Below are 57,671 nucleotides of genomic sequence, written 5' to 3' on the forward strand. Positions count from 1 at the left end.
GGCCTGACCCAGGCAGACGTTGATGCACTGGCAGAAGATTTTGCGGTTACCGATGCCGGCTGGGAAGATGAATGGCCTGAGGGCCCGGGTAAGCAAGCGCTGATGAAAATGTTCAATGAAGCCCAGAACAATGAAGCAGCGTTGATAGAGCAGGCCCGGAAGGCGCTGCAACAGGAATTTGGCCGGGTATTCCAGGCTACCGAAAGTGGCGCTAACCGGGTGGCAGGAACCATTTGTGTCTATGCCGGAGTGCTGTGCCCCTGGGGCGACCTCACTAATATTCCGATCAGCCCGGAACCCAGGGATATTCCGGTAAGTGTGCCGTATTCCGGCTCTTACGGCTTCCTCATGTATTTCAATGATAACGGTTCGGGCGCAACAGCCAGGTTTGGCCGGGCTCCGGGAGATAACTCTATCCGCAGTGTGTCAGGCAGCGTGAGCGATTTTCTGGAGTTTATGATTCAGCCCATCGAGGGGGATCGACGCTACAACCTGGGCCTGAGCAGCACCACCAACAAAACCGTCACAAGTGTGAGAATGTTCCAGCTCAGCCAGGGCATCAAGAAAGATCCGTACCCGCTGGTTGTTGGCGATAACGCCGGGTTGGTCGGGATTGAGTGGGGTATCTTCCGAAACACCGACAGCTACTACCAGCTGATTGCGGGCCCCGGGCGCTATCGTTTCACCATTGGCGGCTACACCTGTGGCACCAGCACTGCACCGGTGGTCGTCAGGGGCTATCAGTGGGATTGGGATATCCGCGAGCCGTTGCCGGAGGACCAGGCCGGTAGAACGCCGTTCGACACGGCTTCGAGTGCACAGTCCAGTGAAAACCAGTGCTCGCATCAGATCGAGTTGATAAACGACACCCATCCCAACCGCCTTTATCTGCATGTGGAGGCTATTGGTATCAGGGATACAAGCATCAACGCTAACCGTGCAATTTCTGAGGATTTCACAATCAGGGTTGAGCGGATCTAAGGGAGGCGGGTCAGACCCCCGGTACATTTCGAGTGGTGAAATGTATCGGGGGCCTGACCCCGTTTTGGTACTTGGGGTTAGGCTAAACTACCGCAACCAACTGGCCGAGCATAGTATGGCGGGTTACAGATCGGGGATGCCGGTCTTGGCTGCACAAACTCGGCTGACTTCAAACTCTTCCAGCACTGATAGTAGCTCAAACCCCCCGCTGAAGATCTCAACTGCGTCGAAGGGTTGGCTGGTTTCAAACACCAGATACTCAAAGTCACCGCTACCGATAAGTTGCGATAGACCTAGCAGATCCAGGTCTGCACCCACGCTGCCGCCGGTTTCTTCCTGTACTTCACCGTTGAGCAAGGTTCTGACCTGAAGCCCGCCATTGGTTAATAGTCCGAGTTTGACAAGTTGTGGAGCATTGCGGATAGCAACTCCTACATAGTTGTTGGCCGGATAGACAAAGTTCGTACCGCTAGCAATGCGCAGGGAGACAGAAGACAGGCCCAGCAAGTTGGTGTTGTAGATCGCTGCAGTGTTGGTTAAGTCATCATCTACTACATTATTGGGGTTATTGACTCCGCAAAGCAGGCTGCCAGCATCACCTGACAACAGACACCCGGTGGTGTTAACCGATGTCGTAGCCTTAACAGCACTATCGTTGGCCCGCATCGGGCTATAGATTCCCTCGACAGAGCAAGAGAAACCGTCTTCAATGCCCGGATCGCAAGCATCACCAATGCCGTTGCCGTTTTCATCGTTTTGTCCGGGATTTGCAACAACTGGGCAGTTATCGGCGTCATTCAGCACGCCGTCACCATCAATGTCTTTATCGCAGGTATCTCCAACGCCGTTCCCGTCCAGGTCTGACTGGCTTGGGTTAGCGATATCCGGACAGTTATCCCATGGCTGGCCAACTATGTCTTGTGAAATGAACGGCTCAATGGTCGGGTACAGGGTGGGAAAACCATCGCCGTCCGGATCAACTGATTCATTACACAGCGCCGGATCAACGCCCGGCACACGGGGGCATGGATCGTCCTCGTTCGGAACGCCATCGCCATCCCAATCATCTTCCGTGGGCTGAAGAGGCAGGTAGGGGTTTGACGAGTTTGACTCGTCACTATCTCCACTCCCTTCTCCTCCGGCGCTGCCATCTTGTTCGGTGCCAGCCGAGAGTTCGTCGAGTGGTAGTCTGGAGTCGCTGTTGTCCGAGCGGCAACCCAGCATGGTTGTTGTGGATAAAACGAGTAGAGCGAACGTGAAGAAATTCAGTTTTCTGAGCATTTTTGAAGTCCTTGTTAGAAAATATTCCAAGTTTATATGTAGAATAGGGTCTCTTATGCGAAACAAGTTTGTAGATATTTAATGTGGTGATTAGCAAGATCGCGCCTTGAACCTGGCTATCACTGGATCATGTTTGAGTGCCGCCCAGTCGGGCGGCACGATCCTGAACGGGTCAGTCCTGATCCTTCTTTATGATTTCGGAGTACTGCCCGGAAACTATTGCCTCAACCCGGCGATTCTGGGCCCGGCCAGCTTCTGTTTGGTTGCTTGCGATTGGCTGTGATTCGCCCATCCCTGTCGTGCGAATACGGTCCGGGTTGATCATGTACTCGTCAACCAGAACTTTCATCACTGCGCCTGCCCGGCTTTTTGACAGCCGCTGGTTGTATGAAGCTGGCCCAGTGCTGTCTGTGTGGCCTTCGAGCAGAATACGCGATGTAGGGTACTGCCGTAAGATGGTGGCAAGCTTGCCAATATCGTCGAAGTATTCAGGGCGCACCATGGTCTTGTCGTGCTCAAATTCAACATAAAGCGTTTCTTTTATGTCCCTCGTTAGCTCTTTAGCACAGCCGTCATCGTCAACCAGAGCCCCGGTTGGTGTATTCGGGCACTTGTCGCGATAGTCTGGTACACCGTCGCCATCCGAGTCTGCTGGCGGTGTGGAAATCTGTGACAAGTCAAGCGCCTCCCGGCTGGAAGGAGCTTTCCGGAACTTCCGCCCGAACATATAATGAACGCCAGCAAAGAGCTGGGCGTCAAAAAATTCGTCTTCAACTTCCAGCATGCCCCTTGCGCCAGCCTCCGCCAGGAAGCGTGGGGCGATCATTTTCTGCAGACCCCCTTCGGCGTATATCAGGTCTTCATTTTTGGAAGTAAAACCGGCGTCTATGTTCTGGTAGGTATAGCCTGCGCCGGCAAAGGGGCGCCAGCCACCAAGCCGATAGTGCGTGGGGTGCAATCGGCCGCCCAACATTCCTCGCCATAGCTCGGTGTCGACCTTTGTATTACGGGTTTCTGGCTCGGCATAGCCGCCCTGCAAGAGCATGCTGACATTTGGGTTAAACTGGTGTGTGAAGTTAACGCCCAGCGACCAGTAATTGGACAGATCACCCACCGAGCTGGACTTGTTCTCGGAGTTACCAGAGTCAAGATAGCTGGTTTCAAGACCCAGAGTGCTGTATCGCTGGGGGAAATCCTGCGAGGCTAGCGCCAACGAAGGTAGGGTAAGTGCTGCGGTGAACACTACAGACTTAAAATCCGGCATGGCTGAAATTCCTTGTAGTCTACTGACATTGCTTGTCATTTCAAATCTGATTCGGAAGGTATAGTACTATACATATGATATTTTTGTTAAGTGTTGGTTTATCGTGTCAAGCCGGTCTTTATGGATTCGCGGCCAGTTTGATAGGGTAGCTACTGAGGAGCGCCATGAAAGCTCTCCTGCTCACTGTTAACGCTAGCATGATCATTCTGTGGTCGGTTGTTTTGAATGCGGGGAAGTAACCCGCTACCGGCGGCGGTTCAACCGGCTTTCCGGCGAGAGGCTTACACCCGGAACTGGGTATCAGAACTAGTGCTCGCGAATGGATAGGGTGGCTATAGCGATGCCATATCAGGACATTCGGCTCCCGGTGTCTGGAACATGACGTTAGTGCCAGGCGGAATCACGGTGGTTTCGTCGGTACGAATGGCGTCCATGTTGAACACGGTGAGGAATTTGGCAGCACCAAAGCGGGTTTGCACATCGTAGGCGATGGCGTTCAGCTCGTTGTAGGGCGGCAGGGCAACCAGCTTGTCCAGCAGGTCCATCCGGTTGGAGGCTTTGCGGGGGAAGTCTTCGTTGGGGGCGCCTTCTTCATCCAGCCAGCGATTCCAGTGCTGGTTTATATCATCCAGCACTTCCCGGTTAGCCCGCTGGGGCAGGTTCAGGAACCGGCAGTGGCCAAAATTATCCAGCTTCTGTTTGTTGGCATCCCACTCGCCGATATCGATTTTAACGTCGGCAAAGCAGACCCCGGCGCCAGAACTGGCGCTCTGGCGGACCGCAGCGCCAATCAGGCTGCCGGGGCCTTTGTGGCCGTACAGCAGGGTAACGCCACTGGCCGGCAGCCGGAAGCCGTCTTGCTGGAAGTAGTCTGGCCTGCAAATAATATGTGTGTCGGGCTGGGAATCACCCTCAAAAAAGAAGAACGTTTTGGCCCCGATAACAGACACGTTAGTGAATCCTTGTGACAGTTCAGTGCGCCCCATGCGGCGCTACGGCAATATTGCCAGACTCAATAATTGGTTATGTTAACATCGTACACATTTTCGGAAAAACATACCCTATACCATACAGGTACTGTGCATGCAGCAATCCAGAAGCCGGCAATCCCGGAATGAGCTGACCCACCCCTCGGCACCGATCAGTGGTAATACGCTGATGAACCTTAAACTGGTTCTCGAAAGTGTAGTGGGTGATGGGGAAGTCCGGGACCTTGACCTTGCCATGTTGCTGAACGTGCCGGTAAACCGCCTGGGCCGCCTGAAAAAGGCCGGTGCCCCCGCGGGCGCTGCTGAAACGCCGGAGCCGGATGACGAGCAGGACGATGCGACCGCCGCAACAATCCGCCCCAACCAGGCCATCCTGGTTCGCCTTCTTCTGAAACACCCGGAATACGCGCCGCTGACCATGCGCCCGGGTAATGCCGAAATGTTCGAACTGATTGCTCCGCTGATGCCGGGCACAGGCAGCAATGGCAAGATGGCCGGCAAGCAGGGTTACGCGCCGCTGTTTGGCCGCTCCTACGTGTCGTCATACAAAATGCTGGCCGAGGCGGAATCCACCAGCTTGCCGGTTGTCCGTTTGCAGTTGTTGATTGTTGGCCGGCTGGGGGAAATGTTCCGGGAGCTGTGCCTGACAAAAGTACAACAGGCCGCCAAGAAAGTACCGGACTATGTCATGCAAAGCCTGAAGCACGATGCCGGTTGGCAGCTGCTGAGAGCCAGGGACTCCCTGACCGACTGGATGCCGGATGTGGTTTTCGAGGAATTCAGTGCCGAGCTGCTCAGCCAGTGGCGCACCTGGTTCAACGAATGCTACCTGACGGCACTTCGCGACGAGGCGTTGTCACGGGACCTGGACCCGGACAAGGTGGCACTCAAAGGTAACTGGACCAACCGGAAGAACGTAGAGCCGGCAGATCTCCAGAACTACGACCGGGCCACGCAACCGATTCTCGGCTGTGAAGACAGCCTGTTCAGTATTTTCCGGGAAAGCTTCGGGCTGACCAGTGCCGAGGCGTTCTGGGCGCTGGGGCTGCAGGTGAAAGCTTTTTACCGTTTCCGCCAGCGCGCCCGGCAGCGCATCGACGCACCCTCAGCCCTGCTGGTCCGTTACCTGTTCCGTTACCCGGACGACATCCGCCACATTATTCCTGCACCACCCAGTGGCGAAAGCATCCTGCAAAGTATTCAGCAGGACGATCCGGCCTTCCGCACCAGCCAGCTGGGCCCGATGTTTGGTGCCTCCCGGGTGATGAGCTACGAATTTGCCGCCGACCAGAATTCCAGCCCGTTTTTTGCCCGCCGCCTGGCCACTATTTACGCCGAACAGAAGCGTCGGGGCCAGCCGATTTACAGCCAGTTGCGGGAATGCGTGGAAGACGAGCTGAAGGCGAGAGGGCTGGATTCCGGGGAGTTCTGGCGTGATGGGCGTTGGAATCCTTGAACTTCATGTGGTTAGAGCGTGAAGGCGTGTGTTAGGCGTGTTTCAGGGCGTCCGCCTTACGACAGCGGATGAAGAACGGTTCACTTTTCTTTACAAAATTTTGCATCCTTAGGGTTCCCAGATTGCAATAAGTAGATATCATAACGTTATTAAGATGATTCAGGTCAATATTGGATAACTTGATCGATGTTAGGCGGTGCTTTTGCCGTTTGGTGGTTTGAGGTTTAATCAACAACAGGTAGCTAGAGGTGATCAGTTATGAAGCTCGATAAAGCAGCAGTTGCTCGGATTAAGAATGCTACGCCTAAGAAGCAGAAGGGGGCTTCGGCGATCGAGTATTTGGTTCTTGCAGGGGTAGTGATTGCGATTATTGTTGCTGTTTTCGCATCGGGAAATGGCGACACTATAGCAACTTGGTTTGATGAGACGATTATGAGCCAGTTCGAAACGACGACGCCCCCTGAGTGAAGTTGGTGTCAGTCTCAATTAGCTCTTCCAAATTCTGGGGGGGATACTGGATAACTGTCGCAGCTTGAGAGGTTTTAATGTGCGCTCACAATACGTGTCTGGTGTGGTTGCCTTGGAATTTCTCCTTATCCTTCCCTTAATCATAGGCCTGCTTTATGCAGGTCTCGTCTACGGGGTACTGTTTCTTTCCAAGGTGGAGTTGCAGCGGGCGGCAGATGGGGCGGCAGCTTCTGTCTACTACTTGGATCGCCGTAACCTGAACCCCGATGACGTTGATGGCTTTGAAGTGGCAGTGCGTGATCATGCAGAAACAGCTCTGGAGCGTTCGTCCAGTTTGTTAAGTCGCCGGCTACTGGTGGATGTTGCTGAGTGTGAGACTCCCGGTGCGGGTGATTCGGCCGTTGATGTTGTGTTGTTGAAATGCAATATATCCGTAATTCCGTCTGATGGACGGGTGTCGTTTCTCCCCCAGCTCAACATGAGTTTCTTGGGTAGCTTCCCACCACAGCCGGCGACTTTGTCAGCTACAGCTGCCGTAACATTTTGAGAACAATGAGGAGCCATAGCTCCCTGAACAACATGGACAGGACCAACGATTATGAGGACAAGGCTCGTGTCCACCCTGCCAGCCCTTCTGCTGGCCCTGGTGGCGATCATTCTGGCGGTTGTGGGGTTGGTCAGATACAACGATCAGCCTGCAGCTACCTCATCATCGACAACCGGTCAGGTTGCCCGGTCTGAGCCGGCCGGCGAGAAGGAGCCGGAAAAGCCGACATTCACCTACCTGTTCGCTAAAGAGGACATCGAAGCCGGCACTGAGTTGAAGCCGGAGCTGTTCTCTGAAGTAACCACCACGGTTGAGCTGCCGGGCGCCCTTGCTAAAGACTCAGCGACCTTTGGCGAAGCTATCCCCAATCCCCTCAAAGCGGGTGCCCCGCTGACCGATTACGCCATGGAAGACGCCAGCATTCTGCAGCGCGAGCTGCCGGAAGGCATCCGTGCCGTGGCCTTTGACCTGAACCCCTTGTCTGGCATCGGTGGCCTGTTGCGCCCTGGTGATCTGGTTGATGTGGTGGCTACCTTCAAAGGTAACTCCGCAGACAGTGCCCTGAGCACCGTGTTGCTGCGGGAGGTCGAAGTGCTGGCCATGCGTGGAACAACCGATCCATCAGGCGGAGCTGATGACGATGACCGTCGGCGCAACAGTACCATGGTGCTGGCAGTGCCGGAAGCCGAAGTGAACCGCCTCGCCCTTGCGTCTGCGGAAGCAAACCTGCGTTTTGTTGCCACCCGGCGCGGTGTATCCATGGCGGAGCCTGTGGGGGGTGACAGCGAAACCGAAGTGGTCACCCAGGCTGATCAGAAACCGCAAGAGCCGGAAGCCATCTTCCTGGCCGACATTCGCCCCCTTTCTCCGGAAGCAAAAGCCAAAAAAGAAGCAGAGGAAAAAGCCCGGCGCCAGGAAAAGCAGAAAGAAGCAGACAACGGGCTGAAGGTCCAGATCTTTGAAGGTTCCGACACAAGGACAGTCTATGTTCGCTGATAAAACGAAAATGGCCCTTCGGGGGCTGGCTTGTCTGATGTTGGCGGGATTGCTGCCGTTCACCGCCCATGCCCGGGACGAAGCCCCGGTAGCCCTCAGCCCCGGACAACAGCATGTGCTGGTGTTTGCAAAAGAACTGGAGAAAGTCGCTGTGTCCAGCCCGGATGTGGCGTCCGTTCAGGCCAGTGCGGAAAAAGAGGTGTTGGTAACCGCGAAGGCAGCGGGTGAAACAACGGTCCGTGTATGGCTGAAGGGTGATGACACCCCTCGGGTGACGGACTACGCGGTGTCGGCCATGGCGGGTAAGCGTCAGCCGGTGCCGATGCAGGTGCAAACAGACATCCGGGTGGTAGAAGTAAACCGCCAGGAACTGAATACCCTTGGCTTTCATTACTCCAAACTACTCAATGGTGGGGAGAATGCGTTTGGCCTGTCTCCCAATGGTGGCGGGTTCACCAGCCCTGGTGGCGTCCCCGGAAGCGCTCCCGGGCTGGGAACTGAGGGCTTTAACCTTTTCAGCTTTGGCCCCAGTTCACTGACCGTCATCAACGCCCTGGAATCCGGCGGTTTCGCCTATACCCTGGCCGAACCGTCACTGGTCAGCCTGAGCGGCCAGAACGCAACCTTCCTGTCTGGCGGTGAGTTCCCGGTGCCTATCTCCGGTGATAACGGCGAGGTGGAAATCGAATACAAGGAATTCGGTGTCAGCCTGTCTTTGACGCCCACCGTGGTAGACGAAAACCAGATCATCCTGAAAGTGGCGCCGGAAGTGAGCGACCTTGATTTCACCTCCGGCGTATCCTCCGGCGGAGTGTCTGTCCCCGGGCTTCGGGTTCGCAGAACAGAAACCATGGTGTCCATGGCGCCGGGTGAGAGCTTTATCATCAGTGGCCTGGTTAGCCGCAGCACCTTCAACAACAGCGACCGTCTGCCGGGGCTGGGTAACATCCCCATTCTGGGCGCACTGTTCCGCTCTGACCGCATTTCCAACGAAGAGCGCGAGCTCATTATGGTGGTTACCCCCAGACTGGTCAGCGCCGTGCGGGAACTCCCGGAATCGGCGAAAAATTTTGGCAAGAAGTACGAGTACAGCAGCACGGAGTGGGGCGATATGGTCATCAACCCCAGAGAAGGAACCGAACCTCTGGAACATGGCCTGAGCTGGTAAGGAGCCCGACACCATGAGTGAAACCCTGATTTGCGTTGTTGAAGATGTCGGAGTGCGTGTCTGGCTTGAGCGTGTCCTGGAAGATGAATGGAGCCTGGAATTTGTTTCCGCCTCTGACCTTTCCCGGGTAGCCGGCTGGCTTCGGCAAGCGGTGCCAAACTGGCTCTGGTGGCCATCAGCGAGGATGACCCGGAAAAAGCCGTAAAACTGTTTTCGGCCCTGCACCAGTCCAATCCGGGGGTTACCCTGGTTGGGGTTGCCCGGCATATTTCCCAGGACGCGCTGCTTCAGGTAATGAGGGCAGGTGCCCGGGATTGCCTGATCACCGCCGTGGATTCAGACCGGGCGAGGGAGCGGGTCCAGAGCCTGGTCAATGAGGCGGCCGCCGAACGCCAGCAAAACGGTGAGCAAAAGCGCCGAAGCATTACCCTGGTGGTTGGTGCGTCTTCGGTGGTGGATACCCGTTTCTTTGCCCAGAACCTGGCGAGCGAGTTGAACGACCTGTACCCGGAGCAGCGGGTGTTGGCGGTAGACACCATGGCCACAGAGAATCACGCTTTCTACTTCGACAGCCTCAGCCGGTTGTCGCTGAATGACCTGGTCAACCGCACGGATTCCATTGACGAATCCTTCGTTAACACCGCGCTGGAAGAATGCAGGCCGGGGCTCCGGCTGTTGTCTGGCCAGATTATGGCGGACCAGCTCTCCGGTGACACGGCAGCGGACCTGTTCATTGCGATCTCCCGGCTGGCTGAGTTGTTTGATCACCTTATTATCCGGGTAGTGGAGCACCAGTCTGCAGATTGGCTGAAAATTCTCGGGGCTGACCTTTCGCGGCTGATGATTGTGGCCAATCCCATGGTTGAGCATGTGCAGTATGTGGAGACCATGCTGGCAGGTACAACCCAGTTGCTGGGCAGCAAGTGCCAGACCAACGTGGTGATCGACGGCTTCGACAAGAAAGCCACGCTGGCGCTGGCCGATATGGAAAAACGGATGGGCACCCAGGCAAGCCTGAAGCTGCCCCTGGATTGGCTCAACCGGCTGGACTCCATCAACGCTGGCGTACCCTTGTCGGCCTTGCTGCGCCGCTCTTCCTACCAGAAAGGCCTTGCGGAGTTTGCGAAGCGACAGTACAGCGAACAGTCGTCTGGTGCCGGTGCTCTCGGCTTCTTCAAAAAACGTGCGGCGGGCAAGGAGTAAACCGTGGCTACTCGTATCGATGAAGAGTACCAGCAGCTGAAAAAGCAGGTGCACAGTCATCTGATCGAGCGGCTGGAAGAAGAGGGTATCGAAGTAGAGCTGGCTGAAAAAGCCCAGCTGGAGCATTTTGTGCAGGCCAATGTGGGCCAGTACGTCGCAAGCCAGCGAATTCCCCTGGCTACCTCGGATCAGTCCATGCTGGCCCGGGAAACCCTGGATGAGATTGTCGGCTTTGGCCCGCTGGAACCGCTGCTGGACGACCCGCAGGTGAACGACATCCTGGTGAACGGGCCCAACAGTATCTTCGTGGAAGTGGCCGGGGTACTGCAAAAAGCCCAGACCCGCTTCATCGACGACGACCACGTGATGCGCATTATCCGCCGGGTTCTGGCACCGCTGGGCCGGCGCCTGGATGAAAGCAGCCCGATGGTGGATGCCCGCTTGCCGGATGGCTCCCGGGTGAATGCGATTATTCCGCCTATTGCCCTGGATGGCCCGTCTATTTCCATCCGGAAGTTTACCCAGAAACACCTCACTGCCAGCGACCTGGTCAACCTGGGCTCTATGACCCGGGAATGCCTGGAGCTGCTTACCGGGATTGTCCAGAATCGCCGCAACCTTCTGGTCAGTGGTGGTACCGGTACCGGTAAAACCACCATTCTGAACCTGCTCAGCCAGTTCATCCCCAAGGATGAACGCATTGTGACCATTGAGGACTCGGCCGAGCTGCAGCTTAACCACCCCCATATTGTCCGGCTGGAAACTCGGCCCGCAAACGCGGAGGGAACCGGTAAAGTGGCCGCCCGGGATCTGGTGGTCAACGCCCTGCGTATGCGGCCAGACAGGGTCATCGTGGGCGAGGTGCGTTCCGGCGAAATTATCGAGCTTCTTCAGGCCATGAATACCGGCCATGAAGGCTCCATGAGTACCATTCACGCCAACTCCTCGAAAGACGCGCTGATCCGGATTGAAACCCTGTTGGCGGTAAATGGTTATGATGCTGGTGAGCGGGCCATTGGCCGGCTTATCGGTTCGTCGCTGGATGTGATTGTGCAGCTTGCACGCTTGCCAAATGGCCGGCGCCTGGTGAGTGAAGTCGTCGCCATGACGCCGACCCGCGATGACCCGTACCAGATGGAAACCCTGTACCGGGCCAAGGAACTGGATGCCCAGGATATGGCGGGAGCTCAGTTGTGAGTGTTCAGGTGATTTGGCTGGCAGCGCTGTTCTTTGGCGCCCTCGCGGTTGTGGTTATGCTGCTGCAGCTGGTGATCGGCCAGGTCCGCCATGACCGCAACCTGAAAAAGCTCAGTAAGAACCGCCTCTATCCGCAGATTGTCACAGAAGACCAAAAGAAAGCCGGTATCGACATCGGGCCGCTGGAGCAGCTGCTGATTCGCGCCGGTATCCGCATGTCGGTAACCAAAGTGGTTGTGGTTGCGGTACTTTTCTTTGGTTCCCTGACCGGTGTTTATGTCTACCGTGGGCCCATTGAAGCCCTGGTGGCCCTGGTGGCCGTTGTGCTGATTGGCGTTACCCTGTGGCGGGTGAAGTTCGAGCGCCTTCGCCGGCAGATCTTCGAAGAGCTGCCGGGTATTGTGGATGCGGTACTTCGCTCTTTAGTGGCCGGTCGCTCGGTGGAGCAGAGCCTTCTGGTGGCCTTTGCCGATGCCTCCGATGTTTTCCAGCCCCTGAGCTTCCGCTTGCGGGGCGCGGTCAGCCAGGGCCGGGACTACACCCGCATCTTTGACGACTTCGCCGAGTTGTACAGTATTCCTCCGTTTACCCAGATTGCCATTGCCCTGCGCACGTCTGCCCGTTTCGGCTCGTCGGTTCGCCCGGTTCTTCAGGAAGTCTCCAAGGCCATTCGTGCACGGCAGGAACTGCGCCGGGAGTTTATGGCAGCAACGTCAGAAACCCGTTTCACGGCCGTGGTCTTCGCCATTTTGCCGCCTGCTATGGGGGCTTACATCGTTTTGATGAACGAAGAGTTCTCCGAAGCACTGCTGCACACCAGTACCGGCCACACCATGATGATAACCGCCGGTGTGCTGCAGGTGCTGGGAACCCTGTTGATCTGGAACCTTATCCGGGGGGTGGGCCGTGGATAACGTCTGGTTTGCGGCAGCTATCGTGTTTGCCATGGCGTCTGTGCTGTATGCCCTGGTCTGGGCGCCGGCCTGGGCGATGCGGGCGCGGGTGACGGCTCGGTTACAGCGCCGGCATCTGTCGGCAGATGATGCCCGCGAGGATTCGCCGCTGGCAGGTTTTCTGTACTGGCTGGTAGAGAAGCCGCTGTTTGCCGGGGATTTCCGAGAGCTGGAGCCGGCACTGGATGCCACAGGCAAAACAGCGCTGCAGGCCCGGGGCCATTATGTGTTGATGTGCTGGGTGTTGCCGGTTGTAGTGGGGGTGATTGGCTATATCACCAGCGACTTGCTGACCTTACTGATTGCCTTTGTGCTGGCCTTTTATGTTTCACGACAGTTGATTCGTGCGGCCGGCCGCACGGCGGAAAAACAGCAGAACCGTGAAGCCATCGAGCTGTGCCAGATGACCCGCATGCTGATGCAGGCGGGCCTCAGCCCGGAGCGGACCCTGAAGCTTATCGCCCACCAGGCCCGGGACCTGATGCCATTGCTGGTGCGTCGTATCGACCGATTTAACCGTGTGATGGAAAGTGGCGCCGACCGCACACGGGCGCTGGATGAGCTGGGCCACAACCGCAACCTCACCGTGCTTCGCAACTATGTAACCATTCTAAAGCAGGCCGGCAGCCTGGGGGCTGGGGTGTCCAGCGCCCTTGAACAGATTATTACCGAGGCCCACCACGAAGAACGCAGCAAACTGAAAGAAGAAACCAACCGTGTGGGGGCCAGGATGACCATCATCATGATGGTATTTATGTTGCCGTCACTGTTCATATTGATTGGCGGGCCGGCAGTGCTTTCCATTATGGATGCGCTGCAGCGGTAATCGACGAGTGATCACCAAGCTTTCCGGGAAGGAGCGTTAGATGAAGTACAAGAAAGTTGTCCGGTTACCAGCGATGGCGGTTTTTGCCGCGACCCTGGTGTCTGGCTGCGCCATGACACCTGAGACAGACGGTTCCGCTGACAGGGCAGACCGGGATCAGGGAACGCCGCTCCATGTGAGCTGCAAGACCAACATGACGCCGGAGCACCGGGTAGAGCTGGAAGCCATTGATTCCATGATGGAGAAGTCCAGAAACTACGCGGCATTGGCCCGGCTGGAAGAGCTGCCTTTCCAGACTCAGCATCACTGGCTGCGCTGGGCCCAGCTGCTCGCGAAGGTGGAGCAACTGGATTATTCCGAAGAAGTTTACCAGAAGATTGCCGAAAGCTGTGACAGCGCACAGGCCTATCATGGCCTTGGAGTGGTGTATGTGAAACGCAACAAGCTGGAAGAGTCCCTGACCGCACTAGGCACCGCCAAGGCGAAGGCGCCAGCCTCCTCCGATATCCGCAACGATTTTGGCGTGGTGCTGATGCAGACCGGTTTCTATGGCCAGGCAGCGTTCGAGCTGCGCACGGCCTACGAGTTATCTGGCGGTAGCGAGACCACCGGCCGCAATATGGTAGCGGCTTATTACCTTCAGGGTGGAAACAGCTCCCTGGCCCGGTTGCAGCAGGACCTGGGGTTGAGTGACCAGCTGCTTGCCACCGGTAAGGAATTCTCCAAACGCTTTGCAGGAGGTTCACGATGATCCGCATGACCTGCCTGGCTGGCGCACTGGCGCTGGCTGCTACGTCCGCGCTGGCAAACCCGCCGGATAATGATCTTGGGCTGGCGGGCGTAAGCTTTGACCAGGATGACCGGACAGAGGCCCGTAAAGCCATGGACGAACAGGCGCAGCGGCCTGCCCGTGGTGGCGAACTGAGTTCCACCATTTACATAAAAACCCAGGAGCGGCTGGCGAAGTCTTTCGAACAGCCAATCCGGGACAAGATTGGCGAGACCACCAGTGAATAAGATCCGTCGTCAATCCGGGGTGCTGGTTTTCCTGACCCCGTTTTTGATTGTGGCACTGGCCGTAGTCGCCGTGCTGGCCATGGATGCTGCCCGCCTGTATTCGGTGAAGGCAGACATGCAGCGTGTGGTGAATGCGGCGGCTACAGCTGCTGCAGATGAGGCTCAAGCTTGTAGCATGAATGCAGATATCGGCTTGATGAAAGCTAGAGCGCTTGTTGCAGCTAGGCAGGTAGGCTTTAACGGTAATGCCGAAGAGCTGGAAGTTTTTGCAGGCGTATTTGAGCCTGCTGGTGATGGCTCAAGTACGTTGAGTTTTACTCCCCAGAGTGACATTGATAAAACAAACGCAGCGGTTGTTCGTTATAAGCGCCAGGAGCGATTGTCATGGTTGTTGCCAGAATGGTTGTTTCCACCAGTAGAGTTGTCTGTTAACGCTGGGTCCCGCAAGGAGCTCTATGCTGCCCTGAGCGCGAGTGCATCGACGCTAAACCTTGAGGGGGGGCTGCTTGGTAACCTGCTGGGTGCAGTCCTCGGTCAGAGTAACTATTCACTTGATCCGACAAGTCTTCAAAGCCTTGAGTCAACTCTTTTGGGAGTTGGGGATCTGTTGACGTTGTTAGGCCTGGCGGATGTTACAGCTCTGCTGAATGCTCCACTGGTAGACGTGCTAGATGCGACCGTAGATTTGGTTGGTGGAGTGACTACCCCTGTAGGAACGTTGGTTAGTGAGCTAGCGGAAAGCGGGGGTCTCTCCGGGCTTGATACGGGGGCGGTTTTGTCGGTTGCGGGAGATGCTGATGCTGCCAAGAACGCAGAATTCCCATTATATGACTTCATTGTAAGCGTCGTGTTGAATAGTGCAAAGGCGCTTTCTGATGATGGCCAGGGACTGATTAATTTATCTGTTGATCCGTCAGAGTCACCAGTGTTAGAAACACTGCTTAATAACTCCTTGCTTGGGAGTATTGATATCCAGCTAAGGCTAGGTATTGATAATCCGGCTCCGGTAGTAATTGGGCCTGCTCGTCAAGGTAAGAACAATGAATGGCTGACTGAAGTTTCGGCGACGGACATTTCTCTCGAAGCCTTAGTAGATCTCGAGCTGTCCATCGGATACATAGGGGATCTCATCAGTGCTTTGACGTTGAATATAGTTAAAGCAGAGACGTTAAATGACATCCGCATACCGCTAGTTGTTCAAGTGGGTGGAGGGTCGGCTGAGTTTACTGGAGCCCAGTGCGCCCGAGGTGGCTCCAATGAAGTCGATTTGGCGGTTTACGCGAAGCCTGCAGTTGCAAATGTTGAAACCGGTACGTTATCAGCTGTTGGGGATCTTGTGCGAGAGCCAATTCATGCGACCATACTAAAGCTTAGTATTGCTGAGCAGCCTTTGTTGAACGTTTGTGTGGATGCGGACCTTGGAGCAAAACTCCCCGTTGTTGAAGATGAGCGATACGTTCAAGGCTACCCTCTTCGTTGTCCAGATGGCGACTGTAGTCGTGTGTTAGAGAGTAGCGGGCCGACTTGGGTTAAAGGGTTGGATGTGCAATTGGATAACTTGGCTTTGGATTGCGGGGAAACGAGTCTTTTGAGTATTTTGAATCCGGTGATTGACCTATTGAAGCCGGTTATTGAAACGTTGTTGAATATCGTTACCACGGTCGTGCTGCAAGGAATTATTTCTCCGTTGTTGATGCTCCTCGGTGTGGATTTATCAGGCCTTAACGTGGCTGTGGTTGGAGCGGATCAGTTAGGTAATCAACTCATAGAAAATGTAGAAATGTAAAGCCACAAGCGCTTGCCTTGCACGCTATGAATAGGAGCGAGTATCCTCGTGGGCTCGAAATCATCAACATATTCCGAAAGCCGGCATCGCCAGCTTTTACTAAACCGAAAATAGGGCAGGGCGCAGTGCGCAAATTAGTTTGGTTGCCAATGGTTGCCGCGATTGCATCCGGTTGTGCGGTGAGTTCCGATGCACCGGGGCAGAAAGTGACGGGTGTATACGCTTATGAAGTTGGTTCCGGATCGGAGCCAAAGCCATCCAGCCCCCGTGAGGAGCCGGAACAGTCAGAACCAGAGGCCGTAGAGGCTTCTCCGGCCCGTGAGAGCGACAAGGCGGCAACCGCTCCACCGGAGACCGTAGCCGAGCCCAGCCCTGAGCCACCGCAGTCCAACTCACAAGCGGAGGCCGGACAATCCGTTTCGCCTGCTGCTTTGATGTCTGCCCAGACGGAGACAGGTGAAATCGATATTCAGCCGGGCCAGTGCTGGGTCTACGCCCAGATCCAGCCCCGGCCGGTGCAGGAAAGTGTTCAGGTTAAGGTTCGGGATTCCGAGGTGCGCCTGGATGTGACCCCTGCGGAGTTTCGCCGTGGCGTGAAAAAGGTGGTAACCCGGGAAGGCACCAAAACCTATCGTGTGAAGGCCGCCACTTATAAGGAAGTCACTGAAGAAGTGCTGGTCAAGCCGGAAACCACCAGGCTGGTGATTGAGCCTGCAGTGTATGAAGAGGTTGAGGAAGAGGTGGTTCTGGAAGCCGCCCGAACCGAACTGGAGCCCTGCCGGACCTCCGGTGCTGTGGCTTACGGAAATGCCTCTCCGGCCTTCGGGTTTTGTGCGGTAGAGATTCCTGCCCGAACCAAGACCGTGAACGTCACCAAGCTGGTGAAGCCGGAGACCACCCGCACCGAAGTCATCCCCGCCGAATATAAAACGGTGACCCGTTGGGTGGTTGATCAGCCGGCGCAGGTGATTCCGGTGAAAACGGATGATGAGATTGAAGCCTTTGAGGTTTCTGAAGTGGTGGAGCAGCCGCAAACCCGGGAGACGGCGATTCCTGCAGAAACCCTGCAAATGAACGTGAAACGCTACGAAGGTAAGCCGAGGATTGTTGCCCGACAAGCCGTGTGCGACCGCAACCTTACCCGGGACATGGTCAGGGAAATGCAGGAAGCACTGGTGGAGCTTGGTTACGACGTTGGCGAGATTGATGGCTTGCCGGGCCCGGATACCATTGATGCACTAACCCTGTACCAGGTGGATAACGGCCTCGCCTCTGGCGCTATAACCATTGAGACCGCCGAACGCCTGGGCGTTCTTGACTGAGCGCTATCATGATTTCTGAAGCACTGCATTTACCCCTGACGGGCCTTTTGGCCGCCCTCGCAGGGGGAGTGCTTCTTTTGGCGCTGATGCAAAGACGCAAGCATCAGCGCCGACACCGTGAGCTCCAGCACGAGTTCTACGACCTTCGCAGGCAATACGCCTCCGCCCAGGAGGATTCCCGCGCACAGCTTGATCAGCTTCCCGCCGTTATTCTGATTTTTGATCGCCAATGGCCGAAACTTCTCTTCGCTAACCGCCTCGCCAGGGAGGTTTTCGGGTGCCAGACCGAAGAGCAGCTGATGGACCGGTTGTTTAGCAAGCCGGATGCCTGGTTGCTCGGCCCCCACAGCCTGGTGGATTTTGAAGATTGGCTGGCCAGCGCCCGGGATTTCGGTATGGCCCGGCGGGAGTGGTGTTTTTCCACCGGGCCGGATGAAAGCCTCTGGCTGGATTGCGAGGTGGGCAATACCATCTTTGCCGGGCAGCCGGCACGGTTGTTTTCCGGGGTGAACATCCACCATCGCAAGATGGAGAGCATCGCCGATAACCTGCGTGAACGGGCGCTGTTCGGGATCAATGCCGGCCGCCCCCTGGATCGCCTTATTGAAGCCGCGTCCAAGCTGCTGGAAGTTCAGATTCCCGGTACCCGGTGTATTGTTTCCCTTTACGACGAGCAGCGTGACGTTCTGGTTTCCCAGGGTAAGTCCGGCTTTGCCAAAGAGTTCTCTACCCAGGTACCGTCTGTGCCGGCTCGTTTCGGTGCTACATCCATCGGTTCGGCCGCCCATACCCGCGCCAGGGTGACCACGGAATCCATCTCTGGCGACCACCAGTGGCAGGGCTACAGTCAGCTTTGTCAGGAGCTCAATGTAGACGCAGCGTGGTCTGAGCCGGTGCAGGATCAGCACGGAAACCTGCAGGCGGTGATCACCCTGTTCAGCTCGGCGCCCCGAAAACCGGATAGTGCGGTCATCCAGCAGTTCTCATCGGTGGTGTCTTTGCTGGGGCTGGGGATTGAGCGTGAGCAGTGGAAGCTGGCGTTGGAGGCTTCGTCTGCCCACGAACGCTTCGTTCGCGAAATCAGTGTCGAGATCGTGAATGTGCGTGCCGACGATTATGCCCCTGGCCTTCAGGAGGTGGCTCGTCGCATCCAGGCACACTATGGCCTTGGTGCCCTGAATATCTGGCAGGTAGAGCCGGATGAGAATCTTCTGGTGCCTGTGGCCGGAACAGCGGGGCCGCAGTCCGGAGAGAGTGGCGCCAGCACCCTGCAGGTGACGGTTGACTGGTTTGAAGGTGTCTTCCGCAGCCGGGAGCCTAAATATGTCATTCCCCAGGATGAGCTGTATGCCCGTATCCGCCATAGCGGGCCACCCAAGCCGGTGCTGGTGGTGCCGCTCTATAGCGATGCCGCCCGTGGCCCTTTGTTGGGACTGCTTACGGTGGAGTCCCGCCACCAGTATGTGAAGAAATCCAGTATCGAATACCTGAGTGTGATAGGTTCGGTTATCAAAACCAGTCTGATCAATCGCCGTTTGATGACCAGGCTGTCTGATGCAGCCGATACTGAGCGCCGGGCACGGCAGAAGCTGGAGGGTGAACTGGATGTGGCCAGGAGTATCCAGATGTCGATGGTGCCGGGTTCCGGGTCCTACCTGCAGCAGTTCCGGGCCTGGAGTATCGAGGCCTGGCTTAGCCCTGCAAAGGCGGTTGGCGGTGATTTCTACGAGCTGATTACCTTGCCTCAGGGTCGGTTGCTGGCGGCGGTAGGGGATGTGTCCGACAAGGGTGTGCCGGCGGCCCTGTTTATGGCCAGAACGGTGAGCCTGTTGAATTTTCTGGCCCGTAGTAAAGATGGTAACCTCCGGGATATTGCCGAGGGCCTTAACCGGGAGCTGTGCCGGGGCAATGATGCCTGCATGTTTGTAACGCTGGTGCTGGTCCTGGTGGACCTGGCTTCGGGTAAGGCGGACATGCTGAGTGCCGGCCATACTGCACCGCTTCAACGATTTCGGGGCCGTCTGCCGCTGTTGTGGCGAGGGGAAGTGAGTGCCCCGCTGGGCCTTTATGACGATGTGCCATTCACCGCCGCACCGCTGGACATCCCGGACGGCAGCAGTCTTGTACTATACTCGGATGGTGTAACCGAGGCCTTCAACAAGGACGGTTCGGAGTTCGGTGAAGACCGGTTGCTTAACCTTGGCCACAGAGTGGATGGCTCGGGCGACAGCTTTCTGGCCCATATGCGCGGGCAGTTGTCTGAATTTACAGAGGGCGCCGAGCAGTCAGATGACATAACGATAATGACCATCAACCATCACGGCTTTTAGGTATGAGACTCAACGTTCATCCGGCAGACCCCGTCAGTTATGTGCTGGTAAACATGGCGGGTGAGTTTGAGAGGCATAACGTGGGTGCTGGCGTTGTACATGATTGCCAGGTAATCATAGACGAAATCTACGCCAACCTCCGGGCCCATGTGCTTCCTGATAACCCGAACCTCACCTGGACCATCACCCTTAACCCTGCCGAAGACCACCTGGAAATGGTGGTGGAATACCCGGGCCCTTTTTTTGATCCAACCCGGCCATTACCTGTGGGCTACAGGCACCCGGCCGTGCGCCCGGAAGGCGGTATGGGGTTGTATCTGATGTCGGAACTCAGTGATGATCTAAAGCACACATACCATCGGGGCGTGAATACCCTGACTATCCGAAAGGAACTTAGCAGTAACTACAAGGAACATTCGTTATGCCGCTAAACATCAAGGTGGCCCAGGAAAGCGACGAAGCGCTGGCCCTGATGCTGACAGGGTCAATAGACAGCGATACCGCACCTGAGCTTGAAGCCACACTGGCAGACATGGTGCACCCGCAGATTTCCTATGTGGGCCTGAACATGGCCGGGGTGACCTTTATCAGTTCTGCCGGCTTGAGGGTGGTGTTCAAGGTGCTCAAGCAGATGAAGGCGCGGGAGGGCCAGCTACTGGTAACGGAGATGAGTCCCCGCGTGGAAAAAGTCTTCGAGATTGTAAAAATGATTCCGGACCTGTCGATATTCGCCAGTCACCAGGAAATGGACGACTATCTGGCAGTGATTCAACAGCGCGAAAGCGACGAGGGGTAGGCATGGCAATAATTCTGGACGGGTCGCTCGGTATTCAGCGTGATGAAGAACAGCAAATCGCGAATATTGAATGGTTCCTGTACGGCTTGCCGGACACAGAGGCCGCGCCGGAAGACGTGGTGTTCCTGAATGAATCCTTCGGTACAGACTCGCCGCAGATGGTGAGCTTTACGCTGGAAGGCGAAGAGTATGCGGTTTATGCAGACTGGCAATCCGTGGCTGACCGGGCCAATGCCGTGTCTGTGCGGCAATTTTATAAAGAGTACGGATATATACTGTTGTCGGGGCTGTTGGAATCCAATAGTCTAAGCGATAAACCGAAAAAGAAGGAATGGCTGGTTCCTGTGCAATACTTTGATGACTATGTGACGATGGTCAATAAGTTGTCGCACCCGGCCTGATATTTTCGGTCAATGAATTTGTCTGGAGACATAATGTGGCCACAGTCTACGATCAGCAGTATCTGGAAACCGTAAAAGGTATGGCCCAGGCCGGTATGGAAATACGCCTGGTGGTGGGTGACAGCCTGCGACGTAAAGCCGGGCAGACGGCCGGTGCGATGCCCGCAGAGCTTCGTACTGACGTATCGCGCCTTGCCGAGTGCACCCTGGAGCTGAGCGAATTCAGTGCCGAGCAGCTGGCTAGCCGTAGTGCTGACGCATCGCCAGCCCGGACCACAACTGGCGCGGGTCATAAAGTGGAGAGCTGACGCCCGGGCTTCAGCACTTCCGGAGAGTGCTGTTGCAAGAACTCAACGGTTGCCGCGGATGGCAGGGGCGGTGATAACCAGAATCCCTGGGCATAGTCACAACCGAGAGCCTGGAGCAGTTGCCATTGCTCTCGGCATTCCACGCCTTCTGCGGTAACGCTTAAGCCAGCCTTGCGCGCCAATCCGATCAACTCCTGCACATGTCGGCGGCCGGCATGACTGTCGATTCCGGCGGTGTCTTTCTTGTCTATTTTCAGTTCCCTGGCCTGAAACAGCTCCATTCTTGAGGGCTGGTTGTGGCCCTGGCCAAAATCATCCAGCGACACCTCAATACCGTAACGGGCAAGGTCTTTGAAGGCTTTTATGGCCAGCTCGGTATTGTCCAGCGGGGCGGTTTCGGTGAGCTCGAACATAATGCGCGGGTGCAGGGTAGACGACAGAATGCGCTTAACCGAGCGCAGAAAACCTTCGTTCCCCACGCTGCCGGCGGACACGTTTACCGATACCGGCTCCAGGTTGAGCCGCAACCATGCCGGCCATTGGCTGATCTGCCCCAAGGCCTTCGAAAGCACGTGGCAGTCCAGCTTCGGCGCAAGCCCCTGTTGTTCTGCGCATCGAATAAAGTGGTCTGGCTGTTGCCAGAGTTTTGCGCTGCGCGGGCCGGGCCATCGGGCCAGCACCTCTACACCGCAGGCCGCTCCGGTCGCCACGGAGAACTTGGGCTGATACACCAGTGCCAGCCCTTCGGTATCGATTACATCACGAAGAAAACCTGCCTGTGTTTGCCCGGATGGTTCTGAATTGGCGACTGATGTCATGATTCGGCCTTTGTTATGTATTATCGAATGACATATTTTATGCCTGAATAATGCTTTGGTGTCAATTGCATCAAATGGCGGTAGCGGCAGTCCTTGTTGTCATTAGAGTCAAGGTAAAAATATACATAGTCATACTATATTAATCAAAAATCGGGGTCAGACCCCGGCCTGGAATGACAATAAGGAGCCCGTCATGGCCCGTAACAACAAAATACGATTTCGGTTAGCAATGCTGGGTGCCCTTGGCCTCCTGTCCCTGGCCGGTTGTGGCGGCGATTCATCCGAAAGCCCTGCCCCCATTGCCGAGGCCTCTCCGGAAGCTCCCATGAAGGAACAGCCCGGGGAGGTTGAGCAGCCCCGCGCAGTTCAGCAAATGATGACGCTGGGAACCCGGCAACAGGAGGCTGGCCAGGTTCAGGTGGCCACCAGTGAGTCGCGCCAATGGCAGCCATACGAAAGGGCGCCGGAGTTCAGCCATATGGTGGCCTTGCCCAACCAGGTGATCACTATGTCTGACGGTACCCAGCTGTTTGCGAAGGTGACCTTGCCGGGCAGCAGTGCTGATGAAGCCGCAACAGGGCCGTTTCCGGTGGTGTTAACCCAGACCTCGTACAACACGTCTCTGGGTAGCTTTGCGACTGCGGTTGGCGGGGCAAATGAATTTCTGGTGAGCCGGGGTTATGCCCACGTAGTGGTGGATGTTCGTGGTACCGGTAACTCGGGTGGTAACTGGGAAGCCTTCGGGGAGCGCGAGCAGCAGGATTACGGCGAAGTGGTGGACTGGATTGTGCAGCAGCCCTGGGCCCAGCCCCGGATTGGTGTTGAGGGGATTTCCTATCTGGGCATTACCGCTATTCTGACCGCCCAGCAGAATCACCCGGCGGTAAAGGCTGCGTTTCCGATTGTCCCCATCGGTGACGGTTACCGGGACATTGTGTTCACCGGAGGCAACGTGAATGCCACCTTCATTCCCATGTGGATGGGGCTGGTGACGGGGTTGGGTGCAGTGCCCCTCGAGATGGCTCCAACGGATCCGTTCGCATTCTTCAAGGCTCTGCCGGAGCGGTTGTTTGGAGCTGCCCTGGACTTCCAGTTGCCCACTATTCTGAAGGCACTGCTGGGGGAGCCGAAAACCGCCTATGACGATGACTTCTGGGCAATTCGTTCGCCGCTGGAAAATGCCGACAAGGTGAATGTACCCACATTTATTGTTGGCGGCCTGTTCGACCTGTTCCAGCGCAGCGAGCCCCTGTGGTTTGAGCAGCTTAGCGGCCGGGTGGACACCAAGCTGCTGATTGGCCCCTGGAGTCACATTCAGGCCGCGGGAATTCCGGACAACGGTTTGCCGAAGGATGGCGTGCCAGATCTCGATACTCTGCGGCTGCAGTGGTTCGACGAATACGTGATGGGGCTGGATACCGCTGTGGCGAGCCAGCCGGATGTGACCCAGTACGTGCTGGGCCTGGAGCGTTATGAAACTACCAGCCATTGGCCACACCCGGACATGCGGGCGGAGCGATTCTACCTGGCCCCGTCTGAGGAAACCGTTCCGGCCATGGGCAGCCTTGTGCAAGAAGCTCCTGAAGCCGTGGGTGAACAAAGTACCATCCAGTACCCGCTTAACGGGCTGTGTTCGTTCAGCCTGAACCAGTGGACGGCAGGCTTTGTCGGCCTGATGCCGATTCCCTGCGCTGAGGACAACAGCTATGCAGAGGCAGAGGCCATCAAGTTCGAACTGCCCGCAGGGGAAGACGGGCTATACCTGAATGGCCCCATGCAGGCCGACTTGTGGGTTTCTACCACTGCCTTCGATGTGCAGATTTCCGTACGGCTGGATACCGTACACCCGGACGGCTCCACCAGCCCTATCACTAACGGCTTGCTGACAGCCAGCATGAGCACCGTCGATGAAAGCCGCTCCCGTTTCGTAAACGGCGAGATGATCCAGCCCTGGCACACCTACAGCCAGGAAGATGTTCGGCAGCACGACCCCGGCGAGATTCGCAAGGTTTCCGTAGAAATCTTCCCGAGCAGTGCATACATACCACCGGATTCCAGCCTGAGAGTGTCAGTGAACACCAGCAACATGGCCCAGGGCATACCACCACTGATCACCACCCTCAAATCCGCCCTCGGCGTGATGACCCTGCACACCGGCCCGGAAACACCCTCCAGCCTGGTGCTTCCGGTAGTCCCCGCCGCCAACCTTTAACCCCCGGCGGGGTCAGACCCCCGATACATTTCACCACTCGCAATGTACCGGGGGTCTGACCCGCTTTTCACAACAAGAAACTGAGGAGACTGTATGACCACCAAAAACCATTTCCACAAAGCCGCGCTGGCGTCTGCGTTGCTGGCCGTCGCCCCGTTGACTGCGGATGCGGGTTTGTTGTCCGGCTTGCTGAATGGAGGTGCGCAGGAGCCCGCTGAGGAACAGGCTGATAACCGCGCGATTCCCCAGCGGTACATTGTGACGGTGGATCCGTCCCTGTCATCGATTCTGGGTGTGGGTGGCCCGCTGCTTGCCGGTATTGAACAATTGCTGAATGCCGTTGGTGGTGGAAAGGTTCTCTATTTGTACGAGAACGTGATATCTGGCGCGACGGTTCAGCTTACGGACAGCCAGGCTCGGATGCTGGAGTCCCTGCCCGGGGTTGAGCGGGTAGAGCCGGATAGCTGGATGACGGCCAGCGGTACGCTCACTCAGCAGAATGCCACCTGGGGGCTGGACAGGGTAGACCAGGCCACGCTGCCGCTGGACAGCCAGTTTACCTATCCTGAACTTGCCGGGCAGGGCGTAAACGTTTACGTGCTGGATACCGGTGTTCTCAGCACCCACGTGGATTTTGAAGGGCGCGCCAGCGGGATGAACTTTCACGATGACAGCGGCCTTGCCGGACTGTCTCCGGGGCTGCCCATTGTGGGTGACCTTCTTAACCTTCTGCTGGGCGGTTTGCTGCCGTTTAAAAGTGAAGAGAGCATTTCCGCCTACTCGGCCGAAGACTGTAACGGCCATGGTACCCATGTGGCCTCCACGGCTGCCGGGGAGGAGTTTGGCGTCGCCAAGGAGAGCAATATTATCGGCCTGAGGGTGCTGGGCTGTAATGGATCCGGCGCCACCAGTGCCATCATCGAGGCGCTGGACTGGATGGCCGAGAACGCCGAGAAACCTGCCGTAGCGAATATGTCGCTGGGCGGTGGCAGCTCCCAGACCCTGGATGAGGCGGTTCAGGCGGTAGTTGCCCGGGGAATACCGGTGGTGGTAGCCGCTGGCAATAGTAACGCAGATGCCTGCAGCGGTTCGCCGAACAGAGTGCCGGAAGCAGTAACCGTAGGTGCAACCGACAACCGCGACCGCAGAAGCAGCTTTTCAAACCATGGAAGCTGTGTGGATATCATGGCGCCGGGCACGGACATCACCGCAGCCTGGTACACCGGTGATACCGACACCAACACCATCAGCGGCACTTCCATGGCATCACCCCACGTGGCCGGCGCAGTTGCCTTGATGCTGGGCCAGAATCCAAGCCTGAGCCCGGAGCAGGTTGACCAGGCCCTGAAAGCACAAGCCAGTACCAACCAACTGCAAGACCTCAACGGTTCGCCAAACCGCCTCCTGAACGTTAACCCGTAACCACTGCGGGGTCAGACCCCCGATACATTTGCCATGGTGAAATGTATTGGGGGTCTGACCCGCTGTGACGAACTGCACGCGGGCAATCCCCGGCGGTTTGTAATCGCGGGACGGGTGGTTATAATCGGCGCTGCTCAGGACGAGTGAGTTATAACCATCTAAACTTCAGGGACCGAAGTCATGCCCCAGGCAAGCGGATTGCAGTTCACCGCCCGTGTAGGCGAATTCCCCTCTGATCACTTTTCGGTAGTTGGCTTTGCGCTAACCGAGCAGCTGTCTTCCTTGTTTCATGGCCGGTTAGAGCTGGCCAGTACTGACCCAGACGTGGCCGCTGCCGACATTCTGGAACAGCCGGTAGACCTGGTGGTTTGGCAGGATGGCCAGCCCCTGCGCCGCTTCACCGGTGTGGTGAACGAGTTTGTTCGTGGCAACACCGGCCACCGCCGCACCCGCTACGAAGTGGTGATTCAGCCCCCGATGTGGCGCCTGGGCCTGATGCACAACAGCCGTATCTTCCAGACCCAGGCCACGGACACCATTGTGCGAACCTTACTGGAAGAGCGGGGCATTGTGGATTCGGTGTTTGATCTGAAGCGCCCGCCGGCCGAACGGGAATACTGCGTCCAGCACCGGGAAACCGACCTGCAGTTCCTGGAAAGACTGGCCGCCGAAGAAGGCTGGCACTACCGCTACCAGCACGGCAGCATGGATGGCGACGAGCAACCAGCGTTAATCATTGCCGACCACCACGGCGATGCCCCGAAACTGGAACCTGTGACCTGTAACACCAAAGCCGGCGGCAGCACCCAACAAGCCTGCGTTTTCAGCTTTGCCTATGAAGAGCGGGTGCGTGCTTCCTCCGTGGCGATGAAGGACTACACCTTCAAGAACCCGGCCTATGCCCTGATTCACGAATACAGCGCAGCCGGTGTGAATCACAGAGAAGATTATCAACACTACGACTACCCCGGCCGCTACAAGGCCGACGCCAGTGGCGAACCGTTCACCCAGGCCAGACTGGACGCCCTGAGAAACGATGCCTCCCTCGCCAAGGGCAAAAGCAACCGACCGGACTTCGCTCCCGGAGCCAAAGTGGAATTGCAGGAACACGACAGCCAGACCCTGAACCGGGAATGGCTGCTCACCGCTGTCACCCACACCGGCAAACAGCCCCAGGCGATGGAAGAAGAGGGTGGCAGCGAACCCACCAGTTACCACAACGACTTCACCGCCATCCCGGCGGACAAAACCTGGCGCCCCCTGTGTAACCACAAGCCCATGATGGACGGCCCCCAGATGGCGATCGTCACCGGTCCCGAGGGTGAAGAGATCCACTGCGACCAGTACGGCCGGGTGAAAGTACGATTCCCCTGGGATCGCTACTCGAAAAATGACGAGCACAGCAGCGCCTGGCTGCGCGTCACTCAAGGCTGGGCTGGCGGCCAATACGGCTTTATGGCTCTACCCAGAATCGGCCACGAAGTGATCGTTTCCTTCCTGGACGGCGACCCGGACCAGCCGATCATTACCGGAAGAACCTACCACGCCACCAATACACCGCCGTACGCGCTGCCGGAACACAAAACCCGGACCACATTAAAAACCAAAACCCATAAGGGCGAGGGCAGCAACGAACTGCGGTTTGAAGACGAAGCTGGTGAAGAACAGATCTATATCCACGCCCAGAAAGACCTGGACCTGCTTACGGAAAACAATCGCACCGAAGTCATCAAGAACGACAGCCACCTGACGGTGGAGAACCACCAGTTCAGCCATCTAAAAGCCGCTGAACACTGTACGACCGACGGTGAAAGCCGGCTTTCCGTAGGCGCAGACTGCAGCCAGACCATCGCCGGCAGTTTCCACCAGAAAACCGGCCGCACCATGGCCTCGGAAGCCGGTACAGAAGTTCATCATAAAGCCGGTGCGAAAGTGGTGCTGGATGCCGGGGCGGAGCTGACGATTTCTGGTGGTGGGAGCTTTATCAAGCTGGACCCCAGTGGGGTTACCTTGAGTGGGCCGGGGATCAAGATTAATTCTGGGGGGAGTCCGGGGAATGGTTCAGGGCAAAGTTCTGCTAATCCGGAACTACCAAACCTTGTTGGCAAAGATGGGACGGCAACGCCACAGCCTTCCGAACTGGCAATGGTCGGCCAGCGCAAAACTGCCTCTCCTGACCAGGTGGAGTTTGATCAGTTACCGGGCTCCGATCGAAAACTGATCATTGATGTGATTGGCGGGCATCTTGAGCGTGGCTCTGTGGAAGCGATTAAAGGGACTGATGGGGAGGAAACTGTATGACAGGTGCCGTGGATTTTGCAGATGAGTCCCGGGATCGCTCGATTCTAAGAAGAGCAGATTACGACGATACCGATCCTAAGGATCTCGTACTGACTGTGCCCAAGCGCGATGGCGGCAAGATCTCGATTCCTCTCCTGAAGCACGCAAGATCTAACATTGAGCGTGAAGATTACCAGGATAATACCCTCGTAAGGATTAAGCCCCTGGCAGAGATCGCCAGCAACTTACCTGTTAGACGTGGCTCCAATGCCCCCGTTTATCAAGGGAAAGGCGTAGCACTGTTGCGGCCTGGTTTTCTTTATATTTTCCGCGAAGACAAGCTCTGGCGAGAATTAGAGATCAGTCAGAACTCCCAATTCAGCGATATCGATCTTCAGGCAGTGCGGGCGGAGGTTGGTGACCCAGAATCTGGCTTGAGAATGGTGCGCCCATCAGCCGGACAGTGGTTGGACGATGTGCTTGTTCCAGTGTTTCTCCAGGGGCAAGCGGTGATGCACGATTTCCGCATGGCCTACAGTGAAATCCAGTGGGATTGGGCCTACATCCAAAAACTTGAAGAGAGTGCAGCGACTCGTAATGCAAGGACGACGGGTGTGGGTCACGCCTGGGCTGTCACATCGGTTGATTCGTTGAGTTTTGAAACCGGATTTCCTGCATCACGTGTTGAAGATGTTCCGAAACTGAGGCACAGGGATCTGGGCATTGAACTGATGATAGAGAATCCCTGCGACTTCGTGCTCAGTTTTGAAGGGCCGGGTGAAGACGAACTATGCAGCAAGCTCTCGAAGTTATTAGAGAGCAACGAGAAGCAGGCGAGGGAGTCGGCGAACATTCTTGACCTTACCTGCCCACCTGGAGCGGATCTTTTGCAGCATCTTCGCTCGCAGAAGGGGGGCGTTTGCGTGGCTATCCCGGATCCTTTTTTCCTGTTCCGCCACGCCCTGGCCCAGTTGCACTTGGCCATGCATTATCTGGATGCCATCGATATTGCTATAAAGGACAAACCCCTGGTCCATTCCGCCATGTTAATCCGCCAGGCAGTGTTCGACCCGGCGCCGAGTGGCCAGAGCGGAGACCTTGCGAACTACCGGAACGCTATCAACCGGGAACAGCTGGATGACATTCTGGAAACGGCCGAAAGGAATCACGCTGTTCGGAACATAGAAGACCAGACGCGCCGCCTGAAGAAATTGATGAAGAGCTCGTCATTCAACTCGGTGTTCGACGATTATCTGCAAAGCCCGGATGTAGCCGCTTGTGAAGCCTTTTTGCTGTGCGCGGACAACTTGAATGTACTGCAGCAAATCCCAGGGGTACTCAAAGCACAGGGGGTGGATGATGATCAGGGGATCCCTGGCGCTCTGGCAAAGTGGCTATCGGATGAATCAATGTTGGCAAAGTGGTCGCCGGGAATCGCCGCCGAAACAGGGGAGGAAGGCACGCAGCCATCTCCCTACGAACAACTTCGGTTGCTCGCCAGCGACCAGACGGAGATTAACGATCAGCACCTGGGCCGCCTCAACCTCCAGGCTCTGGCGTATGCTGAGAAACAGTTCCAGTACGACGAGGAGTCCACTGGCGAGAAAGTCGCCGGGGAGGTGAAGGATGCAGGGCGTGTTGGGGCACTGGTAAGTGGGGTGCTGGGGGAGTGGAGTGCCTCAGTACTGACCGCCTGCAGAAGGCTGATGGAAGACGGTAGCGTGGAGGTCATCCAGGTCCAAAGAATCATGCAGGCTGCGTCTGCCAACGCCATCCTTTCTGATCCAGGTCTGGTGGGGGTGGATCTGATGCGTCGGGGCGACGTAGACCCTACCAAGCACACCATTATTGGCGTGGAGGGTGACGGCATTCGCCGTGGCCTGACTGACTTCGACCGCGGCCAGGGTGGGCTGCTCACTCGCGCCAATGATTACCTCTATGCGGATCTTGTGGATCGGTCTGGACAGGTCCAGGGTTCCACCAGCCCCGCCCGTGCCTCTGGTGAGCTGGAAGAAGCTATCAAGAAAATCGCTGGCAATACTTGGGTCTACGTGGTGCCTGCCGGACACCCGGAGGCAAGGAAGCTCAGTGTATTGAAGGTGGATCTCGCCAAGCGTGTTGGGGCGGTGGTGGATGGCCCGGGCGTGTCTAGTGGTTTGGTGGCATTGGCGGCGTTTAATTTGTTTTTGGAGGGAACATCCGCGGTTAAGGCTTACCAAGCTAATGATGGGAAGCGAGGGTTAGCTGTAGGGAAATTTGCGGGAGCCATCTTTGACCTCACTGCAGCGTCAATGAAATTGAGCATAGTTGCGCACGAAACTGCGGGGGTTGAGTTAACTCAGTCATCAAAGATCTATAGGGTTTCCAGTCGCCCACTCTTTGATATGAAGGGGTGGCCATTAATTGGCAAAAGGCTCGCAAAAGTTGGAGCAAGCACCCTTGTCAGAACGGTTGGCCTTGCCAGTTTCGTAGCAGGAGGTGTGGCAGTTGGGTTGAGCTATTGGGATATGAGGATCAGTCTGAGCCGGGGGGATCTTGATGCTGCGAATGGGCACGGAATAGCGGTCGCCGGTGGTTTGATCTTCCTGTCAGTACCATTGATAGGCGGGCTGCTGGCGATTCCGGGTTGGGGGTGGGCCGTTCTCGGAATGAGCATGGCTTTGGGTGGGTCATTGTATGCGGGAAGCGTGGCCGACGACCTCTTCGAAAGGGTGCTGAAACAGGGGCCATTGGGGACGCACCCGCAGGACTCCTTGGTGAACCTGGACGATTTGGCCTATTACGGGCAGTTGCTAACACTGCTTTCCCCGGTCAATATTTCCGCACAAAGATACGGGGATGTCGATCCGGATCCGGCGTTGACTAGCCCGGACCATCCGCCACAGCCGAATGATTATGTCATCACTTTACAAACTCCAGTGGTCAGTCGGTTGAAGGTGCTACAGGAGTGTCGTCCAGACCTGCCAACCCAGCCTTTCAAGATTGTGGTGCAGGAAGTGGCGTACATGAACAGCCGTGCCGAAACCTCCAACATAGCGGTTGGCACAGTGGAGCAGGAAGTCATGTTGTCGACTACTCCACTTACACAAATTGTCGCGAGGCAGTCCCTGCCTGATGAGTCTGCCGTGCGTTTTCTGGTTAAACGGGAGCTCCAGAGCAGCAGCCTCCAGAGTTTTGGATATCAGGAAGACGTCAGTACAACGATACGGGTTGGATTGCAGGCCGTGGTCGGCACAGAACAGGGACCTGTGGTCTTTCCCACGCCTGTGATGGAGAGCTATGAACCTTATAATGATACCCGCCATGGCGGGGCACCGGATAAGTCCCGCAGTGTTTTAAATCCGCATTCCGAGCCATTAGTACCCTATTGGTTCCTTAAGGAAGTTTCTGTATGACCATACCGATAGAGACACAAGAATATGCTTCGACCGCCTATCGGTCTGATCAGGCGGTGGAGCTACCCGAAACTCGAGCTAAACGGGAACGAGTGGGGGACGAGCTTCAGCCGTATGGTGCCTACGCTAACCTTAACCCGTATCACAGAACCGTGGAGGATATTGATACCGTTCAGTCCAGTGAACGAGACGATCCAGAATTCTATAAGGAACACTGGTGGTGGGATCACCAGCGATTGCGTTTCCTCAATGAAAAAACGGGGCTTAAATTTTTAATATTGCTGTTGCCATTTACCTGGATATTCACACTTCTTATCGGGGGGGTGGCTTTAGTTGGTTGGAGTGTAATTAGTGTTTCTGACCATTTTGAGTTGCCAGCCTTTCTTTTCATGTTATTGCTCTTAGTATTGGTGCCATCGTGGATTTTCTTTGCATTCTGGATCATTCCCAGCACTACCAACTGGCTTATGACCAACGTCGTTGGAGCTATCCTGAAACCATTCGAGAAAACCCTGGAAAAGAAGTTGGACGAAACCCTGGAAGATGGCTGCAGCGAGTTCAACCGGGTCACCGGGCAGGTAAAGTTCGCCCTAGGCAAGGGACGTTCTTTTGAGGCACCGTTTGTGGAGTTCGATGCCTACGTGGAGCGAGTGGTCCAGCGGGGCGGTATCTTCTACCGGCTGATGTTCGTGCATCGTTACACCCAGAAGCAATTCAACAAAACCTCCCTGAGCAACATTGAAGCAGAGAAAACTGAGGTGCTGGCCCTGTGGGATATGTTGCAACGCTACATGGACGTCACCCAACCCCTGCCAGACATGCCCCGGTTGGAGCCGTTTCGCCACCTGGACCCAGTGACCGCCAAGTACGACCAGACTACTAGCCGTAACCCCCGCTACTGGCGAGACCTCGATCTGGAGGACTGGCAGAAGGGAGAGGGTGCGGAGATATTGAAAAAGCAGCGGCAGTATGCGTGGGGCCGCAGGCAATGCAGAGTCACTCCGCAATTGGGCAGTGTGGATATGCCCACCTATCGCCAAAGTCGGCCTGAAACAGCCTGTGTCGTGTAAAGCCCTCCTTCAGGTTTTGGTTGGAACTCGAATGGCTACGTTTGCCCACTGAGGAATAGTTTTGTGCTGAAACCCAAGCAGATCAGCGTATGAATGCACAACAGCCCGTGTCCTGTTTTTCAGACACTGCATTTCGGGCAACTGACATTGGGCCCTTGCCAAAATCCCCCAAAGAGCGAGCAAGGGTTGGAGAGGACCCCGCAACTGGGCAAGATTTCGATGGGTGAATACAGAAAACTACGCCCGGCTGATGCCTGGCCGATTTAAAGGCCCTTATTGCCCCCGTGGTTCCCTTTCGTGTTGCAAAATGCAACACCTGTAGCAATCTGTGCATACGGTTAGCTGAAAACATTCAGAAGGGCACCATGGCGACAGCAATTCGAATTGACGACAGGCTGATCCGTGAAGCATCAGCGGAGGCGCAGATTCAACGTCGCTCTACGCCCAAGCAGATCGAATACTGGGCGGAGATTGGGAAGGTTGTGGCTGGAGAGGTCTCAGCAGAGGATCTGATTTCCATTGTGCAGGGTAATCGTCGGGTGAGGGTAGAGCCGTTAGTTCCGGAGCCGGTGTCCAGTGATGACTTGTGGGCTGAGGTTGATGCGGCTCGTGACTCGGGTGAGCTTGCTAAGACTATCGCTCACAGTCGAACAGTATATCAGTGCTCGATAGACCCGCCCGGCTATCTCGAAGCCATTCACCCTGACGGTACTCGTGAATTAGTGCAATCTTTCTCGTCAAGCAAATGAGGCCAAAGGCCACTCCCCCGGCACCACAAACCACCGCCCCCTCTCAACCCAACACCCAAGCCCCGGTTGCCACTCCACCCGAGCAAACAACACCGGCACGCCTTTGGCCTTCACAAACTCCAGCGCCTCCCGTGCAGCTCGAACATCCGGCTGCTCACTCTGCCTCCAGGGCCCAATCCAATGGGGCTTTTTCAACGGCACCCAGCCGGTCAGGTCTGAGTTCTCCAACTCGCGGGCGTAGCACCAGCGCCCTTGCAAATGCTCCATCGGCACGTAATCCGGCAGTTCCACTCGATTAACGGGATAGAACAGGTAACCCGGCATAAACACTTTCGGTGTAATGGCTTCTGATATCCCCAGCTCTGCCAGCAACGCCCGAGCCTCCACCCGCTGCGCCATGGGGCTTTGGTGGTTCAGTATTCGGTCTGCTTTCAGGTCCAGCCGGTCCTTTGCGTTGGGGCCGTACCATCGGGTGCCGGTTTCGCCTTCGTTCACGCCCAGATAGTATTTAATGGCGATCTCGTGGTGTTCCAGGCAATCGGTCTGGCGGTTACGCACTACGAAGTCCAGCTCGCCAATGGTTCGGTTGTCGGCTTTGATTTGCTGGTTCTTCAGTAACAGCTCCCACCCCAGCAAGTCCTTCAGAAGCACTTCATACAAGCGCTCAAAGTAATGGCCTAACCGGCGCTCTGCGGGCTGGGCTAGCCTTGCGGGCATGGCTTCCGGTTGTTGGTCCCAGTGCTGCAATATTTCCAGGTAGTTGTCAGGTAACCGTTGTGGCGGATAGAAAGACACAGGGGCTTCGAGCAACTGCGGTGCAGAGCACAGCCACGCCAGGTGGCGCACGGTGGGCGTCTGAAAGGTGAGTGGGGTTTCGGTATCTGCGTTTGTCGTCATGGCCCGAGAATAACGTAAACTGTGGCGGTTTAAGAGCCATTAAATTCAGGAGCCAACCATGCAATACCTGCATACGATGATTCGAGTCAGCAATCTGGACGACACTCTCCACTTCTTCTGCGACCTGCTGGGTATGGTGGAAATCTCCCGTAAAGACAGCGAGCAGGGCCGCTTTACCCTGGTGTTCCTAGCCGCTCCGGAAGACGAAGCCCGTGCCCGGGAAAATCAGGCACCGATGGTGGAGTTGACCTACAACTGGGATCCGGAGGAATACACCGGCGGCCGTAATTTCGGGCACCTGGCGTTCCGGGTGGAGAACATCTACGAGCTGTGCGACAAGCTCCAGGCCAATGGCGTAACCATCAATCGCCCACCCCGTGATGGTCATATGGCCTTTATCCGCACGCCGGATAATATCTCCATTGAACTGTTGCAGAAAGGTGATGCACTGGAGCCACAGGAGCCCTGGGCCAGTATGGGTAACACCGGTACCTGGTAAGCGGTGTTGTGAGACGTAGTTCACACTTTTGACGCCGCCCCCGGGCGGCGTTACCAAAGCCTGTTCATATAGCGCCCGCTTATCATTTGTTGACTTTTGCACCTTCGGGTACACAAACAACAACAAATGAGGTGGCCGTTATGTTCTCCAGAAATGCACTGGTAGCAGCCGTTGTCCTTGCCCTGGCCGGTTGCGGTGGTTCTGGTTCGGATTCCGCATCAGTGTCGTCCGGCACAGGTTCGGAAAATGCCCAACCCGCAAAACCCGGTGGCCCGAGAGCGCTGCCAGAGGGCGAAGGCGAAATCCGGGTGCTGTCTAACCGGGCAGACCTGATCAGTGGCGGTGACGCCCTGGTGGAGGTGGTTGCAGCAAACCTGCAGGATGCCCGGGTATTCCTGAATGATGAGGATATCACCGGGCAGTTTCAGGAAGCTGGAGAAGGTACATGGCGTGGCCTGGTTAACGGCCTCAAGCTCGGCAGTAACACGCTGGAAGTGTTGTTGGAACGCGGCAAAAGCCGGATCGCCACCAGTATTACCAACCACCCCAAGGGTGGTCCGGTTTTCTCCGGCCCCCAGGTTCAGCCCTGGAACTGTACTAACGCGGCGGCAGTAGACGAGGCCTGCAATCAACCACCGGAGTTCAGTTTAAAATACGTACCCGCAGAGCAACTCACCCGGCTGTTCACCGAATTTGACCCGGAGGATCCGGGGCTGCCGGATGCCTTCTTGCCATACGACCCTGAAAACCCGCCTGCCGATGAGGATATCGCTACCGTCACCACTGATGAAGGCATGGAGTTGCCGTTCATTGTGCGGGTAGAGACGGGGGTGCTGAACCGCGACCGCTATCAGGTCATGTCACTCTATCAGCCCGGTGAGGAATGGACGGCACTGGCTCCCCAGGAACAGTGGAACGGTAAGGTTCTGGTTCACCACGGTGGAAACGTGGGGGTGAGCTATGGCATGGGCAATCCCCCGAATGGCGATGTGTCGGGCCTGACCAACGGCAACGAGCTGTTGCTTGGCGACAGTATTTCAGTGGCCCTGGCCCGTGGCTTCGTTACCCTTTCCACTGCGCAGTCTAACCTGGGGCATAACGCTAACCTGGTGACGGCAGCTGAATCCCTGGTGATGGCCAAGGAGCATATCGTCGAGCGGTACGGGCCGATTCGCTACACCATCGGTACCGGTTGCTCCGGAGGCGCAATTGCCCAGCAACATGTTGCCAATGCCTATCCTGGGATCTATCAGGGCCTGATCGTGCAGTGCTCTTATCCGGATGTCTGGACAACCGCTACCCAGTTTGCGGATTACAACCTGATCAGCAATTACCTTGGCTTGCAGGCACCGGAAAGCCCTGAGGATGCCCCGGGGTTCTTTGAAGGGTTGCTGAACAATGGCCTGCTGCCTACTCAGTGGCCGTTTTTGTATGGTCACTTGCCCATCAATCCGGTGGTTTCGGACCTGGCATTTTTCCCCGCTGCGTACCCGGATCAGGAGGATTGTCCGAAACTGCCTGATGGCGTTGAGGTGTATCACCCGGAAGAGCGGCCGGGCGGTCTTCGCTGCGGCTTGATCGATTATATGAAGAGCCAGTTTGGTGAGCGGTCTCCGGAAGTCTGGTCGCCAAATGAGCAGCTGCTGGGGTATGGCTTTGGCGGCATCCCACTGGATAACGAAGGCGTACAGTATGGCCTTCGGGCACTTCAGGAGGGATTGATCAGCGGGCAGCAATTCCTGGACCTGAACCGTGAAATCGGTGGCTTTAACGTCGATATCGATTACCAGCCCGGGCGCACCCGCGGTGACTTGCAAGCGATCACCAATGCCTACCGGACCGGCGCGATCAACACCGGGGAAAACTTCGAAGGCGTGCCGATTATTGACCTGCGTGGGCCGGATCCCGGTTTAGCCCACGATGCCTACCACTCCTGGCAGACCCGTGCCCGTATAGAGGCAGTGCAGGGGCACTCCCTCAACCATGTGATCTGGTACGGTGCATTCCCCATTGCCGGTGATACGGTGTTTACCACGGAAGCACTCCTGGTGATGGACCAGTGGCTGGCGGATATAGAGCAGGATGAACAGGGTGGCGAGTTGCCGGAAAAACTGGTTCGAAACCGCCCGGACACTGCCCGGGATCGTTGTCTCTCTTTGTCTGGAGTAATAACGGCGGACTCCGGCCTGGTGCTGCCGCTGACGGGTGGCTTGCTCTACCCGGATCCGGTTGTTCCGGGGCTGGAGTATTTGCCCACCTTGCCGCCGGAAGTCGGCCAGATTCTGGATGTTGCGACTGGCCAGGTGTGCGGTTTGGATCTGGGAGAACTTGGGTTGCCTTCCCTGGTGACCGATGTTTTGGCACCCATTACCGAGCCCGTCGTTGAGCTGCAGGCGTTACTGGTGCAAACCCGTTTCGGCACCCCGCGCACCGTTGCCGGCGACGATATCCGTACCCTGAACAACAAATGCCAGCTGAAAGCGGTTGATCCGGCCGATTACCCTGTCAATCTGACAACCGGAGTGCTGAATTCTGAAAACTTCGCCAGGCGCGTGGCAGAGATCTTCCCCAACGGCGTTTGTGATTACAGCAAGCCGCCGGTAGGGCAGGTGCCTACGCAGGTCTGGTTGCAGTACGGCAATCCGGAGCAAGTTGTCTACGGAGGGGAGCCGTTACCTGAGTCGGAAACGGCCGTGAGCGGCTGGGCTTCGGATGCCTTTGAGGTCACCCTCTCGCAGTGAGATAGCCCGGAGCAACGACAAATCCTTGCGCAAGTCATCAAAACCGCCGGCTTGTCGTTGCTCCGGTTCTCCCGGGTCTCTAGAATTTGCGACCGTTTTCACAATCGCATCAGGATGATGCGCCTCTCATGACCAAGGAAGGAGTTGCCGAATGGATGATTGGCAAGCTTGCCTGTCTCCGGCCTGCCAGAGTGCATTGGTTCAGGCCCGGGACAGCGTCGACCGCCGCGGCGGTTCGGTAATCACTGCAGAAGATTTCCTGTTGGCGTTGCTGGACGCGATTCCGGACATCGCCCCGTTTCTCAAGCGCCAGGGTGTCGACCTGGACGAACTGGTGCGCACCATTCAGGGCGAACAGCCAATCGTTACCGAAGTCCGGGGTGATGGCGACCTGTCTTCCCAGCTGATTTACTGGATTTCCGGAGCCCGGGAGGCTTATGGGGTGTCCTGGCTCGAGTGGCCGCACCTGCTCAGGCAGTTGGCGTCGGGTGCTGAACGGCTGCAGGACAAAGCCTATGTGGCGGTGCTGGAACTGGTCAGCCACTGGCCGGCGCAGCATGAGGAGCCACCGGCACCGGTTGTCGGCGTGGATCAGGACATTACTCCCTTAACCGTTACCGATCCGGCCTGGCTCGAGTTGGCAGAAGAAGTGGTGGTCATCACCGCAGCCAACTCCCGGGCGCTGATCTGGCTGAAGGGCGATGCCGGGTCCGGTAAAACCAGTTGGTTGAGCGTGCTGAAGTCTATGCCCGGTTTTCTCTGGGTTCAGGTGGACCCCCGACGGCAGGCCGAGATTATGGCGTCAGACCAGCCTGTCGCACCAACAGCTGAAGCCGGCCCGCTGCACTGGCCTGCCCTGATGTTGGACAACGTGTCTCCTGCCGGGTTGCTGGAGCTGATTCAGCAGCCGGATGGTGTAGTGCATGAGCTGGTTACTGGCTGGCAGGGCCCGGTACTTCTGTTGTCTGAAGATAGCGGCGATTCAGGTGCGCCGGAGCGATTGGCTCAGACGCTGGGCCGGGCCATCGATTCGCTTATGATGCCGGAGATGAGTGCAACCCAGCGCAAGGCCATCCTGATGGCGCACCAGCCGGCAATTGAGAAACGATGGAACATCCAGCTGTCTTCGGCAGCAGTAGACTATGCCAGCTCCCGGAACAGCAGGATGGTTGCGCGGCCCGGTGGCATGCTGGAGTGGGTGCGCCGGGCGGCAGCGCGGCTTGACCTGTTTGCCAGTCGGGGACCACTGGGCGCCCTTGCGGTTGCAGGCCGGCAGGATGCGCTTCGGCGCCAGTCGTTGGTGGCGCTGGCGAGGGGTGATGATTGGGCGGTTTCCGATCAGGAACTGGCCCGGTTATCGATCCAGCAGGCGGCCGCCGAAGTCGGCTGGCATGAACGTCAGCGTTCCGGAACCCTGCGGCGCCTTCTGGCGGAAGATCTGCGCGAGGAACTCGAACGATGGGTTGCAGGCAAGCCCGGGCCGGTTCACTATGTGCTGCATTGTGAACAACAGCATGGAGAATCCTCGGGTGCAGGATCTGGAAATCTATATTCGTGACCTTGAGTCGGGCGCGGTATCGCGCTGGCTGGAAGGCCAGCTTGACCAGTTACAGCTGGATGATTCTGACGTGTCATCGGTGGCGAAGGGTACGGCTTCCTTCAACGGCGCTCGCCTTCGCATCAGTTTGTACCCCGGTGCCTTTGGCAAACGATTTACCTCTCTGGTACTGGAAGGTGAAGACCTGCCCTGGAACAGTGATCTGGAATGCGCCCGAAGTGCCTGGCGGGCGATGGAGGGTGAGATCCGTTGCAGCCTGGGTGACTGGAAAGAAGGCGATCCGGTAGAGGATGAAAAGTGGTGGCGGTTGGATCACCGGGGTGAGCAGCAGGTGGTGTGGAACTGACAGTTCGACCACCCATATAACGCAAAAAGGCAGCCAACTGGCTGCCTTTTTGCTGTCTTCAGAGCGGAATTATTCGCTCAGGATAGACACGTTGTCGGCTTGCAGGCCTTTGTCAGCTTCAACCACGTTGAAGCGAACCAGCTGGCCCTGGCGCAGAACACGACGGCCACGGCCACGGATGGCGCGGAAATGTACGAAGATTTCGTCGCCACTGTCACGAACGATAAAGCCGAAGCCCTTCTTCACGTTGAACCATTTGACGGTGCCCTCTTCGTTGCCTTCCGGGGTGCTGTCGTCAAAATCGTCTTCGTCGTCATCGTAGGTGTTGGCAGGCTGGCTGGCACGGGCCGGACGGCTTTGGCTGCGGGCATTGTTTGCGGTTGCAGGCTGCTTGCCGGCCAGTGCAATTGCCAGGAAGCCGGCAACGGCGAAAAGAACGAAGGCAATGATGTAGGCGGCAATGCCACCGCTGGCGCCCAGGGCCTCAAGGCCTTCGCCAATGGCGAGCAGGCGCAGGGGGTCCGGAGTGGTGGTAAGCAAAAGGCCCAGTATAAAAGGAGCCGGAATCGCGATCAGAACAGCAACGAGGATCGCCTTGGCTGGATTACGCATTGGCTGATTATTCTCCATGGGTTAACACTAACGATAAAAAGCCGGGCATCAGGTAACATGGCATGTCCGGCCGATGAGCGCCGCCTGGCCAGAAACCCGGCTGTGGCGGTAAAAGGCGGCATGATACCAGATTACTGAAAGGGCTGACCAAACCTCATGAGCAAAAACACCCTCGAAGACAGAATTGCGGAACTGGAAATGCGACTTGCGTTCCAGGATGACGTGATTAATACCCTGAGTGAGCAGGTGGCCAGGCAGGAAATGGATATTCGGGAGCTGTGGGATGCGAAGAAGACGCTGCACAAGCAGCTGAAGGATATTTCGCCGTCCAATATCCGGCCGGAGGAGCAGGAGGTGCCGCCTCCTCACTACTGATTCCGTAGTCGCCCGCTGGCTCTGGGGGGGGTAGCCGCCGCTTGTCATGTTTTAGCCACGGAAGGACACGGAAAAATGAAAAGATAAAGACGGTTTTGCCACGAAATCCACGAAAGAACACGAAAGGAAAGACAAAGACGTTTTGGTTTTTAATCCCTCATCTTTGTTCGTGTTTTTTAGTGGATTTCGTGGCAAGAAAAATCTTTTAAGCTCTTTCTTTTTCCGTGTCCTTCCGTGGCAAAAAAATCACCCCAGCAGTTCCACCAATATCTGCTCATAGATCTCTGACAGGGTATCCAGATCGTCAGCCTTCACGCATTCGTCCACTTTGTGGATGGTGGCGTTGATGGGGCCGAGTTCTACTACCTGGGCGCCGGTGGGGGCTATGAAGCGGCCATCTGAGGTGCCGCCGGAGGTGGAAAGCTCGGTTTCGCGGCCGGTGACGGTGCGGATGGCGTTCTGGCTGGCAGACACGAGGGCGCCTTTGTCGGTCAGGAAAGGGCGACCGCTGAGGTGCCACTGCAGGTCGTACTTCAGGTTGTGGCGGTCCAGCACGGCCACCACCCGCTCTTCCAGGCTTTCGGCGGTGTTCTCCGTACAGTAGCGGAAGTTGAAGTGCACCAGGCATTCCCCGGGGATGATGTTGCTGCCAACACCGGACTCAATGCGGGTAATCTGGAACGTGGTCGGCGGGAAGAAATCGTTGCCGTTGTCCCAGAATTCCTTTGCCAGGGCATCCAGTGCCGGTGCCACGGTGTGCACCGGGTTTTCCGCCATGTGCGGGTAGGCTACGTGGCCCTGTACCCCGTGTACGGTCAGGTAGCCGTGCAGGGAGCCACGGCGACCGTTCTTGATGACGTCGCCCACCTGGTGCGTACTCGACGGCTCACCGATCAGGCACCAGTCCATTTTCTCGTTTCGGGCTTCCAGGGTTTCCACCACCTTTACCGTACCGTCCTGGGCCGGGCCTTCTTCGTCGCTGGTGATCAGCAACGCGATAGAGCCCCGGTGGTTCGGGTTGTTCGCCACAAAGCGTTCGCAGGCGGTTACGAAGGCGGCCAGGCTGCCTTTCATATCCGCAGCGCCCCGGCCGTACAGGTAACCGTCTTTGATCACCGGCTCAAACGGTGCGTGGGCCCAGTTCTTCTCCGGCCCGGTCGGCACCACATCGGTATGGCCGGCAAAGGCCAGCACAGGTCCCTCTGAACCCTTGCGGGCCCAGAGGTTGTCGGTGTCACCAAACCGCATGTTCTCGCCAGCAAAGCCCAGTGGTGCCAAGCGTGACATCATCAACTCCTGACAGCCAGCATCGTCTGGAGTGACCGACGGACGGCTGATGAGGTCCATGGCGAGTTCTAGGGTGGGGGACAGGGACATGTGACGGCCTTTAGTTGTTTGCGTGCAGTTCTTCGTTCAGTTCAATCGCGGTTTTGTTGGTCTTGCACTCGACCGCGCCGGTCAGGCTGTTGCGGCGGAACAGCAGGTCGTTCTTGCCGGCCAGGTCGCGGGCTTTAATGACCTCCACCAGATCGTTGTTGTCGTCCAGCAGATTCACCTTGGTGCCGGCGGTGATGTACAGGCCAGCTTCAACCGTGCAGCGGTCGCCCAGCGGGATGCCGATGCCGGCATTGGCGCCCAGCAGGCAGTTTTCGCCGACGGAGATGATGATGTTACCGCCGCCAGACAGGGTGCCCATCGTGGAGCAGCCGCCACCCAGGTCGGAGCCCTTGCCGATGATCACGCCGGCGGAGATGCGGCCTTCGATCATGCTGGTGCCTTCGGTACCGGCGTTGAAGTTGATGAAACCTTCGTGCATGACGGTAGTGCCTTCGCCCACGTAGGCGCCCAGACGAACCCGGGATGTGTCGGCGATGCGCACGCCCTTGGGTACCACGTAGTCGGTCATCTGCGGGAACTTGTCTACAGATTTCACTTCCAGGGTGCGGCCTTCAATACGGGCTTGCAGCTGGCGCTCCGGCAGTTCGTTCAGGTCGATGGCACCTTCGTTGGTCCAGGCGAGGTTCGGCAGCAGGCCGAAAATGCCGTCCAGCTTCAGGGTGTGGGGCCTGGCCAGGCGATGGGAAATCAGGTGCAGCTTCAGGTAAACCTCGGGGGTGCTGGAGGCGGTGTCGTCTGTCGCCAGTACAGTAACCACCACCGGGCGCTTGCTGTTGGCAGCCTGCTCGGCCAGCCTGGCCTGCTCGGTCTGGCCCAGCTGGCGCAGGGCGTTAGCAAACTGGCTCAGCTGCTCGGCGCCGGCTTCGATGGCCTGGTTGCCGCCTTTGTAGTCCAGCGCGGTTTCAACCACGTCGATCAGGTCTTTGCCTGGGGTCATGATCGGCTGCTGGTAGTAAACCTCCAGCCACTCGCCCTGGTTGTTCTGGCTGCCGATGCCAATGCCGAATGCAAAACTCATCTGATCTGCTCCTGTACTAAAAATTAAAGAATGTTTTCCGTGGCCGAAAAAAGTCAGTCAGTCCACGCAGCCCACTGGTCTGCGTTAAAGCCCACGCTGACCTCGTCGCCCCGTTCAACCACCGGGCGTTTGATGATGGAGGTGTTCTCCAGCATGATCTGGTGGGCACTTTGGGCGCTAATGGTATCACGAACCTCATCCGGAAGTTTCCGCCAGGTGGTGCCGCGTTTGTTGATCAGCGCTTCCCAACCCAGGGCCTGTTCCCACTGGCTCAGCTTCTCGCTGGAGAGGCCGTCTTTCTTGAAGTCGTGGAACTCGTAGGCGATGCCGTTTTCGTCCAGCCACTTGCGGGCTTTTTTGACGGTGTCGCAGTTTTTGATGCCGTATAGTTTCATGGTTTAGGGCCTTTTTTTGCCACGGAATCCACGGAAGGACACGGAAAGAAAAGACGAAAAGATTATTTTTGCCACGAAATCCACTAAAAAACACGAACAAAGATGACGGATAAAAACTAAAAAATTCTTTGTCTTTCCTTTCGTGTTCTTTCGTGGATTTCGTGGCAAAACAGTCTTTATCTTTTCATTTTTCCGTGTCCTTCCGTGTATTCCGTGGCTAATCAATTTTGTTTAACAAACTCCACAATCCGCCGAGCCGCCTCCACACACTCCTCCAGCGGTGCCACCAGGGCCATGCGTACGCGGTTTTCGCCGGGGTTGTGGCCATCTACGGTGCGGGAGAGGTAGCGCCCGGGCAGTACGTGTACGTTCTGCTGGGCGGATAGTTCACGGGCGAAGGTTTCGTCGCTCATGGGCGTTTCCGGCCATAGATAAAAACCGGCATCCGGGAAGTCTACGTTCATCACTTCACGCAGGATGGGCACCACGGCCTCGAACTTGGCCCGGTAGGCGGCGCGGTTCTCCCGTACGTGGTCTTCGTCGTTCCAGGCAGCGATGCTGGCCAGCTGGTTTTGAACGGGCATGGCGCAGCCGTGGTAGGTGCGGTATTTCAGGTAGCCCGCCAGTACCTCGGCGTCGCCCGCCACAAATCCGGAGCGAAGGCCCGGCAGGTTGCTGCGCTTGGACAGACTATGGAATACCACGCAGCGTTTGAAATCGTGCCGACCGATGGCGGCGCAGGTTTGCAGCAGGCCTTCGGGCGGGTTGGCTTCGTCCGGGTAGAGTTCGGAGTAGCATTCGTCGGAGGCGATCAGGAAATCGTGGCGGTCGGCCAGTTCGATCACTTTTACCAGGGTTTCCCGGGGAATCACGGCGCCGCTGGGGTTGCCGGGGGAGCACAGGAACAGGATCTGGCAGTCCTTCCAGACCGATTCCGGAACCGCATCGAAGTCCGGAATAAAGCCGTTGCTTGCGTCGCAGGGCAGGTAGACCGGATCGGCACCGGCCAGGAACGCGGCGCCTTCATAGATCTGGTAAAACGGGTTTGGGCTCACCACGGTGGCTGGCTTGCTGGAATCTACAACCGCCTGCACCAGGGCAAAGATACCCTCGCGGGTACCGTTAACCGGCACCACGTGTTTAGCCGGGTCCAGTGTGCCCTCGGCTAGTTGGAACCGGCGGCTGGCCCAGTTGGCGATGGCTTGGCGTAGCTCGTCCAGGCCTTTGGTGGTCGGGTAGTTGGCGAGTTTGTCCAGGTTGTCGGCAATCACCTGTTTAACAAAGGCGGGTGACGGGTGTTTGGGTTCGCCGATGCCCAGTGAAATCGGTGCCAGGTGCTCCGGCACGCTGATGCCGGCTTTCAGTTTGGCCAGCTTTTCAAAGGGGTAGGGGCGCAGTCTTTCCAGGTTCGGGTTCATTGAATATCGTCCAGCATTTTACTCATGTGCTGTTGCAGGGCCTGGCACACGTTCGGGTCGCTCAGGGGTTCACCGTGTTCGTCGGTAATAAAGAAAACGTCTTCTACCCGTTCGCCCAGGGTGGCAATCTTGGCGTTGGTCAGCCGCACCCGGTGTTCCAGTAATACCTGGCCAATCCGTGCCAGCAGGCCCGGACGGTCGGGGGTGATGACTTCCATCACCGTGCGCTGATTAATGGTGTCGTTGGAGAAAGTCACTTCGGTAGGAAATGCGAAGTGCTTCAACTGGCGCGGAGTGCGCCGGTGGATGATGTCGGGGTAGTCTTCCGGATCGTCCAGTTCTTCGATCAGGCGCTTGCGAACCCGCTCTTTGCGGGCCGGGTCAACACCCAGCGGTTGGCCCTGCTCGTCCAGAACCACGTAGGAGCTGATGGAGTAGGGGCCTTCACTGGAGTTGATGCGGGCGTCGACAATGTTCAGGTTCAGCTGTTCCAGTACCGCGGTGGTGGCGGCAAACAGGGCAACCCGGTCTTTCATATAGATGATGATTTGCGAGTAGCCGTCTGTGGGGCCGCCCCGGGTGTCGCGGATCAGTACCAGCGGGTCCGGGTTGTCGCCATGGCGGATAATCGCGGCGGTTTGCCAGGCGATATCCACGGTGGAATCCTGCAGGAAATATTCCTCATCGACCGTGTCCCAGATTTTGTCGACCTGCTCGTCAGTCATGTTCTGGGCGCGCAGGATTTCCCGGGCCTCTTCGCGGGTGGCGTCTATCCAGGCCTGGCGGTCTACCGGGGTGTCGATACCCCGGCGCAGGGCTCGCTTGGCTTCGATATACAGCTGGCGCAACAGCGAGGCGCGCCAGGTGTTCCAGAGTTTCGGGTTGGTGGCACTGATGTCGCACACCGTGAGGATGTACAGGTAGTCCAGGTGGGCCTGGCTGGGCATGGCCCGGGCGAAGGCCTGGATGATATCCGGGTCGGAAATGTCCTTGCGCTGGGCGGTCATGGACATGAACAGGTGGTTCTCCACCAGCCAGGAAATCAGCTGGGTATCCCGCTCGCTCAGGTGATGGCGCTGGCAGAAGGCCTCGGCATCAATGGCGCCCAGTTCGGAATGGTCACCACCCCGTCCCTTGGCCACATCGTGGTACAGGCCGGCAATGTAAAGGGTATCCAGCTTGGGCAGCCGATGAATCAGGCGCGAGGCCAGGGGGTATTCGCTCTGGGCCTCGGTGCCGGTCAGTCGCACCATGTTGCGGATTACCCGCATGGTGTGGGCGTCTACGGTGTAAATATGGAACAGGTCGTGCTGCATCTGGCCGATGATCTGGCCGAATTCTGGCAGGTAGCGGCCCAGCACGTTGTACTTCTTCATGGCGGACAGGGTCTGGTCCAGCGCATGGGGCGTGCGCATCAGTTCCATGAACAGGGTAGTGACGGCCAGGTCGTTGCGGAAGGCATCGTCAATCAGGTGCCGGTGCGCCCGCAGTGAACGGATGGTGGTGGCGCGAATGCCCTTGATCTCCGGGTGCTGCGCCATTAGCACAAAGATTTCCATGATGGCGTAGGGGGCGTAGGCGAACACCTGGTTGTTGATGGCTTCTATATACAGGTTGCGCATCTGGAAGCGCTTGTTGAGCGGGCGGATTTCGTCTTCCGTGCCGCTGCCGATAATCGCTTCGTCGTAATACTGCAAAAGCACATCGGTGATTTCGGCCAGGGCCAGCACCGTGCGGTAGTACTGCTGCATCATCAGTTCGACGCCCAGCCGCTTGCCCTGGTCCTGGTAGCCCAGCATCTGGGCCAGTGCCCGCTGGTGGTCAAACAGCAGGCGGTTCTCGTTGCGGTCGGCAATCAGCTGCAAGCCATAGCGCAGGCGCCACAGGAAGGTTTCGCCTTCGTGCAGAATCTGGTGCTCTTCCTCGGTGAGGATGCTGAAGCGGGTCAGGTCGGCGATGCTTTGCAGGCCGAAGTGGCGCTTGGTAATCCAGCCAATGGTCTGGATGTCCCGCAGGGCGCCCGGGGAGCCTTTTACGTTGGGCTCCAGGTTGTACTCGGTGTCGCCGTATTTCTTGTGGCGTTGCTGCTGCTCTTCCCGCTTGGCCACAAAGTAGGCCTTGTCGGAACTCACCTCGTCGGAGTAGGCCTGTTCGCTCAGGGCTTGCCGCAGGCTGTCTGGCCCGGCAATGGTACGGGTTTCCAGCAAGTTGGTAAGTATCGAGATATCTTCCCGGGCGGCGGCGATGGATTCGTCCATGCTGCGCACGCTGTGGCCGATATCCAGTTTCAGGTCCCATAGCAGGGTAATGAAGGCGCCCAGATCGTCTTGCCACTCGGGCGCCATGCCCTTGCGGGTGAGGATCAGCAGGTCAATATCGGAGTGGGGGTGCAATTCGCCCCGGCCATAGCCACCTACGGCAATCAGAGCGATGTCTTCGGAGCGGGCGAACGGATATCGATTCCAGATCAGCCGGAGCACGGTGTCTACGGTGTCGGCCCTTGAGCGAACCAGGACCCGGACGTCTGCGCCCTCGCGGAATGCATCGGCATCGGCGTCGTAACTCTCCCGCAGTAATTGCCGGGCCGCGGAGACCGGTGAGCGGTCGCTACTGATGCGGGACTCCAGCTCACTCCGGTCCACTTAGAAGGACTCTTCCGATCGCTTGGTCAGCACTTCGTGGCCATCGGCAGTTACCAGGATGGTGTGTTCCCACTGGGCAGACAGCTTGTGGTCCTTGGTCACGGCGGTCCAGCCGTCGGCCAGCATCTTGGTGTGGTACTTGCCCTGGTTCAGCATGGGTTCGATGGTGAACGTCATGCCTTCTTTCAGTTCCAGGCCGGTGCCGGGCTTACCGTAATGCATCACCTGTGGCTCTTCGTGGAATACCGCGCCAATGCCATGGCCGCAGTAATCCCGAACGATCGAGTAACGGTGTTTCTCGGCGTGCTGCTGGATCACATGGCCGATGTCGCCCAGGCGTGCGCCCGGCTTGACCAGTTCGATACCTTTATAGAGGCACTCCTGGGTAATCTGGATCAGTCGCTCGGTGCCGGGCTTGGGCTTGCCGACAATCCACATCTTGCTGGTGTCGCCGTGGTAGCCATCTTTAATAACTGTCACGTCGATATTAATGATGTCGCCGTCTTTCAGTACTTTCTTGTCTGAAGGGATGCCGTGGCAGACAACGTGGTTGACCGAGGTGCAGATAGACTTCGGAAATCCCTTGTAATTGAGCGGGGCCGGAATGGCTTTCTGCTCGTTCACAATGTAGTCGTGGCAGATGCGGTCGAGTTCCTCGGTGGTTACGCCGGGCTTCACGTGCTCGCCGATCATCTCCAGAACTTCAGCAGCCAGGCGGCCGGCTACGCGCATCTTTTCGATTTCTTCGGGGGTCTTGATAGATACCTGCATCGGACTTCCTGTTGATTTGCGTCAAACAGCCATTTTAAGGGGCATGGGGGTAAGGTACAAGGCGGGGTGGTGCTATGGATGCCATAGCTCCGGGTTAAGTTACGGGGCAAAAATAATGGCGTGCGGCAGGTGCTTTGTGGTATAAACGCGCCCGCTGGAAACGAATCCGGCAAATTCACACACGTGTCAGCACGTTGTCCCAGGGTGCCGGTACCTGCTAGCAGCTCACATAATGCGCTTGCAGAGACTGGTTGGGGCAATCGGACGCGTGGAGGTCTAACCCGAAGCTAAAAGGTAAATATCATGGCTCAGGTAAATATGCGTGACCTGCTGAAAGCAGGTGCTCACTTTGGTCACCAGACTCGTTACTGGAACCCGAAAATGGGCAAGTTCATTTTCGGTGCCCGCAACAAGATTCACATCATCAACCTGGAGCAGACTGTTCCGGCCATGAATGAAGCCCTGAACTTCATTCAGTCCCTGGCTGAGAACAAGAACAAGATCCTGTTCGTTGGCACCAAGCGTGCTGCCGCCAAGATCATCAAGGAAGAAGCCGAGCGCTCCGGCCAGCCGTTCGTTAACCACCGCTGGTTGGGTGGCATGCTGACCAACTACAAGACCATCCGTCAGTCTATCCGTCGCTACCGTGACCTGGAAGCCCAGAGCAAAGACGGTACTTTCGACAAGCTGACCAAGAAAGAAGCCCTTGAGCGTACCCGTGAAATGGACAAGCTCGAGCGCTCCATTGGTGGTATCAAGGATATGGGCGGCCTGCCTGACGCGCTGTTCGTTATCGACGTAGACCACGAGCGTATCGCCATCAAGGAAGCCAACAAGCTGGGCATTCCTGTAATCGGTGTTGTTGATACCAACAGCGATCCGGACGGCGTTGACTACGTGATCCCGGGTAACGATGACGCCATCCGCGCCATCCAGATCTACGTGAAGGCTGTTGCCGACACCTGCCTGGAAGCTTCCCAGTCTGCAGGCGGTGCTGACGAGTTTGTTGAAGTCAGCGAGAACGCCGAAGGCGCTGCTCCGGCCGCCGAGTAACACTTAAACTTCACGTTTGAGTTGTAAGGTATGCCCGCCTGTTTATCCGGGCATACCTCCCCACCGAATTCGGAAACGATTTAAGAGGATTGAACATGGCTGCAATTACCGCTGCAATGGTCAAAGAGCTGCGTGAGCGTACCGGCCTTGGCATGATGGAATGCAAAAAGGCACTGGTTGAAGCTGGTGGCGACGTTGACGCTGCAATCGAAGAGCTGCGTAAGTCTTCCGGCCTGAAAGCCGCCAAGAAGGCTGGCCGTACCGCTGCTGAAGGTGTGTCTCTGGTAAAAGTGTCTGACGACAACACCGTTGCCTACATTCTGGAAGTGAACTCCGAGACTGACTTCGTTGCTCGTGACGACAACTTCATGGGCTTCGCTAACGACGTTCTGAACGTTGCCTTCGAAAAAGGCGAAACCGACGTTGCAGCCCTGATGGCTGGCGACCTGGAAGCCAAGCGTGAAGCGCTGGTTCAGAAGATCGGCGAAAACATCACTGTTCGTCGTATCATCAAGGTTGAAGGCCCGGTTGTAGGTGGCTACGTTCACAGCAACAACAAGATTGCTTCTGTTGTAGCTCTGAGCGCCGGTAACGAAGAGCTGGCCCGCGACATCGCCATGCACGTTGCCGCTGTTAACCCGCGCGTTGGCAAGCCGGACGAAATGCCTGCCGAAGAGCTGGAAAAAGAGAAGGAAATCATCAAGGCCCAGCCGGACATGGAAGGCAAGCCTGCAGAGATCATTGAAAAGATGATGGGTGGCCGTATCAAGAAGTTCCTGGCTGAGAACAGCCTGGTTGAGCAGCCGTTCGTCAAGAACCCTGACCAGAAAGTGGGTGATCTGATCAAGGCCGCCGGTGGCGACCTGGTTGGCTTCGTTCGCCTGGAAGTGGGTGAAGGCATCGAGAAAGAAGAAGTGGATTTCGCCGCTGAAGTGGCTGCTGCCGCTGGCACAGGCAAGGCCTGATCCCTCTTCCCGGCCCGGTCGCGCAAAGCGGCAGGGCTACCTGAGTCTGCCACGTCAGCCGGGTTTTCCCGGCTTTCGTGGCGGGCTTGTATCTGAGATACCCCTTTTTCGAGGAGTATGTCAGATACAAGCCTGCAGCGGGTTTGATACCGGATAGCCAACAGACGAGAAGGGGATCACCATGTCGACATCTTCAAAAACCCAGCCCAGATACAAGCGCGTTCTGCTCAAACTCAGTGGTGAAGCCCTGATGGGCGAGCACGATTTCGGTATTGATCCCAAAGTTCTTGACCGCATGGCCCTGGAAATCGGTGCCCTGATAGGCATTGGTGTTCAGGTGGGGCTGGTGATTGGTGGTGGTAACCTGTTCCGTGGCGCCGCACTGAGCGCTGCCGGCCTGGACCGCGTAACCGGCGACCACATGGGTATGCTGGCCACGGTGATGAACGGCCTGGCCATGCGTGACGCCCTGGAACGCTCCAACATTCGTACCCGCGTAATGTCTGCCATCCCCATGAGTGGTATTGTTGAACATTACGACCGCCGCCGCGCCGTGCGCGACCTGAAAGAAGGCGACGTGGTGATCTTCAGCGCCGGCACCGGTAACCCGTTCTTTACCACGGATTCGGCGGCCTGCCTGCGCGGTATCGAGATCGAAGCAGATGCGGTACTCAAGGCCACCAAGGTGGATGGCGTATACTCTGCCGATCCCAATCTTGATCCTACCGCAGTAAAATATGACCACCTGACCTACGATGAGGTTCTGGAAAAGAAATTGGGTGTGATGGATCTGACAGCCATCGTCCTCGCCCAGGACCACGGTATGCCGCTGCGGGTTTTCAACATGAACCAGCCCGGCGTTCTTACCCGAATTGTGACGGGTGAGAGAGAAGGCACACTGATTGAATAACGAATTGAGGATTTTTACGTGATTAACGACATCAAAGCAGAAGCCGAAAAGAAAATGAAAAAGAGCCTGGAGGCTCTGGGTTCGGCGTTTAACAAAATCCGTACCGGCCGTGCCCATCCGGCCATTCTCGACAGCGTCATGGTGAACTACTACGGCCAGGAAACGCCCCTGAAGCAGGTGGCAAGCGTGAACGTAGAAGATAACCGTACCCTGTTGGTGGCGCCCTGGGAAAAGAACCTGGTACCGACCATCGAAAAAGCCATCATGATGTCTGACCTGGGCCTGAATCCGTCCACCAATGGCGACGCCATTCGCGTACCCATGCCCATGCTGACTGAAGAAACCCGTAAGGAAATGGTCAAGCAGGCCAGGGCCGATGCCGAGCACGGCCGGGTTTCTATCCGCAATGCCCGTCGTGACGCCAACAGCATGCTGAAGGATTTGCTGAAGGACAAGGACATCAGCGAAGACGACCAGCGCCGTGGCGAAGAAGAAATCCAGAAGCTGACCGACAAGCACATCGCTGAAGTCGACAAGCTGCTGAAGGTGAAGGAAGAGGACCTGATGGCGGTATAATCGCCCGGGTCTGTTCAGAGCAGAATGAGCGGCGGCTGGATGTCCGCCGCGCAGAGGATTTCATGACGGGACAAGTAACCGCAGAAATTCCGGTGGAGGCAGACAGCCGCCCCCGGCACGTGGCCATTATCATGGATGGCAATAACCGCTGGGCCAAGGCGCACCGGCTCAAGGGAGTGGCAGGCCACAAGGCCGGCGTGGATGCGGTGAAAGCCGTGGTAGAAACCTGTGCCCGGCAAGGCGTGGAAGTGCTCACCCTGTTTGCGTTTTCCAGTGAGAACTGGCGTCGTCCGAAAGACGAGGTTTCGGCGCTGATGCGCCTGTTCCTGATTGCCCTGGAGCGTGAAGTCCGCAAACTGCACAGGAATAACATTCGCCTTCGCATTATCGGCGACCGCTCCGCGTTTAATTCGACCCTCCAGGAACACATGGAGCGGGCCGAAACGCTCACCCGTGACAATACCGCCATGACCCTGGTGATTGCCGCCAATTACGGCGGCCACTGGGATATCACCGAGGCCACCCGGCAAGTGGCCCAAAAAGTGCGCGCTGGCGAGCTGGAAGCTTCAGATATCACTGATGACCTGATCCAGCAGCACCTGAGTATCGGTGACCTGCCCATGCCTGACTTGCTGATCCGTACAGCTGGCGAGCAGCGCATCAGCAATTTCCTGTTGTGGCACCTGGCGTACACCGAGTTCTATTTCTCTGAGGTGTTCTGGCCGGACTTCAAGGCCGATCAAATGCAGAAGGCACTGGAAGCCTACGCCGGGCGCAAGCGCCGGTTCGGGCAAACCGATGACCAGATCGCCGCCCGCGCCACAAAACAATAACGATATAGCGACCAACACCGTGTTAAAAACCCGAATTATTACCGCGCTTATCCTGGCCCCTATCGCGATTGGCGGAATTTTCTTCCTGCCTCCGGCGAGCTTCGCCCTGTTTACCGGTGCCATTATCTCCCTTGGCGCCTGGGAGTGGGCCAATATGTCCGGTATCGAAGGCCAGCCGGGGCGCGTGATTTATGCCCTGATCATGGCGGGGCTTCTGGCCGTGATCTGGCAGTTGCAGGTGCCGGCCATAACAGTTCTCTGGCTCGCCCTGCTCTGGTGGCTGGTGTGCTTCGGGCTGGTAAGCCGTTACCCGGCGGGCTCCGATCGCTGGGGTGCTATGCCGCTACGGGCCCTGATGGGGCTGTTTGTGCTGGTTCCCGCCTGGGTAGGGCTGAACCATCTGCGTACCGGCAGCTTTCAGTTCGGTGAGCTGACCAATAACCTGCTGGCCATTCTCTATATCTTCCTGGTGGTCTGGGTAGCGGATATCGGCGCCTATTTTGCCGGCCGGGCCTTCGGCAAGGCGAAGCTGGCACCGAAAGTGAGCCCCGGTAAATCCTGGGCTGGCGTGTGGGGCGGCCTGGCTGCGGTTGCTGCCCTGGCAGTGGCGGCCAGCCTGGTTGCCGGCGCCGGTGCCGTGCAAACCGTTCTGCTGGTGCTGGCAAGCCTCGTCACCGGCCTGGTATCGGTGCTGGGGGATTTGCTGGAAAGCATGCTAAAGCGATTCCGTGGTATCAAAGACAGCAGCCAGTTGCTGCCCGGGCACGGTGGCATTATGGACCGTATTGACAGTCTTACCGCCGCGATTCCCGTCTTTGCCCTGATGATCACGCTGCTGGGCTGGTTGTCTACGGGTGTCTGGAATCTATGATCACACGCAGCATTACGGTACTGGGAGCAACAGGCTCAATTGGCCTGAGTACCCTGGATGTTATTCGGCGGCACCCGGAGCGTTTTTCGGTTCACGCCCTCACGGCGGGAACCCGTGCACCGGAATTAGCCGCGCTTTGCCGCGAATTCCGCCCCCGGGTAGCGGTGATGGCGGATGCCCGGGCGGCAGAGGAACTGGCTGGCCTGCTCGCTGATTGCCCTGACATTGACGTGCTCAGTGGTGAGCAAGGGCTTATCGATGTGGCAGCAGATGAACAGGCCGACACCGTAATGGCTTCGATTGTCGGGGCTGCCGGGCTGGCGCCGACACTGGCGGCGGTGCGCGCTGGCAAACGAGTACTGCTGGCCAATAAAGAAGCCCTGGTGATGTCCGGCCAGCTCTTTATGGATGCCGTGGCTGAATCCGGTGCTGAATTGCTGCCTATCGATTCGGAACACAATGCCATCTTCCAGTGCATGCCGGCAGACAAGGTGCGTGATCCGCAAGCGGCTGGCATTACCCGCATTCTGCTCACCGCCTCTGGCGGCCCGTTCCGCACTTTGCCGGCCGAACAGTTGCGCTCGGTAACGCCTGCCCAGGCCTGTGCCCACCCCAACTGGTCCATGGGCCAGAAGATTTCCGTAGATTCTGCCACCCTGATGAATAAGGGCCTGGAACTCATCGAGGCCTGCTGGCTGTTCAATACCTCGCCGGACAAAGTGGAGGTGCACGTTCACCCCGAAAGCATCATCCATTCCATGGTGGAGTATGCAGACGGCTCGGTGCTGGCGCAGTTGGGTAGCCCGGATATGCGAACTCCGATCGCCAATGGCCTGGCCTGGCCGGAGCGTATCGAAGCCGGGGTCGCTCCCCTGGACCTGTTCGCCATCGGCCGCTTTCACTTCGAGCGCCCGGACTTGCAGCGTTTTCCGTGCCTGAGGCTGGCTGCTGAAGCCTTCGCCACCGGTGGCACCGCGCCAGCCGTCCTCAACGCCGCTAACGAAGTGGCCGTGGCGGCATTCCTGGAAGGCGGGCTGTGCTTTGCGGACATCCCCGTTATCATAGAGCGAACACTGGCGGCCACCGAAGTGGTATCGGCGGACAGTTTCGATACCATCTTCCGGAAAGACGCCGAAGCCCGCGAACGGGCAATGGAACAGATTCGCCTTTTATCGGTCTGATTCCGGCGGGGCGTGTTGCGCCGGCTTTCAGTTATCAACCGGACAGTCTATGCAGATTATTCAAAGCGTACTGGCACTTGCACTAACCCTCGGCATTCTGGTGACGCTGCACGAGTTCGGCCATTTCTGGGTCGCTCGCCGCTGCGGAGTCAAAGTGCTGCGTTTCTCTGTGGGTTTCGGTAAGCCGCTGTTTTCCTGGTACGACCGCCACGGCACCGAATTTGCCGTAGCCGCCATCCCTCTTGGCGGCTACGTGAAAATGCTGGACGCCCGGGAAGGCCCTGTGCCGGCCGAACTCGAAGACCAGGCCTTCACCTCCAAGCCGCCATCCCAGCGCATTGCCATTGCGGCAGCAGGGCCCGTCGCCAACTTTATTTTCGCTATCTTTGCCTACTGGCTGATCAGTGTGGTGGGAGTGACCACGGTGGCGCCCATTGTTGGCGAAGTGGCGCCAGACAGCGTGGCCGAGCGCGCGGGCCTGCAGGAAGGTATGGAAATTCTGGGGGTGGATGGCCGCCAGGTGACGTCCTGGCGCGACGTGAACATGCGCCTGCTGGAGCGGGCAGGGGAGCAGGGCCCCATTTCGCTGGAAGTTTCCCGTGATGGTGTCCGTGGTACCTTTTCAGCCCCGCTGAACGGCTGGAACCTCAGCAACGATGAGCCCAATCCGCTGGCGGAATTCGGCATCACCCCCTGGCGCCCGGACGTACCGGCGGTGCTGGGTCAGATCAGTGAAGACGGCCGCGCCTCCATGGCGGGGTTGCAGCCCGATGACCGGGTTACCGCTGTAGACGGTGAGCCGGTGGCGGACTGGTTCGCGCTGGTAGATATCATTCGCGAGTCCCCGGAGCAGCAGCTGCAGTTAACCGTGGAGCGGAACGGGCAGACTCTGGATGTTCCGGTAACGCCGGCCACCAGAACGCTGGAAGACGGCCAGGACATCGGTTTTGTGGGCGCCGGGGTGCAGGCCATAAGCTGGCCGGATAGCGTGCTTCGGGAGATTAGCTACGGCCCGCTGGCGGCGATTCCCAATGCGCTTGAAGAAACCTGGGCCGACACCCGGCTGACACTGGTGGCCATCAAGAAGATGGTCACCGGCCTGTTGTCGCCCACTAACCTGAGCGGGCCGATCACCATCGCCCGGGTGGCGGAAGCCAGCGTCAGTTCCGGATTCGAGGATTTTGTCCGGTTCCTGGCGTATCTGAGCGTCAGTCTCGGGGTTTTGAACTTGCTGCCGGTTCCGGTTCTGGACGGCGGCCACATCGTGTATTACACCATCGAAGCCATCCGCCGGAGGCCGGTGTCGGAGCACGCGCAGGCGCTGGGATTACGAATTGGTATGGCTTTGATTCTGAGTTTAATGGTGTTTGCTCTTTACAACGACCTGATGCGGTTGTGAGAATTGCGGGCTCCTTACCGCACATTAACCAGGCGATAAAACTGAATGAGACGTTCCCTTCTAGCTGTAGCCGTTGGCCTCGCCATTACCGCAACCGGTATGAAGCCAGCGCTGGCGGATGAATTTACGGTTGCGGACATCGAGGTAGAAGGCCTGCAGCGGGTATCCGCCGGTTCCGTATTTGCCGGATTCCCGGTCAATATTGGTGAGCAGATTGACGAAACCCGCCTGGCGGGCGCCATCAAGGATCTGTTCGGCACCGGATTGTTTACCGATATCCAGGCCAGCCGTGATGGTGGCGTGCTGATTCTGACGGTGAAGGAGCGGCCATCGATTTCCTCGATCGAGATCGAAGGCAACAAGAACATCGAAACCGATATGCTGATGGATGCCCTGGCCGGGGCGGGCCTGGAAGAAGGGCAGGTGTTCCGCCGGGCCACGCTGGAGCGCCTGGAGCTGGAAATTCTGCGGTCCTACATTGCCCAGGGCCGATACAACGCCCGGGTCAAGGCGACCGCAGAAGAGTTGCCCCGCAACCGGGTAGCCGTGCGCCTGGATATCAACGAAGGCTCGGTAGCCGCCATCCAGCACATCAACATCATCGGCAACAAGGATTTCAGCGACGAAGAACTGATCGACCTGTTCGAGCTGCGCACCAGCAGCTGGTGGAACTCGCTGACCAACAAAGACAAGTACGCCCGGGAACGCCTGAGTGGTGATCTGGAATCTCTGCGGTCGTTCTACCTGAACCGCGGTTACCTGGATTTCAGCGTCGAATCCAGCCAGGTGTCCATTTCACCGGACAAGAAGCAGGTGTTCATCGCCATCGCCCTGGATGAAGGCCCCCAGTACACGATCTCTGACATTAACCTGCGCGGTAACCTGATTGTTGAAGAAGAGGAATTGCGCAAGCTGATTCCGGTTAAAGAGGGCGATGTGTTCTCCCGGGCCCAGATGACCGCCATTTCCGAAGCCCTGTCGTTCCGCCTTGGCCGTGAGGGCTATGCCTTTGCCAACGTGAACGCCGTGCCGGAACCGGGCGAGGACAATACGGCTGCGGTGACCTTCTTCATTGAGCCGGGCAAGCGGGCCTACGTGCGCCGGGTCAACTTCGAAGGCAACGTTTCCACCAAGGACGAAGTGCTGCGCCAGGAAATGACCCAGATGGAAGGCGGCGTGGCATCGTCTGACCGCATCGAGTTTTCCAAGACCCGCCTTGAGCGCCTCGGCTTCTTCCAGACGGTGGATGTGGAAACCGTCCCGGTACCCGGCACCGATGACCTGGTGGATGTGAACTACAGCGTGCAGGAACAGCCGACCGGCAGCCTGTCGGCGTCTGTGGGTTTCTCCCAGAACTCCGGTGTGATCCTTGGTGCCTCGGTGTCTGAAAACAATTTCTTCGGCAGCGGCAAACGGGTGTCGTTCGGTGTAAACGTGAGTGACTCGGTCAAGAGCGCCAATGTTTCCTACCTGGACCCGTACTTCACCGTCGATGGCGTAAGCCGTGGCTTCAGCCTGTTTGCCCGGGAAACCGACTACGAGGAAGAGGATATCTCCTCCTACCTGCTGGATGAATATGGCGGGCGCCTGACCTTCGGTTATCCGACAGATTCCATTACCCGCCTGAGCTTTGGCGCGGGCATTACCCGTTCCGATATCAAGCCCGGGGTGTTCTCTGCCCAGGAAGTCCGTGACTTCGTGGCGGAGGAAGGCGACTCCTTTACCAACTACTTCCTGTTTGGTAACTGGCGCCGCAGCACCCTCAACCGGGGCGTGTTGCCAACCGACGGTTACAGCCATTCGCTGTCGCTGGATGTCGCGGTACCGGGCAGTGACCTGACCTTCTACAAGGCTTCACACCGTACCGACTTCTACTTCCCGGTGACTGATGCACAGGACTGGATTGTGAGGGCCCGAACAGAAATCGGATACGGGGACGGTTATGGTGACCGCACCCAGATGCCGTTCTTCGAGCATT

The 57,671-nt window shown here is 57.4% G+C and carries 52 protein-coding genes (2 of these 52 only partly in view); 40 read left to right on the forward strand and 12 right to left on the reverse strand.

The features are described from left to right. Positions 1 to 981, forward strand: the 3' portion of a protein-coding gene (locus B9Q17_RS07530; protein ID WP_154707618.1) for a hypothetical protein. 522 nt of this gene lie to the left of the window's left edge; 981 of the gene's 1,503 nt are visible here — the last part of the coding sequence; its start codon lies off the left edge, out of view; the stop codon is at positions 979 to 981. Positions 982 to 1,104: 123 nt separating this feature from the next. Here B9Q17_RS07530 and B9Q17_RS18640 read toward each other — a convergent pair whose 3' ends face one another. From B9Q17_RS18640 to B9Q17_RS07545, 3 genes are all read right to left on the reverse strand, one after another. Continuing rightward, a complete protein-coding gene (locus B9Q17_RS18640; protein ID WP_094624739.1) occupies positions 1,105 to 2,262 on the reverse strand; it encodes a thrombospondin type 3 repeat-containing protein in 1,158 nt (385 codons plus the stop codon). Positions 2,263 to 2,434: 172 nt separating this feature from the next. Continuing rightward, complete coding sequence (locus tag B9Q17_RS07540; RefSeq protein WP_094624740.1) at positions 2,435 to 3,526, reverse strand: OmpA family protein; 1,092 nt, start codon at positions 3,524 to 3,526, stop codon at positions 2,435 to 2,437. A 332-nt stretch (positions 3,527 to 3,858) separates the two neighbouring features. After that, the gene (locus tag B9Q17_RS07545) at positions 3,859 to 4,476 is read right to left on the reverse strand and encodes a hypothetical protein (RefSeq protein ID WP_058340220.1); all 618 of its coding nucleotides are present in this window, start codon (positions 4,474 to 4,476) and stop codon (positions 3,859 to 3,861) included. Between the two features lie 133 nt (positions 4,477 to 4,609). On the opposite strand from B9Q17_RS07545, the gene B9Q17_RS07550 reads away from it, so the two are divergent. From B9Q17_RS07550 to B9Q17_RS07635, 19 genes are all read left to right on the forward strand, one after another. Further along, positions 4,610 to 5,971 carry a hypothetical protein gene (locus B9Q17_RS07550; RefSeq protein WP_094624741.1) on the forward strand — a complete coding sequence of 454 codons (1,362 nt, stop codon included), beginning with the start codon at positions 4,610 to 4,612 and terminating at the stop codon, positions 5,969 to 5,971. Positions 5,972 to 6,229: 258 nt separating this feature from the next. Beyond that, positions 6,230 to 6,439, forward strand: a complete 210-nt coding sequence (locus tag B9Q17_RS07555) for a Flp family type IVb pilin (RefSeq protein ID WP_094624742.1) — start codon at positions 6,230 to 6,232, stop codon at positions 6,437 to 6,439. 112 nt (positions 6,440 to 6,551) lie between these two features. After that, the gene (locus B9Q17_RS07560; RefSeq protein WP_167373016.1) at positions 6,552 to 6,986 is read left to right on the forward strand and encodes a pilus assembly protein TadG-related protein; all 435 of its coding nucleotides are present in this window, start codon (positions 6,552 to 6,554) and stop codon (positions 6,984 to 6,986) included. Positions 6,987 to 7,037: 51 nt separating this feature from the next. Further along, positions 7,038 to 7,982, forward strand: a complete 945-nt coding sequence (cpaB, locus tag B9Q17_RS07565; protein ID WP_094624744.1) for a Flp pilus assembly protein CpaB — start codon at positions 7,038 to 7,040, stop codon at positions 7,980 to 7,982. After that, the gene (locus tag B9Q17_RS07570) at positions 7,972 to 9,150 is read left to right on the forward strand and encodes a type II and III secretion system protein family protein (protein ID WP_244177333.1); all 1,179 of its coding nucleotides are present in this window, start codon (positions 7,972 to 7,974) and stop codon (positions 9,148 to 9,150) included. Before cpaB ends, B9Q17_RS07570 begins: the two co-directional genes overlap by 11 nt. Before the next feature lie 13 nt (positions 9,151 to 9,163). Next, complete coding sequence (locus B9Q17_RS18010; protein WP_154707619.1) at positions 9,164 to 9,355, forward strand: hypothetical protein; 192 nt, start codon at positions 9,164 to 9,166, stop codon at positions 9,353 to 9,355. Next, a complete protein-coding gene (locus tag B9Q17_RS07575) occupies positions 9,319 to 10,353 on the forward strand; it encodes a CpaE/TadZ family protein (protein WP_094624745.1) in 1,035 nt (344 codons plus the stop codon). Before B9Q17_RS18010 ends, B9Q17_RS07575 begins: the two co-directional genes overlap by 37 nt. Positions 10,354 to 10,356: 3 nt before the next feature. Next, complete coding sequence (locus B9Q17_RS07580) at positions 10,357 to 11,550, forward strand: TadA family conjugal transfer-associated ATPase (RefSeq protein ID WP_058340214.1); 1,194 nt, start codon at positions 10,357 to 10,359, stop codon at positions 11,548 to 11,550. Then, positions 11,547 to 12,464, forward strand: coding sequence for a type II secretion system F family protein (locus B9Q17_RS07585; RefSeq protein ID WP_094624746.1), 918 nt, complete (start codon positions 11,547 to 11,549; stop codon positions 12,462 to 12,464). Before B9Q17_RS07580 ends, B9Q17_RS07585 begins: the two co-directional genes overlap by 4 nt. Beyond that, entirely contained in the window at positions 12,457 to 13,329 is an 873-nt protein-coding gene (locus tag B9Q17_RS07590) for a type II secretion system F family protein (protein WP_244177334.1), read from the forward strand. The genes B9Q17_RS07585 and B9Q17_RS07590 overlap by 8 nt, the downstream gene beginning before the upstream one ends. 40 nt (positions 13,330 to 13,369) lie before the next feature. Next, positions 13,370 to 14,080 carry a tetratricopeptide repeat protein gene (locus B9Q17_RS07595; RefSeq protein ID WP_094624747.1) on the forward strand — a complete coding sequence of 237 codons (711 nt, stop codon included), beginning with the start codon at positions 13,370 to 13,372 and terminating at the stop codon, positions 14,078 to 14,080. Continuing rightward, complete coding sequence (locus B9Q17_RS07600; RefSeq protein ID WP_022989838.1) at positions 14,077 to 14,346, forward strand: hypothetical protein; 270 nt, start codon at positions 14,077 to 14,079, stop codon at positions 14,344 to 14,346. The genes B9Q17_RS07595 and B9Q17_RS07600 overlap by 4 nt, the downstream gene beginning before the upstream one ends. After that, positions 14,339 to 16,132 carry a Tad domain-containing protein gene (locus B9Q17_RS07605; RefSeq protein WP_094624748.1) on the forward strand — a complete coding sequence of 598 codons (1,794 nt, stop codon included), beginning with the start codon at positions 14,339 to 14,341 and terminating at the stop codon, positions 16,130 to 16,132. The genes B9Q17_RS07600 and B9Q17_RS07605 overlap by 8 nt, the downstream gene beginning before the upstream one ends. 125 nt (positions 16,133 to 16,257) lie before the next feature. Further along, positions 16,258 to 17,454 carry a peptidoglycan-binding domain-containing protein gene (locus B9Q17_RS07610; RefSeq protein WP_167373017.1) on the forward strand — a complete coding sequence of 399 codons (1,197 nt, stop codon included), beginning with the start codon at positions 16,258 to 16,260 and terminating at the stop codon, positions 17,452 to 17,454. A gap of 86 nt (positions 17,455 to 17,540) precedes the next feature. After that, positions 17,541 to 19,784 carry a GAF domain-containing SpoIIE family protein phosphatase gene (locus tag B9Q17_RS07615; protein ID WP_244177340.1) on the forward strand — a complete coding sequence of 748 codons (2,244 nt, stop codon included), beginning with the start codon at positions 17,541 to 17,543 and terminating at the stop codon, positions 19,782 to 19,784. 2 nt (positions 19,785 to 19,786) lie between these two features. After that, the gene (locus B9Q17_RS07620) at positions 19,787 to 20,215 is read left to right on the forward strand and encodes an ATP-binding protein (protein ID WP_094624751.1); all 429 of its coding nucleotides are present in this window, start codon (positions 19,787 to 19,789) and stop codon (positions 20,213 to 20,215) included. Beyond that, positions 20,206 to 20,580: an STAS domain-containing protein gene (locus tag B9Q17_RS07625; protein WP_022989844.1), complete on the forward strand. Its 375-nt coding sequence runs from the start codon at positions 20,206 to 20,208 to the stop codon at positions 20,578 to 20,580. Before B9Q17_RS07620 ends, B9Q17_RS07625 begins: the two co-directional genes overlap by 10 nt. Positions 20,581 to 20,582: 2 nt before the next feature. Further along, positions 20,583 to 20,981 carry a hypothetical protein gene (locus B9Q17_RS07630; RefSeq protein WP_022989845.1) on the forward strand — a complete coding sequence of 133 codons (399 nt, stop codon included), beginning with the start codon at positions 20,583 to 20,585 and terminating at the stop codon, positions 20,979 to 20,981. A 35-nt stretch (positions 20,982 to 21,016) separates the two neighbouring features. Continuing rightward, on the forward strand, positions 21,017 to 21,289 hold the full coding sequence (locus tag B9Q17_RS07635; RefSeq protein ID WP_094624752.1) for a hypothetical protein: 273 nt from the start codon (positions 21,017 to 21,019) through the stop codon (positions 21,287 to 21,289). On the opposite strand, the gene B9Q17_RS07640 is transcribed toward B9Q17_RS07635, so the two are convergent. Further along, entirely contained in the window at positions 21,271 to 22,107 is an 837-nt protein-coding gene (locus B9Q17_RS07640; protein WP_094624753.1) for an EAL domain-containing protein, read from the reverse strand. The two genes, B9Q17_RS07635 and B9Q17_RS07640, sit on opposite strands and share 19 nt — an antisense overlap. A 193-nt stretch (positions 22,108 to 22,300) precedes the next feature. Here B9Q17_RS07640 and B9Q17_RS07645 point away from each other — a divergent pair, with 193 nt between their 5' ends. The 6 genes from B9Q17_RS07645 to B9Q17_RS07670 all read left to right on the forward strand — a co-directional run bounded on the left by B9Q17_RS07645 (position 22,301) and on the right by B9Q17_RS07670 (position 33,235). After that, complete coding sequence (locus tag B9Q17_RS07645) at positions 22,301 to 24,319, forward strand: CocE/NonD family hydrolase (protein ID WP_094624754.1); 2,019 nt, start codon at positions 22,301 to 22,303, stop codon at positions 24,317 to 24,319. A gap of 93 nt (positions 24,320 to 24,412) precedes the next feature. After that, entirely contained in the window at positions 24,413 to 25,741 is a 1,329-nt protein-coding gene (locus B9Q17_RS07650; RefSeq protein WP_094624755.1) for a S8 family peptidase, read from the forward strand. Between the two features lie 180 nt (positions 25,742 to 25,921). Further along, complete coding sequence (locus B9Q17_RS07655) at positions 25,922 to 28,042, forward strand: type VI secretion system Vgr family protein (RefSeq protein ID WP_244177335.1); 2,121 nt, start codon at positions 25,922 to 25,924, stop codon at positions 28,040 to 28,042. Next, entirely contained in the window at positions 28,039 to 31,416 is a 3,378-nt protein-coding gene (locus B9Q17_RS07660; RefSeq protein ID WP_094624756.1) for a toxin VasX, read from the forward strand. Before B9Q17_RS07655 ends, B9Q17_RS07660 begins: the two co-directional genes overlap by 4 nt. Further along, complete coding sequence (locus B9Q17_RS07665; protein ID WP_094624757.1) at positions 31,413 to 32,486, forward strand: hypothetical protein; 1,074 nt, start codon at positions 31,413 to 31,415, stop codon at positions 32,484 to 32,486. Before B9Q17_RS07660 ends, B9Q17_RS07665 begins: the two co-directional genes overlap by 4 nt. A gap of 365 nt (positions 32,487 to 32,851) precedes the next feature. Next, positions 32,852 to 33,235 carry a TA system antitoxin ParD family protein gene (locus B9Q17_RS07670; RefSeq protein WP_094624758.1) on the forward strand — a complete coding sequence of 128 codons (384 nt, stop codon included), beginning with the start codon at positions 32,852 to 32,854 and terminating at the stop codon, positions 33,233 to 33,235. Here B9Q17_RS07670 and B9Q17_RS07675 read toward each other — a convergent pair. Next, the gene (locus tag B9Q17_RS07675) at positions 33,224 to 34,132 is read right to left on the reverse strand and encodes a DUF1853 family protein (protein ID WP_094624759.1); all 909 of its coding nucleotides are present in this window, start codon (positions 34,130 to 34,132) and stop codon (positions 33,224 to 33,226) included. The genes B9Q17_RS07670 and B9Q17_RS07675 overlap by 12 nt on opposite strands. Before the next feature lie 58 nt (positions 34,133 to 34,190). Between B9Q17_RS07675 and B9Q17_RS07680 the strand changes: the two genes are divergently transcribed. From B9Q17_RS07680 to B9Q17_RS07695, 4 genes are all read left to right on the forward strand, one after another. Beyond that, entirely contained in the window at positions 34,191 to 34,631 is a 441-nt protein-coding gene (locus B9Q17_RS07680; protein WP_022989852.1) for a VOC family protein, read from the forward strand. 140 nt (positions 34,632 to 34,771) lie between these two features. Further along, positions 34,772 to 37,372, forward strand: a complete 2,601-nt coding sequence (locus B9Q17_RS07685; protein WP_094624760.1) for a DUF6351 family protein — start codon at positions 34,772 to 34,774, stop codon at positions 37,370 to 37,372. Positions 37,373 to 37,523: 151 nt separating this feature from the next. Continuing rightward, positions 37,524 to 38,930 carry a hypothetical protein gene (locus B9Q17_RS07690; RefSeq protein ID WP_094624761.1) on the forward strand — a complete coding sequence of 469 codons (1,407 nt, stop codon included), beginning with the start codon at positions 37,524 to 37,526 and terminating at the stop codon, positions 38,928 to 38,930. Then, positions 38,902 to 39,276 (forward strand): hypothetical protein, encoded by a 375-nt coding sequence (locus tag B9Q17_RS07695; protein ID WP_022989854.1) that lies wholly within the window; start codon positions 38,902 to 38,904, stop codon positions 39,274 to 39,276. Before B9Q17_RS07690 ends, B9Q17_RS07695 begins: the two co-directional genes overlap by 29 nt. 69 nt (positions 39,277 to 39,345) lie before the next feature. On the opposite strand, the gene B9Q17_RS18485 is transcribed toward B9Q17_RS07695, so the two are convergent. Further along, the gene (locus tag B9Q17_RS18485) at positions 39,346 to 39,888 is read right to left on the reverse strand and encodes a cold-shock protein (protein WP_058340195.1); all 543 of its coding nucleotides are present in this window, start codon (positions 39,886 to 39,888) and stop codon (positions 39,346 to 39,348) included. A gap of 156 nt (positions 39,889 to 40,044) precedes the next feature. Between B9Q17_RS18485 and B9Q17_RS07705 the strand changes: the two genes are divergently transcribed. Beyond that, positions 40,045 to 40,263 (forward strand): SlyX family protein, encoded by a 219-nt coding sequence (locus B9Q17_RS07705; RefSeq protein ID WP_022989856.1) that lies wholly within the window; start codon positions 40,045 to 40,047, stop codon positions 40,261 to 40,263. A 246-nt stretch (positions 40,264 to 40,509) separates the two neighbouring features. Here the strand turns inward: B9Q17_RS07705 and dapE are convergent, their stop codons facing one another. The 6 genes from dapE to map all read right to left on the reverse strand — a co-directional run bounded on the left by dapE (position 40,510) and on the right by map (position 47,905). Then, positions 40,510 to 41,640, reverse strand: coding sequence for a succinyl-diaminopimelate desuccinylase (gene dapE, locus B9Q17_RS07710; RefSeq protein WP_058340194.1), 1,131 nt, complete (start codon positions 41,638 to 41,640; stop codon positions 40,510 to 40,512). 10 nt (positions 41,641 to 41,650) lie between these two features. Next, positions 41,651 to 42,679: a 2,3,4,5-tetrahydropyridine-2,6-dicarboxylate N-succinyltransferase gene (dapD, locus tag B9Q17_RS07715; protein ID WP_022989858.1), complete on the reverse strand. Its 1,029-nt coding sequence runs from the start codon at positions 42,677 to 42,679 to the stop codon at positions 41,651 to 41,653. A gap of 53 nt (positions 42,680 to 42,732) precedes the next feature. Continuing rightward, entirely contained in the window at positions 42,733 to 43,074 is a 342-nt protein-coding gene (locus B9Q17_RS07720) for an ArsC family reductase (RefSeq protein WP_022989859.1), read from the reverse strand. 221 nt (positions 43,075 to 43,295) lie between these two features. Next, the gene (gene dapC, locus B9Q17_RS07725; RefSeq protein ID WP_094624762.1) at positions 43,296 to 44,492 is read right to left on the reverse strand and encodes a succinyldiaminopimelate transaminase; all 1,197 of its coding nucleotides are present in this window, start codon (positions 44,490 to 44,492) and stop codon (positions 43,296 to 43,298) included. Then, positions 44,489 to 47,134: a [protein-PII] uridylyltransferase gene (locus B9Q17_RS07730; protein ID WP_094624763.1), complete on the reverse strand. Its 2,646-nt coding sequence runs from the start codon at positions 47,132 to 47,134 to the stop codon at positions 44,489 to 44,491. The genes dapC and B9Q17_RS07730 overlap by 4 nt, the downstream gene beginning before the upstream one ends. Further along, positions 47,135 to 47,905: a type I methionyl aminopeptidase gene (map, locus tag B9Q17_RS07735; RefSeq protein WP_094624764.1), complete on the reverse strand. Its 771-nt coding sequence runs from the start codon at positions 47,903 to 47,905 to the stop codon at positions 47,135 to 47,137. Positions 47,906 to 48,208: 303 nt separating this feature from the next. Between map and rpsB the strand changes: the two genes are divergently transcribed. The 9 genes from rpsB to bamA form a co-directional block, all read left to right on the forward strand. Then, positions 48,209 to 48,958, forward strand: coding sequence for a 30S ribosomal protein S2 (rpsB, locus tag B9Q17_RS07740; protein WP_022989863.1), 750 nt, complete (start codon positions 48,209 to 48,211; stop codon positions 48,956 to 48,958). Between the two features lie 95 nt (positions 48,959 to 49,053). Continuing rightward, the gene (tsf, locus tag B9Q17_RS07745) at positions 49,054 to 49,923 is read left to right on the forward strand and encodes a translation elongation factor Ts (RefSeq protein WP_022989864.1); all 870 of its coding nucleotides are present in this window, start codon (positions 49,054 to 49,056) and stop codon (positions 49,921 to 49,923) included. A gap of 181 nt (positions 49,924 to 50,104) precedes the next feature. Next, positions 50,105 to 50,833 carry a UMP kinase gene (pyrH, locus tag B9Q17_RS07750; RefSeq protein WP_022989865.1) on the forward strand — a complete coding sequence of 243 codons (729 nt, stop codon included), beginning with the start codon at positions 50,105 to 50,107 and terminating at the stop codon, positions 50,831 to 50,833. An 18-nt stretch (positions 50,834 to 50,851) separates the two neighbouring features. Continuing rightward, on the forward strand, positions 50,852 to 51,409 hold the full coding sequence (frr, locus tag B9Q17_RS07755; protein ID WP_022989866.1) for a ribosome recycling factor: 558 nt from the start codon (positions 50,852 to 50,854) through the stop codon (positions 51,407 to 51,409). A 62-nt stretch (positions 51,410 to 51,471) separates the two neighbouring features. Beyond that, the gene (gene uppS, locus B9Q17_RS07760; protein WP_022989867.1) at positions 51,472 to 52,242 is read left to right on the forward strand and encodes a polyprenyl diphosphate synthase; all 771 of its coding nucleotides are present in this window, start codon (positions 51,472 to 51,474) and stop codon (positions 52,240 to 52,242) included. 19 nt (positions 52,243 to 52,261) lie between these two features. Next, positions 52,262 to 53,113, forward strand: a complete 852-nt coding sequence (locus tag B9Q17_RS07765) for a phosphatidate cytidylyltransferase (RefSeq protein WP_094624790.1) — start codon at positions 52,262 to 52,264, stop codon at positions 53,111 to 53,113. Next, positions 53,110 to 54,294: a 1-deoxy-D-xylulose-5-phosphate reductoisomerase gene (ispC, locus tag B9Q17_RS07770; RefSeq protein WP_094624765.1), complete on the forward strand. Its 1,185-nt coding sequence runs from the start codon at positions 53,110 to 53,112 to the stop codon at positions 54,292 to 54,294. The genes B9Q17_RS07765 and ispC overlap by 4 nt, the downstream gene beginning before the upstream one ends. A gap of 49 nt (positions 54,295 to 54,343) precedes the next feature. Next, positions 54,344 to 55,693, forward strand: a complete 1,350-nt coding sequence (gene rseP / locus B9Q17_RS07775) for an RIP metalloprotease RseP (protein ID WP_094624766.1) — start codon at positions 54,344 to 54,346, stop codon at positions 55,691 to 55,693. 45 nt (positions 55,694 to 55,738) lie between these two features. Further along, on the forward strand, positions 55,739 to 57,671 hold the 5' portion of the coding sequence (gene bamA / locus B9Q17_RS07780) for an outer membrane protein assembly factor BamA (RefSeq protein ID WP_094624767.1). It continues 386 nt past the right edge of the window; only the first 1,933 of its 2,319 coding nucleotides appear in the window; it begins with the start codon at positions 55,739 to 55,741; its stop codon lies off the right edge, out of view.

Source organism: Marinobacter vinifirmus, from assembly GCF_002258215.1.
Lineage (GTDB): Bacteria > Pseudomonadota > Gammaproteobacteria > Pseudomonadales > Oleiphilaceae > Marinobacter > Marinobacter vinifirmus.

Excerpts from the sequence above, each read along its gene's own strand:
- pyrH (WP_022989865.1), top strand. The coding sequence starts at position 50,105 with ATGTCGACATCTTCAAAAACCCAGCCCAGATACAAGCGCGTTCTGCTC.
- B9Q17_RS07630 (WP_022989845.1), top strand. The coding sequence starts at position 20,583 with ATGGCAATAATTCTGGACGGGTCGCTCGGTATTCAGCGTGATGAAGAA.
- dapE (WP_058340194.1), bottom strand. The coding sequence starts at position 41,640 with ATGTCCCTGTCCCCCACCCTAGAACTCGCCATGGACCTCATCAGCCGT.
- B9Q17_RS07645 (WP_094624754.1), top strand. The coding sequence starts at position 22,301 with ATGGCCCGTAACAACAAAATACGATTTCGGTTAGCAATGCTGGGTGCC.
- B9Q17_RS18485 (WP_058340195.1), bottom strand. The coding sequence starts at position 39,888 with ATGCGTAATCCAGCCAAGGCGATCCTCGTTGCTGTTCTGATCGCGATT.
- B9Q17_RS07625 (WP_022989844.1), top strand. The coding sequence starts at position 20,206 with ATGCCGCTAAACATCAAGGTGGCCCAGGAAAGCGACGAAGCGCTGGCC.
- dapC (WP_094624762.1), bottom strand. The coding sequence starts at position 44,492 with ATGAACCCGAACCTGGAAAGACTGCGCCCCTACCCCTTTGAAAAGCTG.
- B9Q17_RS07690 (WP_094624761.1), top strand. The coding sequence starts at position 37,524 with ATGGATGATTGGCAAGCTTGCCTGTCTCCGGCCTGCCAGAGTGCATTG.
- map (WP_094624764.1), bottom strand. The coding sequence starts at position 47,905 with ATGCAGGTATCTATCAAGACCCCCGAAGAAATCGAAAAGATGCGCGTA.
- rseP (WP_094624766.1), top strand. The coding sequence starts at position 54,344 with ATGCAGATTATTCAAAGCGTACTGGCACTTGCACTAACCCTCGGCATT.
- B9Q17_RS07670 (WP_094624758.1), top strand. The coding sequence starts at position 32,852 with ATGGCGACAGCAATTCGAATTGACGACAGGCTGATCCGTGAAGCATCA.
- B9Q17_RS07595 (WP_094624747.1), top strand. The coding sequence starts at position 13,370 with ATGAAGTACAAGAAAGTTGTCCGGTTACCAGCGATGGCGGTTTTTGCC.
- B9Q17_RS07555 (WP_094624742.1), top strand. The coding sequence starts at position 6,230 with ATGAAGCTCGATAAAGCAGCAGTTGCTCGGATTAAGAATGCTACGCCT.
- ispC (WP_094624765.1), top strand. The coding sequence starts at position 53,110 with ATGATCACACGCAGCATTACGGTACTGGGAGCAACAGGCTCAATTGGC.
- cpaB (WP_094624744.1), top strand. The coding sequence starts at position 7,038 with ATGAGGACAAGGCTCGTGTCCACCCTGCCAGCCCTTCTGCTGGCCCTG.
- rpsB (WP_022989863.1), top strand. The coding sequence starts at position 48,209 with ATGGCTCAGGTAAATATGCGTGACCTGCTGAAAGCAGGTGCTCACTTT.
- B9Q17_RS07615 (WP_244177340.1), top strand. The coding sequence starts at position 17,541 with ATGCAAAGACGCAAGCATCAGCGCCGACACCGTGAGCTCCAGCACGAG.
- B9Q17_RS07600 (WP_022989838.1), top strand. The coding sequence starts at position 14,077 with ATGATCCGCATGACCTGCCTGGCTGGCGCACTGGCGCTGGCTGCTACG.
- B9Q17_RS18010 (WP_154707619.1), top strand. The coding sequence starts at position 9,164 with ATGAGTGAAACCCTGATTTGCGTTGTTGAAGATGTCGGAGTGCGTGTC.
- uppS (WP_022989867.1), top strand. The coding sequence starts at position 51,472 with ATGACGGGACAAGTAACCGCAGAAATTCCGGTGGAGGCAGACAGCCGC.
- tsf (WP_022989864.1), top strand. The coding sequence starts at position 49,054 with ATGGCTGCAATTACCGCTGCAATGGTCAAAGAGCTGCGTGAGCGTACC.
- B9Q17_RS07650 (WP_094624755.1), top strand. The coding sequence starts at position 24,413 with ATGACCACCAAAAACCATTTCCACAAAGCCGCGCTGGCGTCTGCGTTG.
- B9Q17_RS07675 (WP_094624759.1), bottom strand. The coding sequence starts at position 34,132 with ATGACGACAAACGCAGATACCGAAACCCCACTCACCTTTCAGACGCCC.
- B9Q17_RS07685 (WP_094624760.1), top strand. The coding sequence starts at position 34,772 with ATGTTCTCCAGAAATGCACTGGTAGCAGCCGTTGTCCTTGCCCTGGCC.
- B9Q17_RS07640 (WP_094624753.1), bottom strand. The coding sequence starts at position 22,107 with ATGACATCAGTCGCCAATTCAGAACCATCCGGGCAAACACAGGCAGGT.
- B9Q17_RS07720 (WP_022989859.1), bottom strand. The coding sequence starts at position 43,074 with ATGAAACTATACGGCATCAAAAACTGCGACACCGTCAAAAAAGCCCGC.
- B9Q17_RS07705 (WP_022989856.1), top strand. The coding sequence starts at position 40,045 with ATGAGCAAAAACACCCTCGAAGACAGAATTGCGGAACTGGAAATGCGA.
- B9Q17_RS07620 (WP_094624751.1), top strand. The coding sequence starts at position 19,787 with ATGAGACTCAACGTTCATCCGGCAGACCCCGTCAGTTATGTGCTGGTA.
- B9Q17_RS07660 (WP_094624756.1), top strand. The coding sequence starts at position 28,039 with ATGACAGGTGCCGTGGATTTTGCAGATGAGTCCCGGGATCGCTCGATT.
- B9Q17_RS07665 (WP_094624757.1), top strand. The coding sequence starts at position 31,413 with ATGACCATACCGATAGAGACACAAGAATATGCTTCGACCGCCTATCGG.
- dapD (WP_022989858.1), bottom strand. The coding sequence starts at position 42,679 with ATGAGTTTTGCATTCGGCATTGGCATCGGCAGCCAGAACAACCAGGGC.
- B9Q17_RS07540 (WP_094624740.1), bottom strand. The coding sequence starts at position 3,526 with ATGCCGGATTTTAAGTCTGTAGTGTTCACCGCAGCACTTACCCTACCT.
- B9Q17_RS18640 (WP_094624739.1), bottom strand. The coding sequence starts at position 2,262 with ATGCTCAGAAAACTGAATTTCTTCACGTTCGCTCTACTCGTTTTATCC.
- B9Q17_RS07655 (WP_244177335.1), top strand. The coding sequence starts at position 25,922 with ATGCCCCAGGCAAGCGGATTGCAGTTCACCGCCCGTGTAGGCGAATTC.
- B9Q17_RS07680 (WP_022989852.1), top strand. The coding sequence starts at position 34,191 with ATGCAATACCTGCATACGATGATTCGAGTCAGCAATCTGGACGACACT.
- B9Q17_RS07570 (WP_244177333.1), top strand. The coding sequence starts at position 7,972 with ATGTTCGCTGATAAAACGAAAATGGCCCTTCGGGGGCTGGCTTGTCTG.
- B9Q17_RS07550 (WP_094624741.1), top strand. The coding sequence starts at position 4,610 with ATGCAGCAATCCAGAAGCCGGCAATCCCGGAATGAGCTGACCCACCCC.